General features: G+C 34.5%; 54 protein-coding genes, 1 tRNA gene and 1 riboswitch (1 of these 56 running past the window's edge). All 55 genes read left to right on the top strand.

What is annotated here, in order from left to right:
- A protein-coding gene (locus K357_RS0101910; protein WP_028257209.1) for an acyltransferase crosses the window boundary here: on the top strand, positions 1-705 show its 3' portion. Its footprint begins 402 nt before the window's first position; the window shows 705 of its 1,107 coding nt (coding positions 403-1,107); its start codon lies beyond the left edge, outside the window; it ends in the stop codon at positions 703-705.
- Between the two features lie 85 nt (positions 706-790).
- Positions 791-1,648: a D-amino-acid transaminase gene (dat, locus tag K357_RS0101905; RefSeq protein ID WP_028257208.1), complete on the top strand. Its 858-nt coding sequence runs from the start codon at positions 791-793 to the stop codon at positions 1,646-1,648.
- A gap of 4 nt (positions 1,649-1,652) precedes the next feature.
- Positions 1,653-2,153, top strand: coding sequence for a hypothetical protein (locus K357_RS0101900; protein ID WP_028257207.1), 501 nt, complete (start codon positions 1,653-1,655; stop codon positions 2,151-2,153).
- Positions 2,154-2,409: 256 nt separating this feature from the next.
- A riboswitch (SAM riboswitch) is annotated at positions 2,410-2,508 on the top strand.
- Between the two features lie 52 nt (positions 2,509-2,560).
- Complete coding sequence (locus K357_RS0101895; protein ID WP_028257206.1) at positions 2,561-3,607, top strand: methionine ABC transporter ATP-binding protein; 1,047 nt, start codon at positions 2,561-2,563, stop codon at positions 3,605-3,607.
- On the top strand, positions 3,588-4,241 hold the full coding sequence (locus K357_RS0101890; protein WP_028257205.1) for a methionine ABC transporter permease: 654 nt from the start codon (positions 3,588-3,590) through the stop codon (positions 4,239-4,241). Before K357_RS0101895 ends, K357_RS0101890 begins: the two co-directional genes overlap by 20 nt.
- A gap of 175 nt (positions 4,242-4,416) precedes the next feature.
- Positions 4,417-5,235, top strand: a complete 819-nt coding sequence (locus K357_RS0101885; protein ID WP_028257204.1) for a MetQ/NlpA family ABC transporter substrate-binding protein — start codon at positions 4,417-4,419, stop codon at positions 5,233-5,235.
- Positions 5,236-5,529: 294 nt separating this feature from the next.
- Complete coding sequence (locus K357_RS0101880; RefSeq protein ID WP_028257203.1) at positions 5,530-5,835, top strand: YerC/YecD family TrpR-related protein; 306 nt, start codon at positions 5,530-5,532, stop codon at positions 5,833-5,835.
- Between the two features lie 135 nt (positions 5,836-5,970).
- Positions 5,971-6,756 carry a TSUP family transporter gene (locus tag K357_RS0101875; RefSeq protein WP_028257202.1) on the top strand — a complete coding sequence of 262 codons (786 nt, stop codon included), beginning with the start codon at positions 5,971-5,973 and terminating at the stop codon, positions 6,754-6,756.
- Positions 6,757-6,931: 175 nt separating this feature from the next.
- The gene (locus tag K357_RS0101870; protein WP_028257201.1) at positions 6,932-7,699 is read left to right on the top strand and encodes an SDR family NAD(P)-dependent oxidoreductase; all 768 of its coding nucleotides are present in this window, start codon (positions 6,932-6,934) and stop codon (positions 7,697-7,699) included.
- Between the two features lie 217 nt (positions 7,700-7,916).
- Positions 7,917-8,762, top strand: coding sequence for a hypothetical protein (locus K357_RS08540; RefSeq protein ID WP_051211983.1), 846 nt, complete (start codon positions 7,917-7,919; stop codon positions 8,760-8,762).
- Between the two features lie 134 nt (positions 8,763-8,896).
- Positions 8,897-9,244 (top strand): YkvA family protein, encoded by a 348-nt coding sequence (locus K357_RS0101860; protein ID WP_028257200.1) that lies wholly within the window; start codon positions 8,897-8,899, stop codon positions 9,242-9,244.
- A 317-nt stretch (positions 9,245-9,561) separates the two neighbouring features.
- Positions 9,562-9,987, top strand: a complete 426-nt coding sequence (locus tag K357_RS0101855) for a YbgC/FadM family acyl-CoA thioesterase (RefSeq protein ID WP_051211980.1) — start codon at positions 9,562-9,564, stop codon at positions 9,985-9,987.
- Positions 9,988-9,989: 2 nt separating this feature from the next.
- A complete protein-coding gene (gene murI / locus K357_RS0101850) occupies positions 9,990-10,799 on the top strand; it encodes a glutamate racemase (RefSeq protein WP_028257198.1) in 810 nt (269 codons plus the stop codon).
- Positions 10,800-10,813: 14 nt separating this feature from the next.
- Entirely contained in the window at positions 10,814-11,353 is a 540-nt protein-coding gene (locus tag K357_RS0101845; protein WP_028257197.1) for a hypothetical protein, read from the top strand.
- Between the two features lie 15 nt (positions 11,354-11,368).
- Positions 11,369-12,025, top strand: coding sequence for a coenzyme F420-0:L-glutamate ligase (locus K357_RS0101840; RefSeq protein WP_028257196.1), 657 nt, complete (start codon positions 11,369-11,371; stop codon positions 12,023-12,025).
- Positions 12,026-12,218: 193 nt separating this feature from the next.
- Complete coding sequence (locus tag K357_RS0101835; RefSeq protein ID WP_028257195.1) at positions 12,219-13,847, top strand: hydantoinase/oxoprolinase family protein; 1,629 nt, start codon at positions 12,219-12,221, stop codon at positions 13,845-13,847.
- Positions 13,840-15,162 (top strand): histone deacetylase family protein, encoded by a 1,323-nt coding sequence (locus K357_RS0101830; protein ID WP_028257194.1) that lies wholly within the window; start codon positions 13,840-13,842, stop codon positions 15,160-15,162. Before K357_RS0101835 ends, K357_RS0101830 begins: the two co-directional genes overlap by 8 nt.
- A 236-nt stretch (positions 15,163-15,398) precedes the next feature.
- Positions 15,399-16,154, top strand: a complete 756-nt coding sequence (rph, locus tag K357_RS0101825) for a ribonuclease PH (RefSeq protein ID WP_028257193.1) — start codon at positions 15,399-15,401, stop codon at positions 16,152-16,154.
- Entirely contained in the window at positions 16,132-16,722 is a 591-nt protein-coding gene (locus tag K357_RS0101820) for an XTP/dITP diphosphatase (protein ID WP_028257192.1), read from the top strand. The genes rph and K357_RS0101820 overlap by 23 nt, the downstream gene beginning before the upstream one ends.
- 1 nt (position 16,723) lies before the next feature.
- Entirely contained in the window at positions 16,724-17,218 is a 495-nt protein-coding gene (locus K357_RS0101815) for a metallophosphoesterase family protein (RefSeq protein ID WP_028257191.1), read from the top strand.
- A 106-nt stretch (positions 17,219-17,324) separates the two neighbouring features.
- A complete protein-coding gene (gene speD, locus K357_RS0101810; protein WP_028257190.1) occupies positions 17,325-18,101 on the top strand; it encodes an adenosylmethionine decarboxylase in 777 nt (258 codons plus the stop codon).
- A 195-nt stretch (positions 18,102-18,296) separates the two neighbouring features.
- Positions 18,297-19,472, top strand: a complete 1,176-nt coding sequence (locus K357_RS0101805) for an NAD(P)-dependent malic enzyme (protein ID WP_028257189.1) — start codon at positions 18,297-18,299, stop codon at positions 19,470-19,472.
- Positions 19,473-19,655: 183 nt separating this feature from the next.
- On the top strand, positions 19,656-20,207 hold the full coding sequence (thiT, locus tag K357_RS0101800) for an energy-coupled thiamine transporter ThiT (protein ID WP_051211977.1): 552 nt from the start codon (positions 19,656-19,658) through the stop codon (positions 20,205-20,207).
- A 39-nt stretch (positions 20,208-20,246) separates the two neighbouring features.
- The gene (locus tag K357_RS08535; protein WP_051211976.1) at positions 20,247-21,605 is read left to right on the top strand and encodes a molybdopterin-guanine dinucleotide biosynthesis protein MobB; all 1,359 of its coding nucleotides are present in this window, start codon (positions 20,247-20,249) and stop codon (positions 21,603-21,605) included.
- A gap of 31 nt (positions 21,606-21,636) precedes the next feature.
- Positions 21,637-22,878 carry a molybdopterin molybdotransferase MoeA gene (locus tag K357_RS0101790; protein WP_028257187.1) on the top strand — a complete coding sequence of 414 codons (1,242 nt, stop codon included), beginning with the start codon at positions 21,637-21,639 and terminating at the stop codon, positions 22,876-22,878.
- A 135-nt stretch (positions 22,879-23,013) separates the two neighbouring features.
- Positions 23,014-24,288 carry a dicarboxylate/amino acid:cation symporter gene (locus K357_RS0101785; RefSeq protein ID WP_028257186.1) on the top strand — a complete coding sequence of 425 codons (1,275 nt, stop codon included), beginning with the start codon at positions 23,014-23,016 and terminating at the stop codon, positions 24,286-24,288.
- A 278-nt stretch (positions 24,289-24,566) separates the two neighbouring features.
- On the top strand, positions 24,567-25,592 hold the full coding sequence (locus tag K357_RS0101780; RefSeq protein ID WP_028257185.1) for an AraC family transcriptional regulator: 1,026 nt from the start codon (positions 24,567-24,569) through the stop codon (positions 25,590-25,592).
- 420 nt (positions 25,593-26,012) lie between these two features.
- Positions 26,013-26,912 carry a L(+)-tartrate dehydratase subunit alpha gene (gene ttdA, locus K357_RS0101775; RefSeq protein WP_028257184.1) on the top strand — a complete coding sequence of 300 codons (900 nt, stop codon included), beginning with the start codon at positions 26,013-26,015 and terminating at the stop codon, positions 26,910-26,912.
- Complete coding sequence (gene ttdB, locus K357_RS0101770) at positions 26,912-27,523, top strand: L(+)-tartrate dehydratase subunit beta (RefSeq protein ID WP_028257183.1); 612 nt, start codon at positions 26,912-26,914, stop codon at positions 27,521-27,523. Before ttdA ends, ttdB begins: the two co-directional genes overlap by 1 nt.
- Positions 27,524-27,771: 248 nt before the next feature.
- Entirely contained in the window at positions 27,772-29,043 is a 1,272-nt protein-coding gene (locus tag K357_RS0101765) for an SLC13 family permease (RefSeq protein WP_028257182.1), read from the top strand.
- 472 nt (positions 29,044-29,515) lie between these two features.
- A complete protein-coding gene (locus K357_RS0101760; RefSeq protein ID WP_028257181.1) occupies positions 29,516-31,186 on the top strand; it encodes a formate--tetrahydrofolate ligase in 1,671 nt (556 codons plus the stop codon).
- Between the two features lie 16 nt (positions 31,187-31,202).
- Positions 31,203-31,823: a cyclodeaminase/cyclohydrolase family protein gene (locus tag K357_RS0101755; protein WP_028257180.1), complete on the top strand. Its 621-nt coding sequence runs from the start codon at positions 31,203-31,205 to the stop codon at positions 31,821-31,823.
- A gap of 91 nt (positions 31,824-31,914) precedes the next feature.
- Entirely contained in the window at positions 31,915-33,522 is a 1,608-nt protein-coding gene (locus K357_RS0101750) for an AfsR/SARP family transcriptional regulator (RefSeq protein ID WP_028257179.1), read from the top strand.
- 596 nt (positions 33,523-34,118) lie between these two features.
- Entirely contained in the window at positions 34,119-35,435 is a 1,317-nt protein-coding gene (locus K357_RS0101745) for a nucleobase:cation symporter-2 family protein (RefSeq protein WP_028257178.1), read from the top strand.
- Between the two features lie 687 nt (positions 35,436-36,122).
- Positions 36,123-36,566, top strand: coding sequence for an MOSC domain-containing protein (locus K357_RS0101740; RefSeq protein WP_081658373.1), 444 nt, complete (start codon positions 36,123-36,125; stop codon positions 36,564-36,566).
- Between the two features lie 14 nt (positions 36,567-36,580).
- Complete coding sequence (gene moaA, locus K357_RS0101735; RefSeq protein ID WP_038113387.1) at positions 36,581-37,549, top strand: GTP 3',8-cyclase MoaA; 969 nt, start codon at positions 36,581-36,583, stop codon at positions 37,547-37,549.
- A 49-nt stretch (positions 37,550-37,598) separates the two neighbouring features.
- A complete protein-coding gene (locus K357_RS09290; RefSeq protein WP_051211974.1) occupies positions 37,599-38,174 on the top strand; it encodes an SHOCT domain-containing protein in 576 nt (191 codons plus the stop codon).
- A gap of 138 nt (positions 38,175-38,312) precedes the next feature.
- Positions 38,313-38,388 (top strand) — tRNA-Lys (locus K357_RS0101725).
- Between the two features lie 437 nt (positions 38,389-38,825).
- Entirely contained in the window at positions 38,826-41,948 is a 3,123-nt protein-coding gene (locus tag K357_RS0101715) for a MuF-C-terminal domain-containing protein (RefSeq protein WP_028257175.1), read from the top strand.
- Positions 41,949-42,145: 197 nt separating this feature from the next.
- Positions 42,146-43,645, top strand: coding sequence for a threonine synthase (gene thrC, locus K357_RS0101710; RefSeq protein WP_028257174.1), 1,500 nt, complete (start codon positions 42,146-42,148; stop codon positions 43,643-43,645).
- A 141-nt stretch (positions 43,646-43,786) separates the two neighbouring features.
- The gene (locus K357_RS0101705; protein ID WP_028257173.1) at positions 43,787-44,698 is read left to right on the top strand and encodes a DMT family transporter; all 912 of its coding nucleotides are present in this window, start codon (positions 43,787-43,789) and stop codon (positions 44,696-44,698) included.
- Positions 44,699-44,771: 73 nt separating this feature from the next.
- The gene (gene mscL, locus K357_RS0101700) at positions 44,772-45,230 is read left to right on the top strand and encodes a large conductance mechanosensitive channel protein MscL (RefSeq protein ID WP_028257172.1); all 459 of its coding nucleotides are present in this window, start codon (positions 44,772-44,774) and stop codon (positions 45,228-45,230) included.
- Positions 45,231-45,262: 32 nt separating this feature from the next.
- Entirely contained in the window at positions 45,263-46,342 is a 1,080-nt protein-coding gene (locus tag K357_RS0101695) for a hypothetical protein (RefSeq protein ID WP_156004861.1), read from the top strand.
- A gap of 694 nt (positions 46,343-47,036) precedes the next feature.
- Positions 47,037-47,969, top strand: coding sequence for an NAD(P)-dependent oxidoreductase (locus K357_RS08525; RefSeq protein ID WP_051211971.1), 933 nt, complete (start codon positions 47,037-47,039; stop codon positions 47,967-47,969).
- Positions 47,970-48,307: 338 nt separating this feature from the next.
- Positions 48,308-50,005, top strand: a complete 1,698-nt coding sequence (locus K357_RS0101685; RefSeq protein WP_051211970.1) for a glutamine--tRNA ligase/YqeY domain fusion protein — start codon at positions 48,308-48,310, stop codon at positions 50,003-50,005.
- A 9-nt stretch (positions 50,006-50,014) separates the two neighbouring features.
- Positions 50,015-50,632, top strand: a complete 618-nt coding sequence (locus K357_RS0101680; RefSeq protein ID WP_028257169.1) for a hypothetical protein — start codon at positions 50,015-50,017, stop codon at positions 50,630-50,632.
- A 372-nt stretch (positions 50,633-51,004) separates the two neighbouring features.
- Positions 51,005-51,568, top strand: coding sequence for a DUF3793 family protein (locus K357_RS0101675; protein WP_081658371.1), 564 nt, complete (start codon positions 51,005-51,007; stop codon positions 51,566-51,568).
- Between the two features lie 10 nt (positions 51,569-51,578).
- On the top strand, positions 51,579-51,998 hold the full coding sequence (locus K357_RS0101670; RefSeq protein ID WP_028257167.1) for a flavodoxin: 420 nt from the start codon (positions 51,579-51,581) through the stop codon (positions 51,996-51,998).
- Positions 51,999-52,542: 544 nt separating this feature from the next.
- Positions 52,543-53,679 carry a RuBisCO large subunit C-terminal-like domain-containing protein gene (locus K357_RS0101665; protein ID WP_156004867.1) on the top strand — a complete coding sequence of 379 codons (1,137 nt, stop codon included), beginning with the start codon at positions 52,543-52,545 and terminating at the stop codon, positions 53,677-53,679.
- A 12-nt stretch (positions 53,680-53,691) separates the two neighbouring features.
- On the top strand, positions 53,692-54,510 hold the full coding sequence (gene larE, locus K357_RS0101660; protein WP_028257165.1) for an ATP-dependent sacrificial sulfur transferase LarE: 819 nt from the start codon (positions 53,692-53,694) through the stop codon (positions 54,508-54,510).
- 9 nt (positions 54,511-54,519) lie between these two features.
- Positions 54,520-54,975, top strand: coding sequence for a hypothetical protein (locus K357_RS0101655; protein WP_028257164.1), 456 nt, complete (start codon positions 54,520-54,522; stop codon positions 54,973-54,975).
- Positions 54,976-55,027: 52 nt separating this feature from the next.
- The gene (locus K357_RS08520; protein ID WP_071838023.1) at positions 55,028-56,002 is read left to right on the top strand and encodes an MBL fold metallo-hydrolase; all 975 of its coding nucleotides are present in this window, start codon (positions 55,028-55,030) and stop codon (positions 56,000-56,002) included.
- 260 nt (positions 56,003-56,262) lie between these two features.
- Positions 56,263-56,742: a 23S rRNA (pseudouridine(1915)-N(3))-methyltransferase RlmH gene (gene rlmH / locus K357_RS0101645; RefSeq protein ID WP_028257163.1), complete on the top strand. Its 480-nt coding sequence runs from the start codon at positions 56,263-56,265 to the stop codon at positions 56,740-56,742.
- 86 nt (positions 56,743-56,828) lie between these two features.
- Positions 56,829-57,284 carry a CBS domain-containing protein gene (locus K357_RS0101640; protein WP_028257162.1) on the top strand — a complete coding sequence of 152 codons (456 nt, stop codon included), beginning with the start codon at positions 56,829-56,831 and terminating at the stop codon, positions 57,282-57,284.
- 197 nt (positions 57,285-57,481) lie between these two features.
- Positions 57,482-57,671, top strand: a 190-nt coding sequence (gene tnpA, locus K357_RS0101635) for an IS200/IS605 family transposase (RefSeq protein ID WP_028257161.1), incomplete at its 3' end; no start/stop codon positions are given.

Here is a 57,671-nt window from a genome sequence, read left to right as displayed (position 1 = left end):
TTATGGTTTTATCTTTTAATGCCTCTTTGGCGGTGGCTTGTACGATTGATCGAGCCACATCCAGTACTATGGCTTGCTGTATTGTTACTTATCCAAATTGGTATTGATTATTGGTCATCTTATGTAGCAGGCAGAGTATTATCTTTTGCCAATCCATATATTCAATATGCCTTTGATATGCGGTTAAATTATTGTGTAATTTTTTATGTATGGATATTCTTATTAGGTGCTATGATGGCAGAACGATATGAACAAATTATGGAGATTCTTTGGCGATATCGAATACTCCTAGCCATAGGATTTATTGTATCAGTCACATGTATGCTGGGAGCCTATTATTATGTGATGTACGTATGGAAGTACACACTTTTAGAAAGCGTATATACGGTTCATCAATTAAGCCCTATGGGGGTAGTATATACTGGCGTGGGGACAATCTTCTTTTTATTTTTATTTTATGCATCTCCTATGAACGATGGGTCGCGAATGTTTTGGGAGCAAATTGGTAAATGCTCTTATGGTATTTACTTAGTTCACCCATTTATGTTATTGATACTGTCTAATATGATGGTATACCTACAATTACAATACACTGTAATACATGTTTTATCCATTTATATGTGTGCTGTTAGTATGTCATATATCACAGCATTAGCATTACAAGTACTACCAAACCCTGTGAGAAAATATGTATTAGGAAATTAATGTCAACATATGCTGTTATACACCATAGTTTTGAATTATGTTGTGGTATAATGAAAGTATAAAATTTCATGAAAGAGGTGTAGTAATGAAAGAGTTAACTTATTTTAATGGCGAATTTATTGAGCCAGGTGCGAAAGTTGTTAGTGTAGATGATAGAGGATATTGCTTTGGCGATGGTGTTTATGAAGTTTGTCGTGTTGTAAATGGTAGATGTTTTGCTCTATCATACCATCAAGACCGGTTATATCGTTCTATGAGAGAAATGGATATTCCCGTTAGAATGACACCTGATGATTTAACAGAATTACATGAAATAATGATTGAACAAAGCGATATTACGGAAGGATATATTTATCTGCAAATTACTCGTGGTGTTGCACCTCGTCATCATGCCTATGACAGATCCAAGCTAGAACCACAGATGTTGATGTATATTCGACCACTCGATTTAGATACTATTGCCGCATATGGCAAAGGCGTGAAAGCAATTACATTGCCAGATGAACGATGGCTACATTGTTCAATTAAGTCCTTGAATTTAGTGCCTAATATCTTAGCACAAACGAAGGCAGAAAAAAAAACGGCATATTCGGCTATTCTGTTCCGTGATAATATTTGTACAGAAGGTGCTTGTTCTAATGTATTCGCTGTAAAAGATGGTATTTTATACACATATCCAGCGAATGATCTTATTTTAAAAGGAATTACGCGACAAATGATTGCCACACGTGTTGCACCTAGTTGTGGGGTGACTCTAATCGAGAAAGAATGCGATCGTGAATTTATAGAACAAGCTGATGAACTATTCTTTACGGATACAATTGGAGGCGTTATTCCTATTGTCAAGCTTGATCGTATGCAAGCAGGGGATGGAAAACCAGGTCCTGTTACTATGCGTTTACGTGAAAGTTTAGAAAAAGTTATGTTGGAAGGATTGCCATAAGACTATGAAAATTCGTGATTTAACAGGAACGTCATTGCTACTGGCCATAACTCTTTTAAGTCAAAGCTTACGATTGTGGGTGCCGTTACCAATGATGACGAGTATGTTTATTATTGGTTCATTAGTGGGGACGTGTATGATACTTGCTACATGGAAGTATGGATTGTGGGCAGGCATCTCTATTGCTGTAGTAGCACCTGTAGTAGCGTTTTTACAAGGTATGCTAAAGTTAATCCCTTTACTACCTGTAGTAGCCTTGGGTAGCATATTATTTTGTGTGACTGTTTACTATATGAGATATATGCCAGTCTTAGTTACTGCTATCGTAGCAGCATTAGTAAAGATGATTGTTTTGTATTTAGGCACATGCTTAATACTTTCTTTATTTCACATTCCTGATGCGATGCAGCCACTTATCTTATTCCCCATGAGTTGGCCTCAGATGGTGACAGGTATGATTGCAGTTGTATTAGCCAAATGTATAGAGCGGCGTCTTCATATATAAATATAGATATATATAATGCCATAGTTATATAACTCTTCCTATTATAGGCTTGGAGTAGTATATGACTATGGCATTTAATTATGTATAAGCTCGCTACTGGTCTCCCTATATCAATTCCTAGATATGAGAGATAGATAACGATATAGGTATAGACTATATCTAACCATACAAACTAACAATGGCATGAATGCTGAATTAAATTGACATGTCGCTTATAAGAATGCTATTATTTACACATTGATAGAATTATATAAAGATATCATCAAGAGCTGACAGAGGGACTGGCCCTATGAAGTCGCGGCAACCATCTAGCATAGAACGGTGCCAATTCCACGGAATATCCGAGAGATGAAGATTAATTACTCTTCATTTGAAGAGTTTTTTTAGTTATGAAGGAGGGTGTAGATATGATTGAATTGCAACATATTAGTAAAATCTATGATGGTGCAGTTAGAGTAGAAGCACTTAAAGATATTAACCTTTCTGTTAAAGAAGGTGAAATTTATGGTGTTATTGGTCAATCAGGTGCAGGGAAATCTACATTGATTCGCTGCATCAATATGTTGGAAACACCAACATCAGGATCAGTTATTGTTGATGGCGTAGATTTAACAAAATTAAGTGAAAAGGATCTACGTGAACAGCGGAAACATATTGGAATGATTTTTCAACACTTTAACTTATTATCATCACGTACAGTGTATGATAATGTAGGGTTCCCTTTAGAATTACAAGGGCTTAGTAAAAGTGAAATCCGTGAAAGAATTCTTCCGATTCTTGATATTGTTAAATTGAGTGATCGGTTGGATAATTATCCATCCCAATTGTCTGGCGGGCAAAAACAACGTGTAGGTATTGCAAGAGCATTGGCTAGTGGACCTAAAGTGTTACTGTGCGACGAAGCAACATCTGCGCTTGATCCGCAAACGACACAATCAATTTTGAAATTATTAAAAGATATTAACGAGAAATTAAAACTTACTATTGTATTAATTACGCATGAAATGCAAGTAATTCGTGAAATATGTGATAGAGTAGCAGTCATTGAAGGGGGCACCATTTTAGAAGAAGGTTCTAGTATTGATGTATTCACTAATCCTCAAGAGCGCACTACACAAGAATTTATTGGTTCTGCGGTAAATGATAATTTACCACCAGAAGCATTAGCTCATTTAGATCTACACGATACATGGCAGGATGGGACAGCACCATTAGTAAAATTAAAGTTTACAGGAGATCAAGTCGATGAGCCGTTAGTGGCATCGTTGGTGAGAAAATTTGACTTGGATGTAAGTATTTTATTTGGTGGCGTTGATTATATTCAAGATAAAAGTTTCGGACGCTTGATTTTAATCTTAAATGGAGATCCTAATGATGCTAAACGCGCATTAGCATATATTGAGGAGTTACCAATAGGAAGTGAGGTGTTGGGATATGTCAGAGCAAATAATTAAGTTGATGATACAAGGCTTAGGAGAAACCTTACAAATGACTATTATCTCTACTGTTATTGCCATGTTAATAGGCATACCTTTGGGTGTTATACTAGTCATTACTTCAAAAAATCATATTTGTGAAAATATAGGTATTAATAAAATATTGGGCATTATCATAAATGCAACTCGTTCCATTCCATTTATTATTTTGATGGTAGCTATTATTCCTTTTACACGTTTAGTGGCCGGTACATCAATTGGGACAACTGCAGCTTGTGTTCCATTAACATTAGCAGCAATTCCTTTTTTAGCTAGATTAGTTGAAACATCTATTAAAGATATTCAGTTCGGCGTCATTGAAGCGGCGCAATCTATGGGAGCCTCTCCACTTCAAATTGTATGGAAAGTTTTATTGCCAGAAGCATTGCCGACTATTATTGATAATATTACTGTATTAATTGTTAATTTAATCAGTTATTCTGCTATGGCTGGTGCTATTGGCGGCGGTGGATTAGGTGATATTGCTATACGATATGGATATCAACGTTTCCAAGGGGATGTTATGCTAGCAACCATTATTATTTTAGTTATCTTAGTTCAAGTTATTCAAATGATTGGCGATGGTCTTTCGAAAAAAATGAATAAAAAATAAATAGAATTCAGCTGAATGGGGACGGCTTACTATTATGAGTGATATTACTTATGATACTAATAGATAGCAAGGTATTATATACGTTTTATCGTTGTCGTATGAAGTATCAATGAATGAAGAAAGTTATATCATAATTTATATATAATTGAGAATATATAGAAAGAGAGTATGAGATATGAGAAAATTAACAGTTATTTTTATGATAATTCTAGCATTTGCAGTTGTGCTAGGTGGTTGTAGTAGTGATCGTACTAGCACTTCATCTACAGAAGTTAAAAAAGAAATTACTGTAGGTGTTACTGCTGGACCACATGCACAAATTATGGATTTTGTTGCTAAAGAAGCGGAGAAACAGGGCTTAAAAGTAAATGTTGTTGAATTCAATGATTACATTCAACCTAATTTGGCCTTAGAAAACAAGGAAATCGATATTAATTCCTATCAACATGAACCATTTTTAAATAATATGGTAAATGATAAAGGATTACATTTAGTTAATGTAGGAAAAACAATTTTATTACCAATGGGATTATATTCGCATACATATAAAAATTTATCAGACCTTAGAACTGGTGCTACAGTAGCTATTCCGAATGATCCTACTAATGGTGGTCGGGCTTTATTATTATTGCAACAAGCTGGTTTAATTGCTTTAAAAGATGGTGGTTCTCCAACTTCATCAGTAGTGGATATTGTAGAAAATCCTAAAAATTTAAAAATTCAAGAATTAGAAGCAGCACAAATTCCTCGTTCTTTAGATGATGTAGATGTGGCAGCAGTTAATACTAACTATGCATTAAATGCAGGATTAAATCCATTAAAAGATGCAGTGTTGGTAGAAAGTAAAGATTCACCATATACTAACATATTTGCTGTTCGTGAAGAAAATAAAGATGATGCAACAGTAAAAAAATTAATTTCTATTTATCAGTCAGAACTAGTTAAACAATTTGTAGCAGAAACATTTAAAGGGTCGATTATTACTGGCTTTTAATAGAAGAAGATAGTATTAAATCAAAGATATTACTGGTTAACTTTTTTTAGACGAATTGATAGTACTATATAGCAACTATTACTAGACATAGGTTTAGTAATAGTTGTTTTTTATTAGAAGAAACGACAATTTGATTTTTATATATATTAATCATATTACTGTGTTAATGATAGTCATGTAGTGAAACTAGAAAATTAATGATAAGATGAAGTTATTATAATAGTGTATGAGAAAGTATTTATTATTTTCTAGACCTGTACTATAATGAATTTAGTCTGGTAAAGGAGAATCGTCATGAGTATAAATGAAAAATTAAAAAATTCTATGAATGACCAATTATTTAAAGCAATCCTGAGTCTTACTACGTTAGAAGAATGCTATGCTTTTTTTGAAGATATTTGTACTGTGAATGAATTAAAATCTTTGTCACAACGGTTGCATGTGGCGCATATGCTACAAGCTGGTGAAAGTTATGATAAAATTGTAGAACAGACAGGTGCTAGTACTGCTACAATTAGTCGTGTAAAAAGATCTTTACTATATGGGGCAGATGGATATCAATTGGTATTAGATAGAATAGAGGAGAAAAGCATACGTTGAAATTGCCAACTATGTGACAAGTAGAAGCGACTCAATCGAATCAATGAAAATATAACATTAGCCGTCTTTCTAGTGTAAGATATGTAATTGAGTTAGTAGTTGATAAAGTAAAAATTAAGTATGAAGGAATGATTGATGGAATTATTAGGAATGATAGATATACCATATATGACAGTCTTACTGTTATTTGGAGTGGGCATTTTTGCAGGCTTTGTAGACTCCATAGTTGGCGGAGGTGGACTGATTTCTGTGCCAGCTATGTTATTGACCGGAGTTTCTCCCAGCGTCGCTTTAGGTAGTAATAAATTAGGTAGTATTTTTGGAGCTGCTTCAGCATCTATAGCATTTTTAAGGAATAAGATGGTAGACTATCATTTAATTAAACGATTATTACCATTTACTTTTATAGGCTCTATGATAGGCACACTATTAGTGATCTCCATTCCTCCATTATATGTAAAGCCGATTCTTATTATTTTATTGGTAGTAGTTATGATGTTTGTCATAACTAATAAGCACTGGGGTACTACTAGTACGTATCACGAGGCAAAAGGTTTAATTCTATATCTTTGTATGGCAATTGCTTTTCTAATAGGCATGTACGATGGATTTATAGGCCCCGGTACAGGTACATTCTTAATTATGGGATTCATTTGTATAGGATTTGATTTTTTACATGCAGCAGGTAATGCTAAAGTATTAAATTTTTTTAGTAATTTAGCATCATTGGTAGTTTTTATTTCCTTAGGATATGTAAATTTCTTATTCGGATTATCTGTAGCACTAGGTCAAATCATTGGTGCTACATTAGGAGCACGATTGGCCATTGCAAAAGGCTCTTCATTGGTGCGAACCGTATTTATTTTGACAACTACTTGTATGCTAGTTAAATTAATATATGATTATTTTGTTAGTTTATAGTCCTAAGGATATATAGTATAGTAGTTTTTATCGATCAGTACGACGATAGAACAATGAGATATATGATTGCTGCTTTCAGTATAGTGATTTATTCATTATACTGCGGATTTTAATAGTTTTGTAAAAATAAGTAATAGACTAGACTATAGAGTAGCGAATATAAAGAGGTGAATCTATGGCTCAAACAAGTGATAATCAAGTTGTATTGATTAGTGGAGGTACCCAAGGAATTGGTTTTGCGACAGCAGAACTGTTATTAAAAGCTGGTTGGTGCGTTGTTATTAACGGACGTAATGAAAAAGAAGGACAAAAATCATTAGTTAAATTACGACGATATTCCTCGAAGGTAAAGTTTGCGCAAGGCGATGTAAGCAATATAGCGGATTGCCAGAGAATTGTACAAGAGACTGTAGATTATTTCGGTGGTATTGGTGCATTAGTGACAGCAGCAGGCGTTTATGATGAAATGTTGTTGGATGATGTAACAGAAAGTTCATTCGATAGTATGTTCGGAACGAATGTAAAAGGAACCATATTCTTATGTCAAGCCGTATTACCATATATTCGTAGCGCTAAGGGGAGTATTGTTACCATCTCTAGTGACGCAGGACTACAAGGTAATGTAGCTTGTTCCATTTATGGAGCTTCAAAAGGGGCCATTGTAAGTTTTACTAAATCCTTATCGTTAGAATTAGCACCGCATGGAGTAAGAGTTAACTGTGTTTGCCCAGGTGATGTAGATACGCAATTAGTGGCTAAACAACTTGCTAATAGCAATCAGAATATTGATGCCGCAAGAGAAGAAATGGCTATGCATTATCCCTTAGGTAGAATCGGTAAGCCCCATGAAATTGGGGAAGTTATTGCATTTTTATTAAGTGATAAGTCTTCTTTTGTGACTGGTGCAGCATGGACAATAGATGGTGGATTAACTAGTTGGTAATCGAGTTGTCTATTGTATATGAAACTTATAGAGTATATTCTTAAATTTTCATTATCACTTAGCAGTAATTGTGATAAAATAGAAATATAATAATTTTTACATAGAAATTAATATGTAAGAGGAATTTAGAGGTATCATGTCGAATTATTAAAGAGGAGAAGTCTTCTGATAGCACAACATATGATTTTTTAAGTCAAAATTAAAGGAGAGCGTGTCGATGGAAGAGAATAAAAATGTAACACTCACAACATTTATGGAAAGTGGTAGTGAAGATAAAGAATATAGAGCAGAAAAAATTATATTTTGGGCAGCTGGTCGAGCAGGTATATTTGCCATGTCTCCAGCGTTTAGTGTGCCTGCATTAATAGGCAATAATACATATATGATTACATCATTGGCTAGAGTATATAATGTGAACTTAAAAAAAGGTGCTATCTCTGGATTGGTTGCTGGCTTAGGCGTAGCTTGTGCAGGTTCATTGGTGAGTTTAGCGTTGCCATTTAAAGTGTGTCGTATGCCAGTAGCGGTTGGATTGACATATGCTTTAGGGAAAGTAGCGCATATTTGGATTAAGGATGGCATGCCTAATGATGTGGAACGATACATCCCTATGCTAAAGAATTGGATTAGCGAAGGTAAGGCTATGTGCTATGATATTGTAAATGATATAAAAAATAGCATGTCACCAGAGACGATGGAAAAAGTAGTTTCTTTTGGCAGTCAAGCCGTATCAGCTGTAGCGGGAATAGCAACTACTGTTGATGAGTTAAATACACCAGAATTCCAAAAATCTCTAAAAGATACTGCTGAGTCAGTGCGATTTAAAACACATGATGCAGTAGCTCATACAATTAATGGACTAGCAACAGCGGTTAGTAAGGGACCTAAAGCTGCATTAGAAGGTTCTGCTGTGAGCGAAACAGTATCAGCTGTAAAAAAACAAGTGATGAGTACTGATATTGGAAATACTCTTAATGAAGTGGCCGAATCAGCACGTTATAAGGTACATGATACAGCTGCTGATGTTGTGGAAAAAGTAACACGGCCTTTTAAAGATAAGTAGTATATACTACGTAAAGTAGATGAAGATAACGTATATTTTCTATAGTATGATGGAATAGGCTTAGGATAGATAGATTCTTTTCTTATTTAATAAGTATAGATATGTATGTTATATGAGAAAGTGAAGTATTGTTGATGAATCCAATAAAGATTATTAAATATGGCAAATATTTTTCTAATGCAAAATTTATTCATTTTGTATCAAATATGGGGAAAAATTTAGCTTTTATTAGGAAAGCATTGGTCTTGTATTATTGTATTCGAGATGAAGAGACACCTAAATATGTAAAAGCTGTATTGGCTGGTGCATTAGGATATTTGATTCTTCCTTCCGATATGATACCAGATGCACTTGTAGGTGTTGGTTGGCTTGATGACTTAGCGGTAATTTCATTAGCTTTTAAGGTGGCTGGTAAATATATAAAACCAGTTCATAGAGAAAAAGCTGAAAAACGAATACCTTTTGGGGAAAATGATGATTAATATGAGATCTAGTAATACAGCATACCCCGTTAACTGTTGTTGATATGATGAGTTATAATAATATAGTGATGCACATAAGGGGTGTATATATAGTATTTACTCGGTTTGTAGTGCTATTATATACGCCTATTATGTGCATTGTTTTATATGAAGTAATAGACTTTATATAGTAGAAATTGGCTATGGTACATACTACTCTTGTTGAATAGATTAGAAACTAATGGATATGTATAGGTAGTACTTTATATTAGTAGTGTTATTTGACATTCTAGAAGTAATAGGTCTACAATAAGTCATACAGTATTAAATAAAGGACGATGCACATGTTAAATATACCAATTAGAGTTCAATTTTATGAAACGGATATGATGGAAATAGCCCATCATACAAATCATTTACGCTGGTTTGAAATGGCTCGCATAGAGTTTTTTCGCAATGCTGGAATCGAATTGTGGGATATGATGAATAAGGATATTGTATTTCCTATACTATCAATTAACTGTCATTATAAAGAGGCAGCTAAGTTTGATGATCAATTGATAATAGAAACACGGTTAATAAAGATGACAAAGGCACAAATGGTATTCACCTATCGAATTATTCGCGAGAAAGATGGCAGGGTATTAGCTGTAGGGGAAACTCAAAACGCGTTTTCATCAAAGTCTAGTGGTAAAATTATTCGATTACCAGATATATTTTATAAGCCATTAGTTAAATTAGTTGAATGTGAGACAGGTATATAGATATGATGATAGATGACAGAACCAAGTGGCCTATTGGTGTATTTGACTCAGGGATAGGTGGTCTTTCTGTATTAAAAGTTTTGAAAGAGGCATTTCCCAATGAAAATTTTATATATATAGGTGATAACCTTAATAACCCTGTGGGGAATCGGCCTTATCAGGAAATAACAAGTTTAGCTTGTCATATTGGTTCATTTTTAGCAACCGTTCCCGTAAAGATGATGGTTGTAGCGTGTAATACATTTACAGTGGTTGCCTTAGATGATTTGCGAGCTAAATTTTCGTGCCCCATTGTTGGTGTGTGTCAAGGTGTGAAGACAGCCATACAAAAGACAAAGACAAATATTATAGGCATTATGGCGACTGCGGCTACAGTTCAAACACATATTCATAAACATGTAGCCTTAGAAATTGAACCTCAATTATCGGTTTGGGAGCAGCCATGCCCTGATTTAGCTCATATTATTGAAAAAGGGCATTTGTCAGATGCTGTTGTAGAAACGGTGGCTAAGAAATATATTGCTCCTATTATAGAAAAACAAATAGATGTAGTAGTATTGGGATGTACACACTATCCATTTATTACAACTTTACTAGAAAAAATAACAGATGGACAAGTGCTTTTTATTGATCCTTCCTATGAAACTGCGGACCTAGTAGGACGGGTATTAAGTGATAATCAGTTGATTAATAGGCAAGCAGTAAAAGGGACTATTCATATTTACTTTACAAAAGATGTAGAATTAGCATCTGAATTAGCGAGTGAATTTATTGATCCTGCAGAATTTTCAGTAGAAAAAATAACCTTATAAAGGAGTGGAACGTTATGTTATTATATACTATATTAAATATAGTAGTTGCTGTTATTTTAATTATAGCCATATTATATGTGGCATTTCGTTTTTATTGTGTGCAACAAGGAAATGAACGTATCACGATGTTGGTAAAACGGCGTTCTCCATTTGTTGTAGAAGATATTAGTTTTGATAAAGTTGTCTTAGTTTGTGATATTCCATTTGTTAATAAAGGAAAACAAAATGGTACTATAATGGATTTGTATCCGCGCCATTTATTACCACAAGAACAATTCGATAATGTACATATTGAATCTTGGACAACAGATGCAAATCATGAACGACATGATGGATATTGGGAAGCGACTATCATTGAACCAAGACAAGGTGGTATGGTTAGATTGCGATTAATAATTACCGGCATTCATGGAAATATAAAGAAGGATTTAATAGGATTTCCAGATATGAATATCGATATCGTATACCAAGTAGTTGGCCGTAGTGACTGGCATATTGCTAAAAATCGTTTAGTGTTAACATCTGAAGAATTACAGGACGCATTACACCAATAAAGGAGGAACGTAATAATGACAGAGTTGAAATTACTTCCAGTGCCTACGCGCATTCTTACTGAAAAAGATGATATTATAGAGGCGATTGTCCAGTTTGGAGGCGATCAAATTGGACCAGAAGATATTGTTTGTGTGGCTGAATCAGTGGTTGCCATTACACAAGGTCGTATGACACGACCAGAAGAACTAACACCTTCTTGGCAAGCTAGGTTATTATGTCGATTTATACCAGCAGACGGCTCTATGAGTTCTGTATATGGTATGCAGGCTGCTATGGAATTAGAAGGAAAATGGAAAACAATGTTTGCTTTTTTGGCAGGAGCAGTTGCTAAATTATTTAAAAAAAATGGCGTATTTTATCAATTGGCTCGTCAAGCTTCATTGACCGATGATGTGACAGGTACTATGCCTCCATTTGATAAGCACATTGTATATGGTCCTAAGAATCCGAATGCAGTTGCTGAAAAAATTGTACAACGTACAGGGTGCTATGGAGCAGTTGTGGCAGATGTAAATGATTTAAAACGTTCTGCTGTATTAGGTGCTAGCCGTGGCATGAATCCAAATAAAATAGCTAAAATTCTAATCGACAATCCATTTGGCAATGATAGTCAAATGACTCCAATTGTTATTATAAAAAATTATGCTTCTGTATCGCGAAGCAGTAGATGATAGAGTGATTTGTTACCATAATGCGTCTTGTGAAGCATCTTCATAAGGCGCATTATTTGTGCATAGATTTTGTGATTATTTGCATAGATACTATGTATCATATATACTTTTAGGTGTTTTATGATGCATCTATTGTAGTATATATGTCTTACATGATAGTTTTGAAATGGTTATCTAAATGGGAGATGAATATATGTTATTAGGAATTGATATAGGCGGTACATTTACTGATGCTGTACTGATAGATTCAGGACATATTGTAGCTACATCAAAGTGTAGAACTACCCATGATAATATTATGCAGGGGTTGTTGTCTGCTTTGGATACTGTCTTAAAAGATATACGGGCTGTGGACATTGATAGAATTACATTGTCGACCACAGTGATTACCAATACAGTGATTCAGAAACAAGAAGAGCCTGTTGATTTGTATATTATAGCTGGACCTGGTATGAATGTATCCGACACATTACCTACGAAGCCTATTTTGGTGTCTGGATATACGAATCATCGAGGTATTGTAGTTGAACCACACGGATTAGTTGTTAGCGCCGCCTCACATAGGGTAGCCGCAGTATCTGGAAAGTTTTCTGTAAGGAATCCATCTGAAGAAAAAGCGTTAGCTAGTGAAATGATGCATAACTATCAATACATATCAGAAGGATCTAAGTTAAGTGGAACCTTAAACTTTCCTAGAAGGACAGTGAGTGCTTATTTTAATAGTGCTGTTTACGTTACATTTAAAAATTTTAAGGAAACTGTTATACAGGCTTTGAGAAAGCGAGGATTATTAGCGCCAGTATATATTTTGAAAGCCGATGGTGGGTCATTACCTATCGATACGATGATAGAACGCCCTGTAGAAACTGTATTTACAGGACCTGCTGCGAGTATTTTGGGATTAATGGCTCTCGATAATATGGGAACTAAGATGACAGTGGCCCTTGATATAGGTGGAACGACCACTGATATATCCTTATGGCGAGAAGGCAGACCACTCATGAGAAAACATGGTGTTACTATTCGAGAATACCCTAGTGCGGTACGCGGATTCTCTGTGCAATCTGTGGGGATTGGAGGAGAATCGGCTGTATCAATTCATGATGGAAAGGTACGTGTAGGACCTTTCCGCCAAGGACCTTCAGTGGCATTAGGAGGCACTATCCCCACATTGGGAGATGCGCTTATTGTATTAGGAAAAGCCAATTATGGTGATGAGAAAGCAGCTAGAGCGGCCATAGAAACATTGGGACATCAATTAGGCTTTGATGAGCAAACCATGGCAGAAAAAATTGTAACAAAAGCAGTTACAGTTATAGAAGATGCTATTCATTCTGTGGTAGAAGAAGAAAATAAGCGACCTATTTATGTTGTCAGTGATATTGTTAATCCAGATCGATTTATACCAGAACAACTCACAGTGGTAGGGGGAACGGCACAATCATTGGGTAGATTTATAAGTGAATCCATGAAATTGCCTTTACATATACCACAATCTGCTGCTGTAGCTAATGCGGTTGGCGCCGCTGTATCAAGAAGTTTTGTTGAATTAACAGTACACCTTGATACTAAAAAGAAAACCTTGGTGGTGCCAGAATTAGGTATTGTTGAGAATAATGTAACGATGAATACCAATGATGAAGTGATAAAAAGGGCATTTTTTTATTTACAACAAGAGGCGGAACGATTACAGTTAGACGAAAACTCTCCCGGTGAAATTGTCAGCGTTGAGGATTTTCCTATCATAGATGATTGGCACTCAATGAACCGACTAATTACTGTAAAAGTTCAATTACAATCGGGGGTATGTATGCATGTATAAATCAGAATTAGGCCTTATATTTTTTCCAGCTTTTGATTGGAAAATATCGTCCACACATCCAGAACGACAAGAACGATTATTGTATACGCGTAATCAAATTGAAGAAGAAGGTTTACTAGATCACCCAGCCATTCGTGAATATAATCCTATTGTTGCTAGTTATGATAGCATTGAACAAGTTCATGTAGGTGTACCTAGTTTAGAAGATTGGGTAACACCAGCCCATCAAATATCTGCTGGTGGAGCCATAGTAGCCGCTGATAGTGTTCTTTCAAAAGACGTGCGTAGGGCATTTGCTTTGGTACGACCACCAGGACATCATGCGATGAGTATCGTTCATGGTATACGTGGGTTTTGTACTATTAATTCGGAAGCGATTATGGTCCAACATATTAGAAAGGTATATGGCATTCAAAAAATTGCTATTGTCGATACAGATGTACATCATGGAGATGGAACTCAGGACATTTTTTATCATGATCCTGATACACTATATATATCATTTCATCAAGATGGAAGAACGTTATATCCAGGTACAGGCTTTATGAATGAGTTCGGAGGACCTCAAGCAATTGGCGCTACTGTTAATATTCCATTGCCCCCAGGCACTGGCGATGAGGGACTAAAAAAAGTGATGACAGAGCTTGTGTTACCGATGATTCATGATTTTGGAGCGGAAATTATCATTAATTCTGCAGGGCAAGATAATCACTTTAGTGATCCTCTTGCTAATATGAATGTAACGGCTAAAGGTTATGCGGAGCTGGTTGATATACTAGATGCAGATATTGCAGTATTAGAAGGAGGCTACTCAGTACAGGATGCATTACCTTATATTAATACCGCTATTATATTATCTATGGCAGGACTTGATTATAGTAAAGTTATTGAACCAGCTTTTGATAAAGACCTATATGGGCAAAGTGCGGATGTTACTCGCTATATTGATATGTTGATAGATAAATGGAAATTACAATGGGATGATCGCCATAATTTACAAAAAAATGTTAGTGTCGATACAGGGGATTATTGGAAAAATACGAGAGAGATCTATTATGATGAATCTGGCATTAGGGAAACGCGGAGTGAAGTAGTTCGTATGTATCATAATAGCATGGGATGGCATAGTATTATGAGTACTGGCCGAGGAGGGCCATATGGACATCAATCAGTATATGCGATGTTTATTCCTTGGCAAGCGAACAAAAAATGTAGAGATGATGCGTATGATGTGATACTGAAAGAAAAACAATATGGTAATGCACAGCGATATGTGATTGTTGATCCCATGGGCGTAGGGCAAGAAGAAATTTAATTATAAGAGAAAAATTTGTTTACTATATGATGTTACTATGGCTGACTTATGAAGTAAAAGGTAACTCGTGCATTATATTAGAATTATATAATGTATATTCCTATATTAGTATGATACAATTGACTAGCTATAGAAGTAGGCCATGAGGCAGAATATATTTGTCTATGCTAGAATCATGTAGTAGAACGTGATAGAATAATTCTATACGATATGAGAAACATAAAGGAAGAAAAAATATGAGAATTGATAATCGAGATAATGAACAGTTGCGTTCTATTACTATTACAAGAAATTTTACTACCTATGCAGAAGGTTCTGTACTCATTGAGTGTGGAAATACAAAAGTACTTTGCAACGCTAGTGTAGAAGAACGAGTACCTCGATTTTTAAAAGGATCCGGTCAAGGTTGGGTGACAGCAGAATACTCTTTATTACCTAGATCTACGATGACTCGTACTAGTCGTGAAGCTACTAAAGGAAGACAAACAGGACGTACTGTAGAAATTCAACGGTTAATTGGTCGTGCCTTACGAGCGGTTGTAGATTTAACAGCATTGGGAGAACGAACTATTACAATTGATTGCGATGTCATTCAGGCCGATGGAGGAACACGTACCACAGCTATTACAGGTGCATTTATTGCTTTGGTGGATGCGGTTGATACAATTTTTTCAGGAGATGGAATTTTTCCAGTTACAGAATTTTTAGCTGCTATCTCTGTGGGGATTGGACAGGATGGATTGATTACAGATTTATGCTATCATGAAGATAGTGAAGCTGTAGTTGATATGAATGTTGTTTCGACTGAGTCAGGGAGATTAGTCGAGCTACAAGGAACCGGAGAACATGGCACATTTTCTCGTAGTGAATTAAACTCTTTGCTAGATATGGCAGAAAAAGCGATTACAGAGTTGATTGGTTATCAGAAACAATCATTGGGTGCGTTAGCAGAAAAAGTAGGAGCTGTATATGAAATTAGTGCTGGCAACTAAGAATCAAGGTAAAATTCGAGAGTTTCAAGAAGCCTTTCATAGGTTAGGAATTGATTGTATAAGTATTCGTGACATTTCTAATGTGCCAGATCCAATAGAAAATGGCAATACATTTATAGAGAATGCAAAAATCAAGGCATTATATTATATGAATGCGTGTGGATTGCCTTGTTTAGCTGATGATTCAGGGCTTGATGTAGATATTCTTAATGGAGCACCCGGCATTTATTCGGCTCGTTATGCAGGAAAACATGGTGATGATGAGGCGAATAATCAAAAATTAATTTCTCAATTACAAGGCGTACCTATGTTAAAGCGAGGCGCACAATATGTATGTGCATTAGTATTAGTTTACCCTGATGGTCGAATGTATGAAGCGGAAGGAATTTGTAATGGACTTATTCAAGATGAACCAAAGGGAACAGAAGGCTTTGGTTATGATCCATATTTTTATGTTCCTAAATTCCGTAAAACTATGGCAGAATTGACAATAGAAGAAAAAGAATTGATTAGTCATAGAGGTCGTGCCTTACGCCAATTAATAGGACAAATAGAAAAAATGGAGTAATATGAGACGTATAGGTGTTATTAGTGATACACATGGGTATCGAGAGGTAATTGATATAATTTTAGAAAAGACTAAAGATAAGCATATCGATATGTGGTTACATGCTGGTGATCTGGGTGACGATGCGCGTTATATGGCCACGAAAACGAATGTACCTGTTATTGCAGTACGGGGAAATAATGACAGACAGAGGCCGTTAGAACCAGAAGAACAACTCATTCCTTTCGAAGATACATATATTTATATGGTACATGGGCATAAAATTCCCTATTATAACCGTATTCAAGAGTTATTATATATAGGTGAAGCTATGGGAGCCACATTGGTAGTATCTGGACATACACATTATCATGCCTCTTATGAGGGACAAAATTGTTTGTATGTTAATCCAGGTAGTCCCATACTTCCACGAGATAAAAGTGGAGGTACATTTGCTATTGTTACCTATCAAGAAGGAAAATTTTCAGTTAAGTTTTATTATATGAATGACCTATAAAGTACAAACAATGATAATAGATTAATAGGTAAAAGTTATATAATGTTGTAGTAAAGGTGTATAGTAGACGTCAAGGTAAGTAATTGAGAAAGGTGTTAGGTGAAGCATGTCGGGTAAATCAAAAAATAAAATGAAGTTATATGGTTTTAATAATTTAACAAAAACGCTAAGCTTTAATATATATGATATTTGTTATACTCGCACAGAGGAAGAAAAAAAAGAGTATATTAAATATATTGATGAAGTGTATAATGCAGAACGGTTGACAGCTATATTGACAGAAGTATCTCATATTATTGGCGCGAACATTTTAAACATAGCTAGTCAAGATTATGATCCACAGGGAGCTAGCGTTACTATTTTGATTTCAGAAGAAGAACTTGAAAAAAAAGATGTAGTATGTCATCTAGACAAAAGTCACCTAACTGTTCATACCTATCCAGAAAGTCATCCTCATAAAGGAATTAGTACATTCAGAGCAGATATTGATGTATCTACTTGTGGAGAAATATCTCCATTAAACGCGTTGAATTATTTAATTGATAATTTTGACTCAGATATTATTAGTCTTGACTATCGGGTACGTGGCTTTACAAGAGATATGTCAGGTAAGAAACTCTATATTGATCACCGCATTAATTCAATTCAAAACTATATTGCAGCCAAAACACGTAATCAATACAATATGATTGATGTTAATGTATATCAAGAAAATATTTTTCATACTAAGATGATGTTAAAAGAATATGACTTAGACAATTATTTATTTGGTATTACTAAAGAAGATTTAACACCTAAAGAACTTAAAGCAATTAATCAACAATTAAAGCAAGAGATGAGTGAAATTTTTTATGGGAGAAATTTACCATCTGTTAAAATGTAATAGTTGCTAGTGGCCGAATATATCGATAAGAATAGCAGTTTACAATAAATTAAATCGAAAAAGATTGATTAAATCGAATTTATTAGGTATAATAAAGACAGATACTAATAGATAAGAATACATGCATAGGTTGCAGATATAATTAGACTTTATGTAATATGGTATTATGATAATGTTATCCATAGGAGGGACAGTATGGATATTAAAGAAGAAGCAGTTGCAAAAAAAAGAGAATTACAGGGATTTTTGACAGTTACTAGTAAATATGAATTGAAAGATGCTCATGATTTATCAGTAGCTTATACACCAGGTGTGGCAGAACCCTGCTTATTAATCAAAGAAAATGAAGAAGAGTCTTTTGAATTAACTTGCCGCGGTAATATGGTAGCAGTTATTTCTGATGGTACTCGCGTATTAGGACTTGGTGATATTGGAGCGGCAGCGGCAATTCCAGTTATGGAAGGTAAGTCGTTATTATTCAAAAAATTTGGCGATGTGGACTGTGTTCCAGTTGTTATTGATACAAAAGATCCTGAGGTATTTATTAATACAGTTAAATTATTGCAAAAAAATTATGCAGGTATTAATTTGGAAGATATTTCATCTCCTAAGTGCTATGAAATTGAAAATCGTTTAAAAGCTGAATTAGATATTCCTGTCTTCCACGATGATCAACACGGTACCGCTATCGCTTGTCTAGCTGCTGTAAAAGGCGCTTTGCGCCTAGTAAAAAAAGAATTAGCTACAGCTAAAATCGTTGTGAATGGAGCTGGTGCGGCAGGTGCTAATATTGCTCGATTATTATACTTAGCAGGGGCTCGTAATATTACTGTATTAGTAAGCTCAGGTGTGCTTCATAAAGATTATAAACGACTTGATTCGTTACAATCTGAACTTATCGATTTATTAGACTTAGAAAGTAAGCATGGTAATTTGGCAGAGAATGCTAAAGGTGCTGATATTTTATTAGGCGTATCTGCAGCAGGAGCTTTTACAAAAGATATTTTAGAAAGTTTAGGTGATGATGCCATTGTATTTGCCATGGCAAATCCTAATCCAGAAGCGACGTATGCAGATATGAAAGCAGCTGGTGTGCGTGTGGCTGGTACAGGTCGTTCTGATGCACCTAACCAAGTTAATAATGTAGCTGTATTCCCTGGTATTTTCAAAGGTGCTTTCAAAGTACGTGCCACACAAATTAATGATGAAATGAAATTGGCAGCAGCAGATGCATTATGTAATTTAGTATCTGACGCTGATTTGGCAGAAGATCATGTAGTAGCTTCTGTATTTGAACCAGGTGTAGCTGATGCAGTAGCTGATGCGGTAGCAAAAGTTGCGATTGAAACAGGGGTAGCTAAAAAACAATAATTGCTTATACATGTGATTCGAATATAGTTGTGAATTAGTTGTAGGCAGTTTTGGTAGAGATATAAAATAATATTGACGACATTTAGTCAATGAAGTATATAATAAACGTGTCAAGTGGATTTTCATTTGACACGTTTATAGTTTTTTTGATAGTAATTATATTATATAAAGGGAGGTAGTTTTATGAATCATATACAAGAATCAGGAAAAACAATGAATACAAGAATGATAGTAGAAGCAGCGATGGCAATTGCTATTAGTTATATACTTCACTACATAGTGTTATTTCAGATGCCTCAAGGTGGTGCCATAAAGGCAGCAAACCTTGTGCCATTATTAATTTTTTCTTATCGATGGGGTGGAAAAGCTGGCATATTAGCATCGGTTACGTATGGACTTATTACATTTATTTTGGGATTTAAATTTTCTTTGCATATTATGAGCATTGTTCTTGATTATCTTGTAGCTTATGGCATAGTAGGTGTAGCAGGATTTTTTAAGGATAACACAAGAGGATTAGTAATGGGGAGTATTTTGGCTTGCTTCTTAAAATGGTGCGCTTCTGTGGTGAGTGGGGCTGTTATTTTTGCTTCCTATGCACCAGCAGGAGAAAATCCATGGATGTATTCCATGGTGTATAATGCATCATATATGCTACCAGATGCGTTGATTAATATAATAGTGTTGTTGATTGTTTATAATAGTATCAAAAAAGGCTTACGAAGAGTATCGTAATGAATAACTCTATATATCATTAGGATGTAAGAGGCGAAGATGGCATGTATGAAAATAGAGAATGGTAATACGATGAATAGAAACTCAATTATAGAAGAAACTATGTACTCTAGAATTTCTAATATGAGCTTAATTATTATGGCGGGAGGTATGAGTTCTCGCATGGGCTATTGTAAAGCCCTATTGCCTTGGGGCGACTCAGTGCTTATTGTAGAGCAGATTCGGAAAGGATTAGCAGCAGGATTTCAAGGGATTATTATTTCATTAGGTGTAGATTCAGATCTAAATGAGCATATTATTTCTACGATTCGTAAATACATATCAGAGGATGATTGGAAACAAATTAGAGTTGTATACGATTCGATTCCTTCTTGTGGCCCCATACAAGGAATCATTAAGTCATTTCAATCTACTCTATGTGACTGGAACCTAGTGATAGCGGTAGATATGCCTTTTGTTGATTATCAATTGTTACTATCTTATACATGTGGCGATTATGAAAATGTCGAGTCGTATATACCTGTTCATGATGGCTATAGTGAACCTCTTGCAGGAGTCTATCATAGGTCATTATTAAAAAATTTTATTACTAGCTATCATGATGGATTCTATGCATTACAAACAGTAGTAGAGAAAGTAAAATCCAATCTTGTTGTAATGGATGCTTATCGCCATATGTTTATGAATATGAATACCTATGAAGAATATCAGTGGTGTAGGGCTCGCTTTGAAAGTGAAAACCGAGATGTACCTATTATTTGTGTGGTAGCGTCGCGTAGAAAAACGGGAAAAACCACATTTATTAAAAAACTCGTTAGTGAACTAACAAAAAGACATATCGTAACAGGTGTCATTAAAAGTGATGCGCATCAATTTACAATGGATAAAGAGGGTAGTGATACGGATGAGGCCATTAAAGCAGGGGCAAAAGCTGTTATGATTGCGAGTCATAATGAATTAGCAATTCGAATTAAAGCAGATTATAAAAATCAGATGTATTATTTATCACAGATTCTTCCCGTCGAATTAGTTATTATGGAAACGAGAACACAAGGTGTATTTCCTACTATTGAAGTATTTCGAGAAAATTATACAGAAGAGCTTGTGACCCCCTTCAATGAGTTGGTGGGACTAGTAGAAATCGACGAATCATCTAAGATAGGAACGATAGAACATCATGATATACAAGATTTAATAGATACAAGTATTCGCGTGGGAGTGGCACAATTACATGACACAGGACAAGGTGAATTTTTTAAATCTATTATGAATCATAATATGGATATGATGAGAGAATCTTGTAATAAGGGTAAGCCGCCAATTCTTTTTTCCTATAAGGATGACACATCCTTTCAACTACTAGTTGATGCTATTTGTCGCTATATAGTTAGGAAATAATTTATTTCAGTTGCTTAGAAAGAGGTAGTGTATGGCAGGCATAAGAGTAGAAGAAGTACGAAAAAAATGGAAAATTGCCTTGAGCAAATATTCATTAGAATCTATTGTGGTACCTATCAATGAGGCATTAGGTTATATTTTAGCAGAACCGATTATTGCTAAGACTGATATACCGGCCTTTAGAAAATCTCCTTATGATGGATATGCACTTACTTATGAACCTAATTGTAAAGAATATAAGGTGATTGATGTAATTGGTGCTGGAGTAGATTATAAAAAGAATATTTCTAAGGGTGAATGTATTAAAATTATGACGGGGGCTCCAGTTCCAGATTCATGTGACACGATTATTATGCAAGAACAGTGTGTAGGAGATGGTAGAATTGGTACTACTATTTCTATACAAGGAAATCACGTTTCAGGGGAGAATATTATCCCTCAAGGGGAAGAATGTAAATGTGGACAGACTGTAGTGGAACCAGGACTTTGTATTGATGCTGGTATAATATCGATGGCGGTAGGATTAGGATATACAGAGATTAGTGTATATAAACCACTTACGGCAGCAGTCATTACATCAGGAAAAGAAATTATTGAACCAGGAAATCAGTTAGAGAAAGGTCAAATATTTAATTCGAATCGTTATTTACTCACTGGATTATTACGGGCAGCGGGGATTAATAATATATCCTATTGCCATATCAGCGATGATCCAACATTATTAGAAAAGGAAATTGAACGAGTTCGTACTAGTATTGATACGGTAGATATTGTCATTAGTACTGGTGGCGTTTCTGTAGGCGTATTTGATTATATGCCTAGCATTTTTGAACGATTAGGAGGCGATAGCCTATATCGACGTATTATGATGCGACCAGGAGCGGCGTCGTATGGGTGCATTAGAGAACGATATGTTGGACATACAAAAAAATTACAATGTATTTGGGGTCTATCGGGAAATCCAGCAGCAGCATATAATAGTTGGTATTTACTTGCATTACCTACTATTTATCAATTGCAAGGACGAAAGTGTACAGACCTGTCTGTCATGACTTGTAAGTTAGAAGTGGTTCTTACTAAAAAAAATCCTGTTGATCGATATGTACAAGGACAGATTATATTGATAGATGGCAAACCTATATTTAGACCTAATAAACTATTTTCGGGCAGTGCGTTACTCGGCCTACAAGCCGTTAATGGGTTGGCAAAACTACCTCAAGGAACTATGCATTATGAGGTGGGCGATGAGGTTTCTGTAATCATATTGCGATAGACTAGTTATTAATAAAAATGAATAGGCAACTACATAAAAATATGATATACTTTGTGGAAAGTATAGTCACAACAAAACACTCCTAAAGTTTCTTTGGGAGTATTTTGTTGTGTATGATGAATAATGAGGTGGAATATGGGGTCTTTAAAAAAGCTTAGTTTATCAACATGGATCTTAATTGGTTTAGTACTGGGAATTATTGTCGGTGCTATTTCTCCTGATTTAGGTAAGGCAATGAAGCCATTAGGCGATGTTTTTATACGAATGATTAAAATGATAGTAGTACCTCTCATATTTAGTTCTTTAATCATGGGCATTGCTGGTACAGGAGATTTTAAAAAATTAGGCCGATTAGGCGGAAAATCTATTGTTTGGTTTGAAGTAGCAACAACATTAGCATTAATTATAGGCTTATTATTAGTAAATTTAGTAGGGCCTGGCCATGGTGTCAATATTACAGCACAAGCTAGTGAAGCAGTTCAAAAGGCCGCTCATGCTAAACCGTTAGATCATATACAAATGCTAGTCAATATTGTACCTACTAATATTATTGATGCAATGGCACGTGCTGATATGCTTGAAATTATATTTTTTAGCTGTATTTTTGCTATTGCTGCCGCCAAAGCTGGTGATGAAGGAAAAGCTATTATTAGCTTATCTAAAGATGTAACACATATTATGTTTAATGTAACACATTATGTTATGAAAGTATCGCCTATTGGTATTTTTGGCGCCATTGCTTATACAGTTGGACTATATGGTCTTGATGTGTTATTGCCATTAATTAAATTAATTGCTTGTTTATATGTGGCACTAATTATATTCTTAATATTAGTATTAGCCATAGCATCAGCATTTACTAAAGTTAGCATGTTTAAATTGATAGTGGCACTAAAAGAACCATTATTATTAGCGTTTACTACATCTGCTAGTGAAGCGGCACTACCTATTGCTATGGATAAGTTAGAACGGTTAGGCATACCGAAACATATAGTTAGTTTTGTACTTCCTTTAGGATATACATTTAACTTGGATGGATCTACTTTATATAGTTGCTTAGCAACCATGTTTCTAGCACAAATGTATGGTATTGAAATGTCTATTACGGCACAAATTGGTATGCTGCTTGTTCTTATGGTTTCTACTAAGGGAATTGCAGGTGTACCAGGATCAGCATTAATTGTTATTGCTAGTACCGTATCTGCTTTTGGTATTCCTGTTGAAGGGATTGCTATCATCTTAGGAATTGACCGTATTTTAGATATGGCTCGTACTTGTTGTAATGTAACCGGCAACTGTATTGCTGCTGTAGTAGTGGCTCGCTGGGAAAAAGAGGCGACTGCTGATGCGATTAACTATCGCATTGATCACCCATATACTGACTCTGAGTTGGAATCAATTAATAACTGATATATTAAATCTTATATATCTTAAAATATATTATTGGTCATTCGCATCTAGTATAGTAATACCTCCTTTAAAAGATGCTACATGGGTAGGATACGTATAGTAATAAAAGTGTTGCTGTACTCGATTATTTTAATAAAACATCCATTGATACATATAATAGAATTACAGAAAAAAGTACTCATATAGTTGCCATACTAGTTATATTCTAAGGCATTATGTAGGTGTTCTAGTAGTAGATATAGTTAGGTATATGTGAGATAAGTGCATCGGGAGGTTCTATGGAATATTTTAAGTATAAATATGATCATAATCATATTAGATTTAATAGTCATATTTATAAAGTGGGATCATACCATTATAATTGGCATCCAGAAACAGAAGTACTTGTGTTGTTAAAAGGAAAAGTTGAAGTGTGTCATGATAGTGAATGTACATATATGGAAGCAAATGACGTAATTATTTACTCACCACAGTGTGGACATGCCACATTAGCACTAGAAGAAAATAGTATTGCGATGGTATTGCATATTGATATTAATTTTTTTTCTAGTTTTAATAAAAACTTTAAGAAATATGCTTTTTGCATAGGTTCTAATGCCCATACGCGTGATAATATTTTTTACCGATACATTCGTGCACAAATGGCTGAATTATTATTACTACAAAAAAATAGTAACCTTATAGCTACAGATTATATGTTAATAGAATCGTTATTTATTAATATTTCAAGAGCCGTATATGAAAAAGTGAGTAAAATATGGCAAATTCCTAAAGGTGTAGGACCAGTAGATGAAATACAAGCTACATTTAGTAAGATGATTGAATATATTGATAGACATTATAGAGAGCGAATTACTCTTGCTGATATAGCTAAGATAGGAGGATATAATCTTAGCTATACTTCTCAATTTTTTAAAAGACAACTAGGTATCTCTTTTATAGAGTACATACTTAGAATGCGATTAAGAGATGCAGCTATATTGCTAGCTAATACTGATACACGGATTGCAATCATTGCCAATATGTGTGGATTTTCAGATATAAAAGCATTTAATACTGCTTTAAAAAAATATTTAAAAATGACTCCATCTGAGTATAGGAGATACTCAAAAGCTGATATAAAACAAACTTATTTAGACGATTGGAAAGAGTTTATTCATACTGGTGATGAGGAAATTATTGGCTTGCTGAAAGTGATGAAGAGTGAGAAAGATATAGAGAATAAGGATATTGAGAATTATAAAATTAATAGTGAAAAGTTTCATAAAATTCGAAGTGAGTTAGAAAAAATATTGAATATATAAAAAGAATACCAATAGGCGTTTTTTTATATAATGATTATATAAATAAGGCTATAGCATATCTATGTTATGGCCTTATTTTTTTATAGAATAATGAATTTTTTATCACTATAAGTAAAGAGGATTAACTATATTCTTACTAGTGCTATATACATGTAATTGATTATGATTTTAATTATAAATATATAGAATATAGGGAAAATAATATATATAGTTCGAAAAACGAATAGTAAAAATTACTAATGTGCATAAAATTTATTGATAATATCATCTTTTAATTTGGATAGAGCTTTTTATAAATTTAATTAGAATAAAAGTATAGAAGCTATGATTTATATATGAGTATAAGTATATAAAGATAGTAGTATATTTTAGTAAGTATTTACCGGTTTATTATGAGAACATAGGTATTGGAGGATTTCTATGAGCGATACAAACCAATTAGAAAAAATGACTCATGTTATTGCTGAATTTGTTGCATATATGGCACGAAAGTTGCCAGATGATGTGGAAAGCAAAATTAAAGAATTAGCAAGTGATGAAAAAAATCCATTAGCAAGAACTATTTATGAGACTATGAAAAAAAATATGGAGTTAGCTATGGCATTGAAAAGACCATCTTGCCAAGATACTGGAGTGCTTCAATATTGGGTAAAATGTGGGGCCCAGTATCCTTTTATAGGGGAATTGGAAAGTATATTAAGAAATGCAACCTATATAGCTACAAAGAATGCGCCACTTCGTCATAATTGTGTTGAAACATTTGATGAATACAATACAGGTAAAAATATAGGAACAAGTGCACCGTACATTATGTGGGATATTATACCTAATCGTGATGATGTAGAAATATTTCCTTATATGGCTGGCGGAGGCTGTTCTTTGCCAGGTAGTGGAAAAACTTTAATGCCAGGAGAAGGATATGAGGGGGTAGCGAAATTTGTCTTAGATCTAATGACAAGTTACGGTTTAAACGCATGTCCTCCATTACTGGTAGGTGTAGGAGTTGCTACTTCAATTGATACAGCAGCATTGTTCTCTAAGAAGGCATTGATGAGACCAGTATCTTCTAGAAATGAAAATGAAAAAACAGCGTATATGGAAGATTTATTAACTGATGGTATTAATGCATTACATTTAGGACCACAAGGTATGGGGGGGAGTGCCTCTGTATTGGGCGTCAATATTGAAAGAGGTGCGCGCCATCCATCTGTTATTAGTGTAGCTGTAAATGTGGGATGTTGGAATCATCGAAGAGGGCACATAATATTCAATAAAGATGGATCATATAAAATTTTATCGCATAGTGGGGTGACATTTTAATGGAAAAGAAAATTTTAACAACGCCAATTTCTTTAGAAGACATAAAAAATATTCATGCAGGCGATATTGTATATCTAACAGGTCATATTACAACTTGTAGAGATGTAGCACATCGTCGATTAGTTGAGTATGGTAGGGAGTTGCCTGTAGATATTCGTAATGGAGCTATTTTGCATGCAGGACCAATTGTGCGTGAATTGGGAGACAATGAGTATGAAATGATTTCTGTAGGACCAACTACATCTATGCGAATGGAAAAATTTGAATATGAATTTGTTAAGAATACAGGCGTGAGGATCATTGTGGGCAAAGGTGGTATGGGACCTGAAACACAACGTGCATGTCAAGAATTTGGAGCATTGCATCTTGTATTTCCTGCAGGTAATGCCGTACTAGCCGCTACTGAAGTTGAAGAAATTGAACAAGCTAATTGGAAAGAATTAGGCATGCCTGAAACATTGTGGACTTGCCGTGTTAAAGAGTTTGGCCCACTTATTGTATCTATTGATACACATGGTCGTAATTATTTTGAAGAAAAAAAAGTAGAATATAACAAGAAAAAAGAAGAAGTACTAATGGATATTTATAAACATGTAAGTTTTATAAAATAATTACTACATATAGAATAAATAGATTTATAAAAAAGCTAATCATACCATTATTTCTGTAGTGATTAACGATTGGTAAATCATTACAATATATCTTTAGAAAATTGTACATTGAAATCTTTTTGTTGCGTTGTAATCTTGAGGTATTTGATTAAATTCGTCAATAAGAATGGATTCTAAATAGCTTTTCGTAGAAGACATAATGGAATGTGAGAGCGGCTGATGTTATTTGTTCTGAGAGGAGTGTAAAAATGGATGCTATTAGTATTACATTAGTATTTCTAGTATTTGCAGTAGTTATGTTTATTTGGGAAAAAATCCCATTATCGATTACAGCAATGGTTGTCGCCATCGGTTTAAATATTACTGGTATTTTAACACCTAAAGAAGTATTTAACGGTTTTGTTGATTCAAATGTTTTATTATTTATGGCAATGTTTATAGTAGGGGCTGCTTTTTTTGAAACAGGTGTAGCGGCATATGTAGGATCGTTAGTCACAAAATTTGCTAAAACAGAACGAATGTTACTGGTGGCAGTTATGGGAATTACAGGAATTTTATCTGGATTTTTGTCAAATACAGGAACAGCAGCGGTTTTAATTCCTGTTGTTATTGGAATTGCTAATAGTTCAGGTCTTAAAATTACAAAATTGTTAATGCCTTTATCTATGGCAGCCGCTATGGGAGGTAATTTAAGTCTAATTGGTGCACCTGGTAATATGATTGCTCAATCCAATTTAGAATCTATCTTACATATGAAATTTGGATTTTTTGATTATGGGATCATAGGACTACCTGTACTGATTATCGGAATTCTATTTTTTACGACTATAGGGTTTAAATTGTTGCCAAATCAATCATCAAGGACTCCAGATAGTACGTATGAACAGATTAATGATTATAGTGACGTTCCAATGTGGAAAAAGTGGATTGCTAGTATTGTATTAATCGCAACTATAATAGGGATGATATTTGAAGATTATATCGGTATTAAGCTATATATTACTGCTTGGATTGGCGCATTAGTACTAGTAGCAACAGGTGTTATTAACGAAACTCAAGCCGTTAAATCAATTGATATGAAAACGATTCTTTTATTTGTTGGGTCACTAGCATTGGCTTCTTCATTGGTAAAAACAGGGGCAGGTACATTAATAGCAACAACAATTATTAATACAATGGGTACGAATCCAGATCCTTTTATTATGATGACGGTATTATTTTTGATTACTGCTATATTAACAAATGTTATGTCTAATACAGCAGCTTGTGCGTTAATGGTTCCTATTGCAATTTCTTTGTCAGCGCAAATAGGAGCAGATCCTAAGGCTGTATTAGTAGCTATTGTGATTGGTAGTTCTTGTGCTTATGCAACACCAATAGGTATGCCCGCGAATACAATGGTTTATAATGTGGCGGGATATTCATTTATGGATTATATAAAAGCAGGAGGACCATTAGTAATTGTTTCTATTATCGTATCCTTAGTTTTATTACCCATTTTTTTCCCATTTTACCCATAAGAATAGTAGCTGTTTTGACAGATAGTATTATATAGAGAATAATAACTTTTAAGGATAATATGTTATTCGCAGAAAGTTAGTATAAAAAGACTGCATCAAAATTAGTAGCAATCTACATAATCTTGATGCAGTCTTTTTGAAGGAGAATGGATTGTTTATATTAGATATCTATATATGAGGATGAAATACGAGGTTTTATTGGAGGGCTCGCAAATTTATATAGACTGAATATATACTAAAGATATGTTGAGGAGTAAGGTATTTAGTATAGTATATAGTATCTAATATAAAATATATAGTTGGTAGAGCACCATCTACACATTAAGCATATACGTTAGCCGTCTAATAATAGTCAAAAACACTAAATAATACACAAAAAATATTTGTTAGACGAAATATGTATAGATACTGTATAATTGTGTTATTATAAAAAACAATTATACTTATGGAGTAGACAAATCGGGAGGCTTATATGTTAAGTGATATTGAAATAGCTCAAACAAATAAAATGGAAAAAATCGGATATATAGCTGAAAAATGTGGTTTAAAAGTAGATGAAATTGAGCAATATGGTCATTATAAAGCAAAAGTCTCTTTTGATGCTATTCATAGATTACAAGACAAGAAAGATGGTAAATTAGTACTAGTTACAGCCATTACACCTACGCCAGCAGGTGAAGGGAAATCTACCACTACCATTGGTTTGGTAGAAGCACTCAATAAAATTGGTAAAAGAGCGATTGCAACTTTGCGGGAACCATCATTGGGGCCAGTTTTTGGAATTAAAGGCGGTGCTGCAGGTGGTGGGTATGCTCAAGTAGTGCCTATGGACGATATTAATTTACATTTTACTGGTGATATGCATGCCATTACCGCCGCTAACAACTTATTGTCTGCTGTTATAGACAATCATATTCATCAAGGCAATGCATTACAAATTGATATACGACAAATCACCTGGAATCGTGTGTTGGATATGAATGATCGTGCTTTACGTCATGTAACTGTTGGTTTAGGGGGAAAAGTATGTGGATTCCCTCGTGAAGATGGATTTATGATTACCGTTGCTTCAGAAATCATGGCCATTTTATGTTTAGCGAAAGATTTAGATGATTTAAAAGAACGATTTGGCAATATTATTATAGGTTGTAATTTAAAAGGAGATCCTGTATATGTTCATCAATTGGGATGTCAAGGTGCGATGGCTCTTCTCATGAAGGAAGCTATTAAACCTAACTTAGTACAAACATTAGAACATAATCCTGCGATTGTTCATGGTGGTCCATTTGCTAATATTGCTCATGGATGTAATTCGATTATAGGAACCAAACTAGCTTTAAAAATAAGTGATATCGTAGTTACAGAGGCTGGATTCGGTGCTGATTTAGGAGCAGAAAAGTTTTTGGACATAAAATGTCCTTATGCAGGTATATATCCAGATGCAGTAGTTATTGTGGCTACCATTCGCGCATTAAAAATGCATGGCGGTGTACCTAAGAATGAATTGGATATAGAAAATATACAAGCCGTTAGTAAGGGGTTTACTAATTTAGCCAAACAAATAGAAAATATGCGTTACTTTGGTCTGCCAGTATTAGTGGCTATTAATAAATTTGCCAGTGATACATTAGATGAAGTAGATATGGTCCTTGAAAAATGTGCTAATTATGGCGTGGATGTTACTTTGAATGAATCTTGGAGTAAGGGAAGTACTGGTGCTATAGATATGGCTAAGCGCATTGCTGATATGGTAGAAGGCACTTCCATCGTACCTAAGACTGTGTATGATATACATGAAAGTATTCAAGAAAAAGTTCGAAAAATTGTTACAACTATTTACGGTGGAAAGGATGTTATCTTTATTAATAAAGCACTTAAGCAAATTAAGCAGTTAGAAGACTGGGATGTTTCATCGTTACCAGTATGTATGGCAAAAACACAATATTCTTTAAGTGATGATCCAACATTGCTAGGGGCACCTAAAGATTTTGTGGTAACCGTATCTGATGTGCGCGTGGCATCAGGAGCAGGGTTTATTATATGTCGGACTGGGGATGTAATGGTTATGCCAGGATTGCCTAAGCAACCTGCTGCGTTACATATGGATATTGAATCTGATGGCACAATTACAGGATTGTTTTAATAAATAAGGAATCGATATGGACTTAAAAATTACAACAGTAGAAAAATTTATTGACCATACTGCTTCTAAAGCGCCTACGCCAGGAGGTGGAGCAATAGCGGCTATAACGGGGGCAACAGCCATTGCATTAGCAGAAATGGTTGCTAATTTAACGATTGATAAATCTGGGTATGAAACTGTTACATCAGATATGAAAGAATTACAGAAAAAGGCTAGTACTATGAGAAGTCGTTTTCTTGCATTGGCAGAAGAAGATATGAAAGTATTTTCTAATTTTATGAGTGCCTTACAATTGCCGAAACATACTGATAAGGAAAAGATTGCTCGTACAGAAGCTATTCAGAATTGTTATAAGAATGCAGCACTAGTACCTTTAGAAATTGGAGTATTGGCAGCAGATATATTCCCTTTAGCACAACAAGCCATAGAAAAGGGAAATAAAAATACTGTAACTGATGCAGCTATTGCAGCTATTAATGCACGCGCTGCAGTTAAGTCGGCTTTTCTCAATGTGAAAATTAATTTAGCCAGTATCAAAGATACATTATTTGTAGAAGAGTTGAAGTCTACGATGAATGCTATTGAATCGCTGGTTGATGAACAAGAAGAGACTATCATAAGTGCCTGTCAGTTATAGTTTCAATTCTTGTTGAATGATACAGGGTGGTGTAAACTAAATTTATACAGTATACATAGGGAAGTTATCCAATATAAAGTGAGGGCATACTATGGCTGAAGTGTTAGAAGTTAACTTGTTAGGAACCCCAAGAATTATTAAAGATGGTAAAGAAATGTTCTTTTCCTATAATAAGGTGAATGCATTAGTATATTATATTATTATAAAGAAATCAGTGATGCGTGATGAATTGGGTGGACTTTTATGGCCAGATAAAACAGAAGTAATTGCGCGTAAAAATTTGAGAAATGCCTTATATGAAGCGAAAAAGTTGTTGGGAGAAAATGTTTTTATATCACCAGTAAAATCAGTAATACAATTAAATGAAGAAACCAATATTTTCATTGATGTTGATAGATTTCTTTTAGCACCAATAGATAATATTAAGTTATATAAAGGCGAATTCCTACAAGGTTTTTTTACTAAAGGATCCGTATCCTATGAAGAATGGTATTTGTCAGAACGAAGACGAATTAAGCAAATTTATTTAAAAGCGTTAGTAGAAAAAATTAATATCGCAAAAGAAACTGAGGATTTTATTGAATTAGAATCATATGCACGTATGGTATTATCAGAAGATCCGTATAATGAAGATTTGTACGCTATGTTAATTCGTACGTATATCGATTTAGGAAAACCAGCGCAAGCGATTGCGGTTTATGAATTATTGAAAGAAATATTTGAGAAAGATGATTTATGCGCCATTAGTGATGACATTGAAGATCTTGTTGCTCCCTTGCGCAAGGCACAGCAATCGACTGCACTACCTACAAAAGATGCTATTAATGAAGTAGCTGCTTTAGAAGCAGTTCAGCTTGAAAAAGAACTATCTTACACAGAAGATGATGAGCTTTTATATAGACAATTAATAGCTACATGGGAAAAAGCAGGAAATATTTGGCGATCTGCACGATATAAAATAAAGCTAATTAACTATGAGTTTGAACGACCTTATGCACCTTTTCCATTTGCACAAATCATTGATTTGTTATTATTTACTAATAAGAAGTATATTTTTTCTTCTGAAAGTCATACATTGTTACATCAATTAGATGCGTTATATGAAGCTCATCAATCAGAAGATATTGATGACTGGTCTTTGATAGAAGATAATACAGTGAGAGATTTTTTTTCATCATATTATATGACAAAAGCAAGATACTGTATTTTAGTCGGAGATGTTGCTGTAGCTAAACAGCTGCTTTTAAAGATTATTGCTATGCCTGAGGATATTCATAAATCAGATTATTTGCTAGCCGTATATAGACAACTCATTTTTCTAAAATTATTCACAGATACTTCTGTTGATATTGAAAATATTTTTGAAGCCGCTATGAATTTGGCTATGGAATCCAACTATCATAAGGAGCTTGGCATATTATTACGTTTGCAAGGTATATTGCATATGCAATGCAAGCAGTGGGATATAGCTGAACAATTTTTAAAAAATTCTATGGACTTTTTTAAGGTTACGCAAACTATGGCACGACGCTATGGATTACATATTGGTGCAGCTATGTATTACTTAGGATATATTGCACAAGAAAAGAATAACATAAAAGAGGCAGCTTTATATTATAAGACAGCTTTGGATGTATGCAAACATACACATATGAAAGAATTTAATGATATTTGCTATTCTCAGATTGATACTTTATAAGAGGTAATGTGAAATTAATCTACTTTCGATTGATATATAAGTTTATATGATGTGTAAGTATAGTATAGTGATTCTAATTTATAGTATACATTTTATTGGATGATAATAGATATTAGTGTGAAGAATGATATTATAATAGGTAATACTAGGGTGAAAATAATATTAATATATCTTTTATCAGTGCTAAAGTAGTAATCTAGTCTATAGACATATATTTATTTCATTAGCAAAAATAGATACAGATATTGATAGGTGTATAGAAAATATTAATAAAAATTTAATTCTCTTATTCATATAACCGGTGCATTTGGCATCGGTTATATTGCATTATAGATTATTAAAATTCCACATTCGTACAGTGCCATCTACTTAGAGTTTATAGCAGTAATATGACAAATTTATGGTTACCATTGAGATCCTACAAACGGATATAGTGATATAATGCGATTATTTACTTGACTGTATCTAAATTATCATTTATTAGTAAGAAATATAAATAATTCATTTGCATAAGTTGTAATTATAAGGTAAACTATATACGTTAGAAGTACATATTATTTTAATAGTTTAACGGGGGACTTATGAGCGACGAACAGATGATTAGAAATGAAAATACGGTTGATAGCATATTACCAGCTTCTAAAATGCTCACCTATGGATTGCAACACGTATTATCTATGTATGCAGGTGCTGTAGCAGTACCGATTATTTTAGCACAAGCATTACATTTGCCAGTTGATGCGTTAATACGTTTGATTAATGCAGACCTTTTGACTTGTGGGATTGCCACATTAATCCAGACAATTGGGTTTTGGAAAGTAGGAGCCAGAATACCGATGATTCAAGGTGTTACATTTGCGGCTGTATCACCTATGATTATGATCGGTATGGAACATGGAATTACAGCTATTTATGGTGCTATTATTATTGCTGGTATTTGTACATTTTTAGCGGCCCCATATTTTAGTCGATTAATTCGATTATTCCCACCAGTAGTAACAGGTACGATTATCACAATTATTGGTATATCACTTATGCCCGTTGCTATTAATTGGATGGGTGGCGGTGTTGGCGCTAAAGATTTTGGTAGTTTTACTAATTTAGGCTTGGCTTTTCTAACATTTATGATTGTTGTATTTGTATATCGTTATGGTAAAGGCTTTATTGGTAATATTGCTGTATTACTAGGACTTCTCTTTGGCACTATTATTGCTGGGTTTATGGGAGTTGTTAATTTTGAAGCAGTGGAAAGTGCTGAATGGATTTCTTTAGTGACACCATTTGCTTTTGGATATCCTACATTTGATTGGGCATCGATTGTCTCTATGTTGATTGTTATGTTAGTAGTTATGGTAGAAACAACTGGTGATACTATTGCTATTGGTGAAATTGTTAATAAAAAAATTGGAAAACGTGAGTTGGCAGCTTGTTTGCGGGCCGATGGATTATCTACTTTTTTAGGTGGTATTTTAAATAGTTTTCCTTATACCGCATTTGCTCAAAATGTTGGATTAATAGCTGTTACACGTGTCAAGAGTCGATTCGTAGTGGCTACATCAGGGGCCATCTTAATTGTACTGGGTCTTTTCCCTAAAATGGCAGCAGTAATTGCTTGTATTCCTAATGCAGTTTTAGGCGGTGCAGGATTAGCTATGTTTGGCATGATTATTGCCAGTGGTATTCGATCATTAGGTAAAGTGAATTTTGATGGAAACTATAATTTAATGTTAGTGGCTATTAGTATTGGCGTTGCTATGATTCCATTGGCTGCACCTGATTTTTATCAAAATTTTCCAGATTGGGCAAAAATTGTTATGAAAAGTGGGATTACATTTGGTAGCTTTATGGCAGTAGCATTAAATCTTTTATTTAATGGGGTAGGAGAAGAAGGCTCTGTTATACCAAAACGATAAAACTTACACATAATTCTTAGCATACCATTAATAGAAGATGTTGTGTCGTTTATTAGATTACTGCATTAAGTATATTTATAGTATGGTGAAAAAGTATCTGTAGATTATTTTCTACACCCACATACAAAAGAGGAAAGTTGATGAAATTGCATCAACTTTCCTCTTTTTCTTATGCTTTATGTATTAATTTCTTCTTGTGAATAGAATGGGTAAACCAATAATCATATAACTAACAGTACTGTTGATTGATGGTTCGTGAAAGTTTAGGTGAGAAGAGGAGTCAAGTCATGTAACCAATCTTTAGATTACAGATATTGATAGTATTTTTATAAGGAATATCGTCCGTTAAAGACAATAGAAGAAGATAAACTATGAAAGTATATGAATTAACTATTATAGTTCTCAGTTCTAAAAAAGTTATATTCTTATATAAATAACGGTCAGTGAACTAATATTAAAAATACCAAGGAAAAAATATCAATTAGATAGATATTATATTCCTCCATTAGCGTGAGAGATTTTTCACAGAATAAGAGTGTGAATAGTTGTATACTGTATAGAGTAGTATATGATTTTTTTAGTAATCTTATTAAGGATAGCATATGCTAGTATGTTCATATTATTAAATATATTGTGATATAATATAACTCAGTATTGTTAATAGATAAAAAGTATTAGGTGATATATATGAAATCTATCATAGGTAAAGTAATTGCTATTTCTATGAGTGAGAAAAAAGGGCAAAAAAAACATAATATAGAGAGGGCAGAATTGATTGCTAATTTTGGCATAAAGGGAGATGCTCATGGTGGTCCATGGCATCGGCAAATTAGTTTGCTCAGTATTGCTAGCATTAATTTAATGAGACAGAAAGGTGCAGAGGTTAATCCAGGAGATTTTGCTGAAAATATTACGGTAGAAGGAATCACTTTATATGAATTGCCAGTGGGGACGCATTTAAAAATAGGCGAAAGTGCTCTATTAGAAGTGACTCAGATTGGTAAAGAATGTCATTCTGGTTGTGAAATACAAAAACAAGTAGGGTCATGTATTATGCCAACACAAGGAATATTTGCTAAAGTTATCATTGGCGGCATAATCAAAAATGATGATATAATTCAAGTTATATAAATATAGGAGCTACTATGGTACAAGACGCATGGGGTAGACATATTGACTATATACGTCTTTCATTAACGGAAGCCTGTAATTTTTGTTGTCCCTATTGTAGACCTACAGAAATTACAACGGATACACAGTTAGAATTGCTATCAGTTTATGAATGGATGGTAATTATAGAAGCGTTTCATTTATTGGGTGTACGAGCTATTCGCCTTACAGGCGGAGAACCTTTATTATATCCTTATGTGCATGAATTACTCGAAAGGATATATAAAACAGGATGGTTTGAAGACATATCAATGACGACGAATGGAAGTTTACTTTCTCATGAAGCACATCGATTACGAAAATTGGGATTGAATCGCGTTAATATTAGTTTAGATTCTCTGGATGCGGACATATTTGCATCATGCGTTGGCAAGCAAAATCAATTGTCTAATGTATTATCTGGTATAGAAGCAGCACTTTCAGCCGAATTTGATGTTGTTAAAATAAATACTGTTTTGACACGACAGTGGACGGATGATGAGATTCTTGATGTACTTTCGTATGTAAAAAAATGGAAAATTGTATGGCGAGCTATTGAATATATGCCATTTCAACATAAGAAATTTGATGGGCCTACTTTTATGGAATGGAAGTCTCAGATTGAACGACTGGTAGGAGCGCCATTAGTGGAAGTTGAAACTGTGAAAGGCTTTGGACCAGCTTCGTATTACCAACTACCAAATGAAATTATTATTGGCTTTATTTTTGCTATGTCTCATAGATACTGTAAACATTGTAATCGTGTGCGACTTACATCCGATGGATATTTACGTTTATGCTTACTACATGATGATGAATCTAACCTGATTAATTTAGTTAGAAATGGTATGAAATCTAACGAGTTAGCAGATCATATAAAAAATGTGTTACAATTGAAAAAAGAGGCACATGATGGTAAAAGTATCGTGCAACCAGCACGACCTATGTGGAAAATAGGTGGATAATAGGATATACGATCATGTACATTATAGAAAATCGTGATGAGGTATGCGGATGGGACTATTTAACTTTTGGACGAAAAAAGATAATAACAGAGAAGACTGTAAAGAATACTGGCCCGGTGGCCGCATGCTACAAGTCCATTTAACTTATGACGTAACAAATTTAGTGGTAAAATATTTTGGACGATATGGAGTTACATCATCATTTTCGGCATTAGCGATACGAGAAATTAAATATAATAAAGTAAGCAATACACATGCCTCATTAAGTATCTTAGGTGATGACGAATGTTTGGCAGTTTTTGACATATTATCGAACTCCATTAATCATTCTATTATAAGGTGGCTTCACCATGAGTTTGCTAAGACCCATCAATTACGAGAACATACTATTATATTTCCCCATATCGTAGACGCTGATAATATCGCAATTGATACAAGAATTGATACAAATCAGTGTGAGATGATTACAAGGATGGAGCAATCTACGTCAGAGGGCATTCAAGTAATCGATTCAGAATTAGATTTCTCGGCCTTACTCCGTCAATTAAAACAATTACATGATGAGGGTGTTATTACTGATGAAGAATTTGAAAGTAAAAAACAAGATATTTTAAGGCGCCTATAATACACTAACATAGTCATTGTACTGACAGTAGACAATATATAGATAGCACATATGATTGATCTTTTTTGCTATTTTTATCTTCCTAAAGATTTTACTTTACATTTGAATAATATGGGTCTATAATAGTTGTATCCTTATGGATCAATAGCTCAGCTGGCAGAGCACCTGACTCTTAATCAGGGTGTCCAGGGTTCGAACCCCTGTTGATCCACCACTATAAACCGCACTTTGGTGCGGTTTTTTCTTTACCATCTTTTATTAGTGTAGCCTTTGACCTCATTTGGACATCATTCTGCAATATATTTGAATTCTTTTCTACCATAGTGGATTCCATAATTGGTGGAATATGAGCGAAGGTATCCATCTTTTATTAGCATGAATCATTTCCGACCTTCATTTGTACGACCTCAAAGTTTACACTTGCTTTTAATAATAAGGTGACGTGTGTATGATGAGTATCATGTGTCGTAAAATCATGTCTGCCGATTACAGTGGCGAACTTTTTACATTTTAGAAAACATAGCTGAATTATAAGGATTGCCACATTCACCAGGGAATACTAGATTGTTGTTTTTCTAATTAGGCGTTTTAAAGCTTCGCTTATCGATAAATACGGCATACCCAAACGATGTATTAGATGATCATGACCATGTGGCACAGACGTATCATACGATTCTGTTAGAAGCACAAGCGGAGTTCCGTGAGAAATATAATAGACAGTATCAAAATGTTAAACAGGCCGAAAAAAATGGCGTTTCAATTCCTTATGTAAGCATGGACGGGGTTGATTCTAATGTAATTACACCTGAGGCAGAACGAATGCGTGTTATAGCGTACAATAGGCAGCTAGAAAAGGAAAGCGTACACAATGACCCTGAGGCTACCCTAATGATTGACCAAATCTATGACGAGATGGAGCTAGCATCGAAATCGATTCGTGATATCGAAGGACTAGAGGGTGCAGTAGACGAAATCGCTAAGGGCGACGTGGCCATGCGTATGAACTTTAGTAAAGATGGGTATCAAGTATTTCAAGATGTGTACAATACGTTGCGACAATCTCCGAATAGAGAAGTAGCCAAACAAGCTAAAGAAGGGGCCTTGTTATTTGCCTCACACGCAGATGTGATGGCCAACATTATGCAAAAAGCTGGGAAGTGGAATTTTACGGCCAAGGACTACATGGATAGGTACATATCTATTCAAATGGGTGATACAAAACAAATCAAGAACGGGTTTACGCAACCGCTAAATCCTGGCGTAGATCCAAAGACTGAAGTCGAAGTTGTTAGTATTACCCTCGATAGATATCATTCGATTCATAAAATGAAAAATTCTGAGCTGGCTAACTATTTAAGAGATAAGTTCAAAGGGATAGCTTTCTCGAAAGATAAGCTCGCTACTTTGGGCATTAAAGATTATAAGGGAGCACAACATATTGCATGGAATCTCACACATAAAAATAGGGCTATTCATAGAAGCTTGTTAGACAATTTAAAGTCTGTAGTTGAAAATGCTGTTCTTGTTGAAAGTGCAAAGAATAGAAAAAAAGACTTCACTGCTCCTGTTTCCAATGCTCAGAAACGAAAAAATGAAGTCGAATATTATCATAGATTTTATGTACCAGTATCGATTAACGGAAAGATATATGTTGTGAGAGTTGTTGGCGAAGAACGCCATGGCAACATCACTGTCAATCCAACAAGTTTAGATTTGTATAGTATTATCGTTGAAAATAAAAAATTGGAGCGGGGGCTACATTCACAGAGTGATAAAAGTGTAGCCGTCGCTCCTAATAAGATTACTATACAAGAAATGTTATCAGGTGTCAAGGATATGAATGGTAACTCTTATATAGATTCAAATGAAAATTCTGAATATTATCAGTCACACCCTTCAGGTGTTACAAAGCAACAAGTCGTAGAGGCTAAGGCAAAATTAAAAGCTGACACAGAAGCGTGGGGCACACTGATTGATGCGTTTAAAGCTAATAAGGTTACAGGAAATAGACATCGGGTTATGAGTATGCCATTGGTGTATCAAATGATTGGTATGTCAAATAAAGATATATATATTGAAAATAATATAATAAATAAGGTTATTAACAAAAAACATGCCAATAAGATTAAGTTAGAATTAGTGAAACAGTTTCCAGAGGCATTAGCTCATCCTATTGCTGTTTTTAAAAATTATGATCCTAAAAAAGATCAAGTAAAGAGTAATTCTTTTATTAGTATTATTGAGATAAAGTCAGAAGAAGGTAAGCTTACTAATATACCTATCGTGTTTGATAAAAATAAAAATGGGAACTTTATAATGTCTATTTTCCCTAGAGAACATGATACGTGGTATGAACAACAGTTAAAGCATGATCGATTGTTATATATTGATCGGACAAAAAAAGATAGCATCTCTGTGGGCGGGAAATCAAAACCCAGCCACACTGAAATGCTATCTATTGATGACAGTATACCAAATGAAGAAGATTTACGCAAGCTAAAAGAGGAAAATACTTCCTATTATCAATCACAACCCTCAGGTGTTACCAAGCAACAAGTCGTAGAGGCTAAGGCAAAACTAAAAGCTGATACAGCGAACTGGAGTAAGGTTATAGACAATTTGGATTCTTACGATGCAGGTATGCAAGTTAGAGTAATGACTACACCGCTTGCGTTACAATTGGCAGGGGCAAAACCATATGAAGTTGTTATGGGTGTCGGTAAAATTCGTAAAATCATGAAAGAACATCCTGAGATTACAAAGGCGGGGATTAAAAATCTAATTCAACAATTGTCTGATCCTATCGCCGTGTTTGAATCTAAAACACAAAAAGGTAGTATTATTGCCATGGTTCAATTAAAGTATCCAGTTAATAATGCTAATGTTATTATTCCGATTAAGCTAGATGCTGATAGTAGTCGCGGTACATATAAGGTTAATGTTATAACTAGTACATATGCCAGATATAATAAGAAAACTTTAGATCCTTCTATAAGTTGGTATAAAAATATACTGGAAGGGAAAGCCGAAAAAGCTTGTTACTTAAATACAAAAAAAATCACCGATTGGTATTCGGTCAACCGGCTACAATTGCCATCGACGGAATACCACATCAGTGATTTCTTTACGTACACTATACCAAATGAAGAAGATTTACGCAAGTTAAAAGAGGAAAATACTTCCTATTATCAATCCGTGCGGGGCGTAACATCTATGTACGATGATGGAAGAAAGTTAGTAGAACTCTTTGATAGTGCTAATTTCTCTACGTTTGTACATGAATCAGGCCATGTGTTTTTAGAAGATTTACGCATGTTGGCCAACATGGAAGGTGCACCTAGAGAGGTGGTAAGTGATTGGGAAGCCATCAAGACATGGACGGGGTACCAGGAAGGGGCGGATGCCGATACAAACCGTACCGCACATGAAAGATTTGCCCAAGGATTTGAAGCTTATGTCCGTGATGGTTCGGCACCGACGAAATCATTGCAACGAGCCTTTAGACAGTTTGCTAAATGGCTTACTAAATTGTATCAAAAGGTATCCATGCTAGGTGGTTTGCCACCGAAAGAAATTCGCGAAGTGATGGATCGTATGTTGGCCACGGAACAAGATATTGAATCGTGGGCGAACGAACGAGAGGTAGAGCGTTTAGAAACAAATGACCATATGCAGAACTTGTCGGAACAAGAGCAGGCACGCATTGAAAAGGGATTAGTTGAACGGCATCCAATCTACCGAGAGCGAGCTAGGTACGAAGCATTCGGCATTTAGCTCTTGATGAATGGAGTAAGAAAGAAAATTGCTACAAATAGTTGACTATTACAGACTCTGTAGTGCACTCCTTGTGCTTCATATATGGATAAAATTTAGAATATCATGTATAATAAGACAATATAAATAATTATAATATAAGATGATATGATTCTATACTATTTCTATAAATTGCGAGAGATAATGAGGTTTTTAAAATGAAATATACAAGTACACGTGGTGATGTGATGGTGGATGAAACCTATGCTTTGTTACATGGCTTAGCAGAAGATGGAGGACTGTATGTACCTAGTACATTCCCGAGCAACTCCTTGACCTATGAAATGATAGCAAATAAAAGTTATCAAGAAATTGCGGTAATTGTATTAGAAAAATTATTTACTTCCTTTTCTCAGAAAGCGTTGCGAGAAATGGTTCAATTGGCCTATAGCGAGATAAATTTCGACACCTCTGATATTGCACCACTACACTCCTTATCAGAACATGTATCAATTTTAGAATTATTTCATGGCCGTACACAAGCATTTAAGGATATGGCCTTGTCCTTATTTCCATACTTATTAGTAGCGGCTAAGAAAATAGAAAAAGAAAGTAAGAATATATTAATTTTAACAGCTACATCAGGGGATACGGGTAAGGCTGCATTAGAAGGATTTAAAGATGTTGAAGAGACGCATATTCAAATCTTTTATCCTACTGATGGCGTTAGTCCAATGCAAAAAGAACAAATGCAAAAGCAAGAAGGTAGTAATGTCAATGTGACAGCGATTAATGGTAATTTTGATGATGCACAACAATTTTTGAAGCGTCTTTTTGTCGATGAAACTATGGCAGATACAGTAGCCCAAAAAGATGTTATGTTCTCAAGTGCTAATTCTATTAATATTGGTCGTCTAGCGCCACAAATTATATACTATGTATTTACTTATGCAGAGTTAGTCTCAACTGGAGCAATTCATACTGATGAGACGTTCAATGTAGTAGTGCCTACGGGAAATTTTGGAAATATATTAGCTGCCTATTATGCTAAAAAAATGGGTATTCCTATTGGTAAATTAATTTGTGCCTCTAACCAAAATAATGTATTGACTGACTTTTTTAATACTGGCACCTACGATATGAATCGACCATTTTATACAACCATATCTCCATCAATGGATATTCTTGAAAGTTCCAATTTTGAACGCTTCTTATATTATATTAGTGGAGAAGATAGTGAACGTACTTCATTTTGGATGGAAACACTTAAAAAAACGGGATCCGTATCAGTTAATGAAGACGAGTTGAAACGGATTCAACATGATTTTTCAGGGGCCTATATCGATGATGAAGAAACAAAATCCATTATTGATGAGGTATATAATTCTTATGGCTATCTATTAGATCCACATACGGCAGTTGCGATGGGAGCCTATATGAAAGAATTACAGCTACATCCAGAGCTTGAACAGCAACATACGGTAATTGCTGCTACGGCACATCCATTTAAATTTCCAGCCCCTATTTGTGAGGCCTTACATATACAACAGGGGCATAATGCTTATGAAAGTTTAGAGGCTATTTCAGCAGTTACAGGTGTAGCTTTTCCTAAGCAATTATTGGAGTTGCGAAATAAAAAATTGCGATTTACTAAAACAATTGACAAAGAAGCTATGAAAGAGGAAATTTTGTTATTTGTTGACTCCTTTGTTAAATAAGATGACTATGATATCATAGCCGTTATCTAACTGTACTATCATAGATGTTGCAGTTATATAGTTGTCATCTTGATACACCATATAACCGCCTTTCATGATATGAAGGGCGGTTTCTTAGTAGTAGTAGGAGGAATTTATCCCATGAAAAAAGGTTTTTGTTTTGCTGTAGCATCAGCTTTTTTATTAAGTTTAATGAATCTTTTCGTTAAAGTATTAGGTAATTATCATATGGCACCACCCTTGCCATCTAGTGAAATTGCTTTTTTTAGAGGATTGATTGGCTCAATTGCCGTATTAGCCTATATGAGATGCAAAGGAATTCAGTTCTCAAAGCAAGATAGAGGACTTCTCGTGATGCGTGGCCTATATGGTGGCGTTGCCATGTTATTTAATTTTATAGCACTTATTTATATGAAAATGTCTGATGCTTCTATATTATTCCAATTGTCTGGTATATTTGTCTTTATTTTTAGTGCTTTATTTTTAAAAGAACGTATTCCAAAGGGGTCTGCTATATGGTTGATATTGATTTTTGTAGCAGTTATGGTCATGGTAAACCCATTTGGTTATTCTGCAGCTTTTGGTTGGCCTGCATTGATTGCTATATTAGGAGCTGCTCTTTCAGCGGCGGCCTATGCAACTATTCGTAGTATTAGTAAACATGGGCGTCATAGTTCTTTTGAAATTATGGCCTATTTTATGATTGCCGGTATGGTTGCAGGTATAGTAGGTATGTGCACGTTCCAAACTTTCATCATGCCCGATATGATACAATGGGGCTATATTATCGGTATTGGTGCCATTTCTATTGTAGCTCAATTTTTCCTAACCGGTGCATTCATTACTACCAACGCAGTGGTAGCACAATTTTTACAATATATAGGTGTATTTTTTAGCTCCTTCTTCGGATTTGTTGTCTTTGATGAAAGATTAGCTATTTCTACCGTGATAGCTGGTGTTGTTATGTTTATTGCTTCTGTTATGCTGGCTCGATTAAAAGAAGGGAGCAAGGTAGTGGAAGGAAAAGTTATTGAGGATAGAAAAGCAAAATAATAATCTATCGTATGTAGTGAGATGATACATAGGTAATGTTAGTATTCTATATGTGATATAAGTGAGGTACCTTATGAAAGCGTTATTAAAAGGATTTAAAAGATTTGCATTTAAAGGGAACATGATTGATCTTGCAGTAGGCATGATTATTGGGGCCGCTTTTACAGGATTGGTGAATTCAATTGTCAATAATTTGATTATGCCTATTATTAGTCTTCTTACTGCAGGTATTGATTTCAACAATATGTATTTGCCTTTAAATAGTGCGGCGCTAGTAGCACAAGAAAATGGAGCAGATCTTGTAACGGCTAAAAAAGCAGGTGCCGTATTTGCATATGGATCATTTATTACTGATTTAGTACAATTCATTATATTAGCTTTCGTTGTATTTATGTTAATTCGATTGGTAACAACAATTATGAGTCGAGATGAACAAGAAAAGAAGATAACGACTAAAACTTGTCCATTCTGTAAATCGGAAATTCCTTTGGAAGCAACAAAATGTGCTCATTGTACATCAGATATAGACTAATTTATAAATTACTACAAGACATAGTATGTAATGTGTTAGAAAGTAAAGATAAAAGTAAGCGTAACACATTAGATGGTTTATATCATACAGTTGTAACATTAGCAAAGGAGAGTGCGAATAATGGCGAATATCAAGGGCAGTACGGTGGACGATTTATCCCCAATGGAAACAGTAAGGGAAGTATTAAGCCTAACGAACCTAGCACAGGACTGGGGCGTACCAAGGGACAAAGTGTTGAAAGTAGTTCCAATTATGAGGAAATGCTTAGATATAATGGGAATACCAAAACGAGACCGCTTTATCGAAGTGCAACAAGAAACGGCTTTAATGATGGCAGTGGCAGAGTACACTCTAAACGAGCAGGGTTACAAAATGAAAGACTGGAACGCTACACTTTGGCACCAAGCCTACAACATGAGTTTGGGGGACAAGCCAGAGGAACGTTGGGCGGAAGAACAGGAAATGTGGACAGACGGATTACTTCCAATGCTACAGGAGAGTTTAGAAGATGGAGTAGTTCAGCCGATGTAATCGACACTCTTACAAAATCTGACTTCCAAATTCAAGAGGGACAAGAACATAGCAAGGCGTATAAAGCATTTAGAGAGGTAATAAAAAAAGCTCTCCGCAATGATAAAGTTACCATGTCAGAAAAGATGAACATTCTTGGCACTTGGTTTAATGCATTAGAGCAACTAGAGAAAAAATATAAACCAAATTCTCTTTCACGTGGAGAAAATGTATATCAATCATTAATGAGAGATAGCCGTATTTACCATGAAATGATTGCTTACGGGGTTCATACAGTATTACCAAATAACAAGGTGGCTAAGTTATTCACTATAGGTAGAACAGCCATGAAAGTTGCTCCACGCAAAGAAATGGCAACAAAAGAAACTAATAAAATGATTATTACTCACCACCTAGGTTCTGGTGGGATTAGACACTTTATTAATCAAATGGAACATGGAAAAGGTCTTGATAATCTTAGTACCGCTGTTACAACAGTTGATGACGCATTTTCACCAGCTCTTAATAAAGTGGTACGATCGATTGTATTTGATTTGTTCCATAGTGTTGAATTAAATATAGATGTAAAGGGATTGCAATAAAGATGTAAAATGTATATTTAGTTGCATTCCTTTTATTGTATATAAATGAGTAACTACGTAAAATGTATTGTACTGTTACAATTATGATGAAATAGTCTTATAATGCTATACAAAGTACTTTGAGAACCACTGGTTCCAGCAAACTATCAATTGTATAGTAGTAGAGAATAAGGAAAATAAACTTTGAAATATAGAAACAATAACTAGAAGATATGTTAATAGTATACATACAGGCTTAGAACTGTAGACATTGATTGGCTAGAAAATCATTAAACTATATAGTCTATGCTTTTACATAATACATACTCATATAGTAATCAAGTAGAAAATGATAGTATGTACTGTCTAATTTTGTAAATGATTATTTTTCTAGATGTACAAGTTGTTTATACACTAGTTATAAATCATATAAAAGTAGGTACATGCTGTTATATATGGGCGTATATATAAGTATTTTTTACTAGGGGATAGATTAAGTATAAAGGTAGTAGCATATATATTATTTTATCAGTTCTACAGTATATAATAGAAAATTAAAAAATACTTACTCTATAAGGGATCAAACCATTATGAAGATTCGTATAGAATTAGTTCTTAGATAGTATATATGGTATTACGTATATACTATGTAGTAAGTGAATATTGAATAGATACATAAGTCTATTACAGTATGTAAAATAGGAAAGGGTGCTTTATGAAATCAAAGATTGTAGTGAATGGATACATGAGTGATGAGGTGTTAGCTCCATTAAAAGAAGTGTTTGACGTTAAGCTTTGGACAGATGCAGAGAATATGCCAACTCATGTAGTAGAAGAGTGGTTCTATGAGGCAGTGGTATTATGTAATTTTAATCCATGGCTAACAATTACTAATGACCTACTTAAAAGGACACCAAATTTAAAGGTACTTATACAATCATTTCCTACTTACCATAATGTGAGGACTAGAGAATTGTCACCTTTACATATTCGTTTTGTACCTATGTCTACACCAGCAAGTAATGAAAGTATAGCAGAATTTATTACTATTTTAATGGGTATAGTAAGTCGCCGCATTATGGAGAATAGGATTGTTCAATTAACAGATACAAAAATTTCCTCTTTTACTATGAGTAAAGGAAAAGATTTAAGTCGCTCTACATTAGGTATTATAGGAATGGACGATATAGGTATTTCTATTTCGCGTAGAGCACGTGCTTTTGGAATGACAGTAGTTTATCATAATGAGTCACCAAGAAATGATGATAAATTATTCATGACCACGTATAGTGAATTGGACGACCTACTTGCTCATAGTGATGTGGTAATTGTTATAAATAGCGATAGAAACTCTAAAAACGTTATGTGTAATACGTCATTTTTTAATGCTATGAAAGACGATGCTATATTTATTTCTGCTACTACAACGGACCAAATTAATCTAGAGGCATTAAGAAAAGCTTTATATGAAGGAAAACTTAATTATGCAGCACTAGCTGTAGAAAATGGATTTGTTTCTAAGGAATTACTAGAAACGGATAAATGCTTATTAGTACCTATGTCAGCGGCTTTCACAGAGAGATGCATAAAAGAAATAGATAGTGTAACGGTTACGCGTATGATTAAGGAACTTCAGAATAGTTTGTAAGAGTATATAGTCGTCATATAGAATGTATGATATGAGAAAATTTGCTATAAATGATTCATTATAAGACGTATATTAGATTTTATATGTGAAGATGATAGTATACTAGTTAGATACATAGAATTTTTATATAGTATAAAAAGGATCACTTTAAGAACTGCCATGAATAGGTACTCATCATAGGGTGAGTGAGAAGAACATGGATATCATTGCATAAAACTATAAATATCCTTTAAGGCGTTATATACATTATTAAGTCTTATTAGTAAATATAGTAGGCGATTACCTGTTATATATGGTAAAATAATGAAATAGTATAGACTACATGGAGGTTGAGTTTATTGGAAACGAATAATAATGTAAATCATGCAGAAGCAGAAGTAGTAGAAACAGTTAATTTTATTGAAGCTGCTATTAATAAAGATAATGAAGAAGGAACCTATGGAAACCGTGTACATACTCGATTTCCACCAGAACCTAATGGCTATTTACATATTGGGCATGCCAAATCAATTTGCTTAAATTTTGGATTAGGACTTGCTTATGGTGGCCTTACTAATTTACGATTTGATGATACTAATCCGACGAAAGAAGATGTGGAGTATGTTAAATCCATCGAAGAAGATGTAAAATGGTTAGGGTTTTCATGGGGAGACCGTAAATTTTTTGCCTCTGACTATTTTGATACTATGTACGAGTACGCTAAAAAGTTAATTACTCTAGGTAAAGCGTATGTGGATGATCAAACAGCTGATGAAATTCATCGACATAGAGGAGATTTCTCTACACCAGGTGTAGATAGTCCGTATCGCAATCGCTCTGTAGAGGAAAATTTAGCATTATTTGCGGCTATGAAAGAAGGAAAGTTTGGGGATGGAGAAAAAGTACTTCGTGCAAAAATTAATATGGCCGATCCTAATATTGTGATGCGCGATCCAGTATTATATCGTATCGTTCACGCTGAACATCATCGGACAGGTACACAGTGGTGTATTTATCCAATGTATGATTTTGCACATCCTATTGAAGATGCGATTGAACGAATTACTCATTCTATATGCACATTGGAATTTGAAGTACATCGTCCTTTATATGATTGGATACTAGAAGACTGGGAAGATACAGAAAAACCACGACAAATAGAATTTGCACGTTTGAACATGACTAATACGGTTATGAGTAAACGTAAATTACGTGCTTTAGTTGAAAATGGATTAGTAAGTGGTTGGGACGATCCTCGTCTGCCTACTATTTCTGGATTGCGTCGTCGTGGGTATACACCTGAATCTATACGTGATTTTTGTCAACGAATTGGTGTAGCTAAGTCAGGTAGTATTGTTGACTCTACATTACTTGAGTTTTGTATTCGTGAAGATTTAAAATTGAAGGCACCAAGACCGATGGTTGTTATTGATCCTGTTAAAGTGATTATCGACAATTATCCAGTAGGTCAAAGTGAAGTGTTAACGCTAGAGAATAACCCTGAAAATGAAACAATGGGTACTAGAGAGGTAACATTTAGTCGTGAGTTATATATTGAAAGAAATGACTTTATGGAAGTACCTATAAAAAAATTCTTTCGATTGGCACCAGATAAAGAGGTTCGTTTAAAAGGGGCTTATATTATTAAATGTGAAAGCATTGTTAAAGATGAAGCGGGACATATTATTGAAATTCATTGCTCCTATGATCCAGAAAGTAAAAGCGGAACTGGCTGCACTAAAAAGGTGAAAGGAATTTTGCATTGGGTAGATGCAAACAATGCGGTAGACATAGAAGCACGTTTATATGAACATTTATTAAAAGAAGATGTTCAAGAAAATGTAGATTTCTTAAACCAAATTAATCAAGACTCATTAACAATTCATCAAGCGAAAGGAGAAGCATTCCTAGCATCTACAGTACCAGGTGATCATTATCAGTTTATGAGACAAGGGTACTATGTAACGGATATAGATAGTACATCCAATCATATTATCGTCAATCGTATTGTAGGATTACGTGATAGTTGGGCGAAAAAACAAAAAAATAATAAGTAGGAGCCATATATGAAATATAAAAATATTATAAGTCTTACATTGATGTGTATTATGCTTATGATCTGTATGAATGTTGGTGCTACTAGTTTAGGACAGATGACTTTGTCGCAAGCAAAATTGCCAACAGGGACTACTCTCTATAAAGGGAATCCTCGTGCATTATTAACACAAAATTTTAGCCAAACAGATGTAAAACAATGGTTATTGGATTTCGGTTTGTTACATGCTGATACATATATGTTGACATATCAAGAGGCGAATGCTATGAAGTATGGAATCGTAGCAGACGTTTTTTTGGGAACACGTGGATTAGTTAATCTAGGTCTTGTATCAAATGCAAGTGAATATGATAATATACAGGTCTTGGCAGAAGCTATTAATAATAATAGCTATAATCGAGTCGTACCATATATACTATTAGCGCCTATGGTAAAACAACATGGCGTCTATACAGGTACGCTTCAAATTACATCCTTTAGGGATAGTATTGCGTATCAAGAAATCATTCATGTTATATTATATGAAGATAAATATGCTGGATTAATAGCGCGATTCATTGTGTTTGATGCTACTAATGATAGCGAATTATGGCAGAAATTTGGGTCTATTTTCCGAATAGAAAAATAATTGAATAGTTATTCACTATGCGTCTTATTGTTGCTCGTATTGATAGTAGCAACTAATGAGGCGCATTTTTAATTATACTTATGTGAAGAATGATAGATGTAGAATACTTATCAATAAAGATGTATTGTTAATAAATTGAAAAATAATGGTATTAAAAAGGTAGTATATAGCTAAAAAAATTGTAATAGCGTTGAATAGAAAATATAAATTTGAAAGTAAATATCAATATTATTGACAATAGCTATCATTTGTTATATGATGGTCATATCAGATAAATAAGATCACATTATAGTATGATGTGGTTGAAATTGATAGTATGACAATAGAAAGTAAGTGCTTTCATCTCAGAATATAGTAAGGCAGGTAATGATAATGGATTCCATAGAGCAAATTATTGGATATCATTGTGCACCCACTATTCGTGGAATTAAAATTGCTAATCTTGTATCGATTCCACAAGAAATGTCAGCACAGTTATGTAAAATTATAAATGACTATAATTTTCAATTTAACGAAAAGGGACTATATTTTTTCCAGTTGTGTGCATGTAAAGAACGTCGATTATTATTGGTGTTTCGTAAAAAACAATTAGAGGAGTATGTGCGACAGCATCAACACATCGGATTTCTTAGTATGTATGGATACCAGGAAGATGACCCTTTGGAAGATTTGTTGCTTCATTTGCGTCATCGAATGGAAACAGAAATTAGTTTTCCTCATGAAATTGGACTATTTCTTGGATATCCTTTAAATGATGTCATTCATTTCATTGCGAGTAAAGGACAGAATTATCAGTTGTGTGGTGAATGGAAAGTATATCATCATGCTATATCGGCACAACATTCGTTTCACTGCTTTAAAATTTGTAGAGAATATTGTCATCAACAATTAGTTAATGGTAAAAGTTTTAGTTCTTTAGTAGCTAAAACAGCATAGGAGGTTTACAATGATTGGTGTAATTTATTGGTCTGGTACAGGTAATACAGCAGCTATGGCAGAAGCAGTAGCGGAAGGAATCAAGTCTGCTGGTCAGGAAGTGGAAGTAAAATCAGTATCCGAAATATCTGTTGATGAAGCAGCTGCCTATGATAAACTAGCATTAGGTTGTGCTGATATGGGCGCAGAACAATTAGAGGAAACCGAATTTGAACCTTTCTACACAGAACTAGAAGGTAAATTATCTGGTAAAAAAATTGTTATCTTTGGTTCTTATGGTTGGGGCGGTACCTGGCTAGAAGAATGGGGCAATCGCATTACTGAGGCTGGTGCCACATTGGTAGAACCTGGATATGCTGTATTAGGCGAACCAGATGATAGCGCAAAAGAAGAGTGCGCTAATTTAGGAAAAACATTAGCGAACGCATAATAATAAGATTGGAATAATAGCTACGCATTCATTAAACGGTGCGTAGCTATTATTTTTATGCCTTACATAGGCATAATTAACACTCGTGTAGCTGTGATTGTAAAAATTTTAAACTAAGAAAAATTCTGTACAGATATGTGAAGTTGTGGATAACGATAACATGTCATAGAGGTTAATGGCGTGAATAATATAAAACTTATCAAATAGTATGAGAAATATACTATCATATTGTTGGTATCTATAGAAAATAAATTATATAGGGGCAAACAGAAGCTGATGAAGCATAATTTTAAGATATATATAAGAAGAAAGGTGTAGATATATTGGCGTCAAAATATATTACACATCTTACTGATAGGCGGCATGCCTCTCATGAGTTAGATATATAGTTTACGGGATATTTTACAATTGAAAGTACTTATATGATAGTAGTTGCCCATTTGTTTCTAACAATGGTATGATTAATTATCGATAATATCTATTTTATATAACAGTAGATGTTATATCATGTGGTTATGTGTTATATATAAATTATAAAGAAGGTATTGTTATGGAACAGTTTATTGTGTCCTATCAGATAGAAGCAGATTCCTATGAAACAGCCAAAATGATTGCTTGGTCTGTGCAAGTGGAACAAACAATAGAATTTCCCTATGAATTAGTTACAGATCCAATATTACAAAATGAGGTAGTTGGACAACTCGTAGAATTAAGTCCTGTAGATAATGGGTTTTACTTGGCTAAAATTGCATATAATGTTGAATTGACGGCATTTGAGGTTACTCAATTTTTGAATGTGGTGTTTGGAAACTCCTCGCTACAACCACATATATGGGTAGTTGAATTATCATTACCTAAGAGTTTGTTGATGCACTTTGGAGGCCCACGATTTGGTTTATCTAGATTGCGTACGTTGTTACATGTGCCTAAACGACCTATGATACAAGCGGTTATAAAACCTTTAGGATCAAATACGAATACCTTGGCTAAAATGTGTCATTCTTATACGCTGGGCGGAGTTGACGTAATCAAAGATGATCATGGCATTACTAATCAATGTTTTAGCCGATTTGTAGAGCGTGTTAAGCGTTGTGCAGATAGCGTACACGAAGGTAATGAAAAAATAGGAGGACATACTTTGTATGCGGCTAATATATCTAGTGATGGAGGAGATGTATTAGAAAGAGCTTATAAAGCTAAAGAACTAGGTGCTACTGCCTTGATGATTACACCTGGCTTAGTGGGGTTTGGGTGGTTACAAGTGTTAGCTAAAGACGAATCGTTGGGCCTGCCAATTATTAGCCATCCGGCGATGCTAGGCGGATTTGCATTGCCTGGTACATCTGGCATTGCGGATTATTTGTGGTTAGGTTTATTGCCGCGTTTATTCGGTGCAGATATGCCAGTCTTTGTATCGTATGGTGGTCGATTTACATTTACTGCAGAACAATGTAAAAAAATTCATCACTACAGCATAAAAGATAATGAAATTATTCGTTCTGCCTGTCCTTCACCTGGTGGTGGTGTTACCGATGCAAGATTGGATGAATTACTAGATTTATATGGTCCAGATACTATGTTTTTGATTGGTGGAGATATGTTCAGGTATAGTGATGATTTACAAGCTAATATGGAACATTTTATCGATCGTATGAACGCATATACAGAAGGAGGTAACTAGTAAAACGTATTTATGTATGACACATTAGAAGAAAAATTATGTAACTTACGCACATACATACAAGGGTTAGAATCTGTCGTAGTAGCTTTTTCTGGCGGTGTAGACAGTACGTTACTTGCTGCAATAGCTTATCATGTACTGGGAAAGAATGCGATTGCGTTTACTATAGTATCACCGACATCGTCAGAAGATGAATTCGCTGAGGCAATCCAGTTAGCAAAAGAAATCGGTATATCTCATCGTCATATCTATATTGATGAGTTAGCTGTTAGAGAGTTTATATCTAATACAATTGATCGTTGCTATGTTTGTAAATATAATCGATATTCTTTTTTATGCAAATGGGCTAAAGAAAATCATATAAAATGGGTATTAGATGGAACTAATGCAGATGATAGTAAAGACTATAGACCAGGTATGAAGGCCTTAGAACAATTAGATATGGTGAGTAGTCCACTTTTAAAAATAGGCCTTACAAAAGCAGAGATTAGAAATGCGGCTCATTTGTTAGGACTTTCTGTTTGGAATAAACCGAGTTCACCATGTTTGGTTACACGTGTTCCTTATGAATATGAAATTACACGAGATATAGTAGATAAAATCAAAAAAGGAGAAAAATTTTTAAAGCCTTTCCTTGACGGAGCGTACCGAGTAAGATACCATGAAACTATAGTACGTATTGAAGTAGAAGAACGTGAATTTGATAAATTTATGGATTTACCATTTCGAAATAAAGTAAGAAGGTATTTTGAGTCCCTTGGATTTCTATATGTTAGTATAGATTTAAAAGCATTTTCTAGTGGTAATCTCAATCGTACAATCACAGAATAGGAGGCTATTATGACTTGGCATAAAATTACTTCACAAGAAGATATTGATGAACTAATGGATGTGTTTCATTCTTTCACAGGTAGCGTGTTGACTGAAATGTCATATACAAGTGGGGCATTTGTTATGCCATCATTATTAATGTATCCAGTTAATGCAAAGCGCCGTGTTCGCATGATTTTTCAACGGCAAGATAAAGATGTACCCGCGATTGAAATTGTGTTTGATGAAATGAATCGATTTAATCTTAGCCCAGCTAGTACTAATAGTACTGCAGTTATGGATGATGTATATTTTAAAAAGCATGATGATTTAATTTATTGGGCAAATACAGGGGCGTTTTACATTGACAGAATTGATGTATTTGAAACATCTACTCATGTGACTTGGTTGAGAGCAAAAAAAGCCCAGTGGCGTATTATTAAAGACCATTGGGGCGATAATCAGATTTATGCAGCTATTAAATAAATATAACAGGTGGTGATGTGTCACATTGCCACCTATTTTTAGGAGTTAGTCAGTGAAAGATGATTTGAAAGATACACATTTACGCATTCATGTTTTGGCGAGTGGTAGTAAAGGGAATTGTACGGTTGTTGAATACGGGAAGAGTATTTTATTGCATGATGTGGGTATTAGTGCTAGACGAATTACACAAGGACTAAAAAACTTGGGGCTGGATATACAGAATTTAGAAGGGATTTTTATTAGTCATGAGCATGCAGACCATGTGGTAGGCTTACGTCAAATGTTGAAACAATATGATGTACCTGTATACACAAAGGAAGGAACTTGGCGAGAGATCTTACGAAAACAAGATGTACCGAGTCATCGCATTCATCGGATTACTAGATCATCCTTTGCAGTAGGTAAACTTACCATTGAACCATTTTCTGTATCTCATGATGCAGCGGATCCGCTAGGTGCATCGTATATTTCCGGTGATGAAAAAGCAACCATAGTAACTGATACAGGAATAGTGACAGATACTATATTATATCATTTAGATGACAGTCAGAAATTAGTCTTGGAAGCTAATTATGATCCGTATTTATTAAAGGTAGGACCATATCCTTTTTATCTGAAAGAACGTGTCGCTGGTGAAGAAGGACATCTGAGTAATGAACATGCGGCACAGGCACTATTGATGATGAAACGTCCTAAATTTATGGAAGTTGTTCTTGCACATAGGTCAGAAAACAATAATACATCAATTCGCGTTACACAAACTGTGGGAAATATGCTGGTTAAGGGTGGTATACGTATTGGTAAAGAAATGAGATTGCAACATGGACAACCTAATACATGTATATCGATGATAACACCAAGCAATGCACATTACAAAGAAGAAAAAATGATACATGTAAAAACTAATGAAATGAGTATTAAAAAATATCGCTCTATGGCTGAAACAGTAGCCAATCAATTGAGTAGTACGAGTGTAGAAACATTGGCAAAAGAACTGGCAATGGTGCGAAGCAAACATAAACGCTAATGAGTAGGTAGCTTTTAGACTGTAGGGAGCATGTAATAAAAACATGGGCAATTTTTGCTATTAAGATTTTACGATGATTATCATGTAATGAACTAGTTACTAGATTGTTTGAAAAAAGGGTATTGCTATTATCGATTAAAAATATTTTTAATTGATTCGGACATGATAATCTAAGTTGTATGAATTATAAGTTTTTTTTAGTTGACTTCTTCTAGTAGTGATAGCATGTAATTTTGAATAGTGATAGAGAGGCTCGATATATGCATTTTACTATTGTGTGCATAGGAAAATTAAAAGAAAAGTATTTACGTGACGGTGTAGAAGAATTTGTAAAACGCATGCGTGTATATGGCGGAATCACGATTGTGGAATTAAATGAAAGTAAAATGGGCGATAAAGCAGGCAATACAGAGCGTCAACAAGCGGTGATTGATGAAGGAAAACGTTTATTAAAGCGCATACCGTCACAGGCGTACATTGTTTTGCTTGATGTATATGGCAAAACAATGCCCTCCGAGATGTTAGCTAGCCATATAAGTGGTCTTGAAGTATCTGGAATTAGTGAGATGGTGTTTGTTATCGGTGGCCCTTTTGGTGTTAGTGAAGAACTCAGGAAAACGGCGAACCTTAAATTGTCGTTAAGTCCAATGACATTTACGCATCAGATGGTTCGCTTGTTAGTGGTTGAACAAATTTATAGAACTTGTAAGATCAATCGTGGGGAACCATATCATTGGTGAGATGATAAATTTTTATGACTCTATAACAGGAATTTTATATAACGCGTCGAATAGTAATAATATAGAAGGAAATAGGAGGCGTTTTTATGAAAGTATCTGACATTATGAATAAATATCCTGTAGCCGTTGAAAAAACTACACGTATAGAGGATGTAGCTCATTTATTAGTTAAGCATAATTTAACAGCCATACCAGTTGTCACTAAAGATAATATCGTAATAGGTATTATTTCAGAAGGTGATTTATTGTATAAGAAGATTAAACCACATGCGCCACATTATGTTAATATTTTAGGAGCAAGTATTTATTATAATGGTATCGGTGAATACAATGAGCAATTTAAAAAGTTGTTAGCTACAGAAGTAGTTGATTTAATGAATCAGGATGTAATTACTACAAAGCCTGATACAGATGTAGAAGAAATTGTAGCAGTTATGGTAGAACAACATTTAAAAAATCTTCCCGTTGTGAATAGAGATGGAAAATTGGTAGGTATGCTATCACGCCATGATATTATGAAATTGATCGCAACGGAAGGTTAAATATAGAAGGATAAAGCAAGGGATTGTACGGGAATCCCTTGCTTTATTTGTTGTATTGTACTCCGAATAGGCATGATTAAACCCCCAGTTAAACTGGGGGTCAGTAAAATTTCTTAGAGAAAAGGAAAGAACCTCCTAGTGATAAAATGAAGTTGGTCTGGCAACCACAACATTTCAACATAGGAGGTTCAATGTCAATGAATGACGTAAAAAGCTTATCACATAGTAAATGGAGATGTAAATATCATATTGTTTTTGCTCCAAAGTATAGAAGGCAAATAATTTATGGTCGGATAAAAGTTGATGTAGGTAAAATTCTAAGAGATTTAAGTAAGAGAAAAAATGTAGAAATTATCGAGGCGGAATGCTGTCCGGATCATATACATA

Source organism: Veillonella montpellierensis DSM 17217 (assembly GCF_000426745.1).
GTDB classification, from domain to species: domain Bacteria; phylum Bacillota; class Negativicutes; order Veillonellales; family Veillonellaceae; genus Veillonella; species Veillonella montpellierensis.
Note: the sequence above shows the minus strand (reverse complement) of the source record. Positions and strands in the feature narration are given on the sequence as shown.

Bases quoted from the DNA above. Each gene is read 5' to 3' on its own strand.
- dat (WP_028257208.1), top strand. From the start codon at position 791: ATGAAAGAGTTAACTTATTTTAATGGCGAATTTATTGAGCCAGGTGCG.
- K357_RS0101900 (WP_028257207.1), top strand. From the start codon at position 1,653: ATGAAAATTCGTGATTTAACAGGAACGTCATTGCTACTGGCCATAACT.
- K357_RS0101895 (WP_028257206.1), top strand. From the start codon at position 2,561: ATGATTGAATTGCAACATATTAGTAAAATCTATGATGGTGCAGTTAGA.
- K357_RS0101890 (WP_028257205.1), top strand. From the start codon at position 3,588: ATGTCAGAGCAAATAATTAAGTTGATGATACAAGGCTTAGGAGAAACC.
- K357_RS0101885 (WP_028257204.1), top strand. From the start codon at position 4,417: ATGAGAAAATTAACAGTTATTTTTATGATAATTCTAGCATTTGCAGTT.
- K357_RS0101880 (WP_028257203.1), top strand. From the start codon at position 5,530: ATGAGTATAAATGAAAAATTAAAAAATTCTATGAATGACCAATTATTT.
- K357_RS0101875 (WP_028257202.1), top strand. From the start codon at position 5,971: ATGGAATTATTAGGAATGATAGATATACCATATATGACAGTCTTACTG.
- K357_RS0101870 (WP_028257201.1), top strand. From the start codon at position 6,932: ATGGCTCAAACAAGTGATAATCAAGTTGTATTGATTAGTGGAGGTACC.
- K357_RS08540 (WP_051211983.1), top strand. From the start codon at position 7,917: ATGGAAGAGAATAAAAATGTAACACTCACAACATTTATGGAAAGTGGT.
- K357_RS0101860 (WP_028257200.1), top strand. From the start codon at position 8,897: ATGAATCCAATAAAGATTATTAAATATGGCAAATATTTTTCTAATGCA.
- K357_RS0101855 (WP_051211980.1), top strand. From the start codon at position 9,562: ATGCACATGTTAAATATACCAATTAGAGTTCAATTTTATGAAACGGAT.
- murI (WP_028257198.1), top strand. From the start codon at position 9,990: ATGATGATAGATGACAGAACCAAGTGGCCTATTGGTGTATTTGACTCA.
- K357_RS0101845 (WP_028257197.1), top strand. From the start codon at position 10,814: ATGTTATTATATACTATATTAAATATAGTAGTTGCTGTTATTTTAATT.
- K357_RS0101840 (WP_028257196.1), top strand. From the start codon at position 11,369: ATGACAGAGTTGAAATTACTTCCAGTGCCTACGCGCATTCTTACTGAA.
- K357_RS0101835 (WP_028257195.1), top strand. From the start codon at position 12,219: ATGTTATTAGGAATTGATATAGGCGGTACATTTACTGATGCTGTACTG.
- K357_RS0101830 (WP_028257194.1), top strand. From the start codon at position 13,840: ATGTATAAATCAGAATTAGGCCTTATATTTTTTCCAGCTTTTGATTGG.
- rph (WP_028257193.1), top strand. From the start codon at position 15,399: ATGAGAATTGATAATCGAGATAATGAACAGTTGCGTTCTATTACTATT.
- K357_RS0101820 (WP_028257192.1), top strand. From the start codon at position 16,132: ATGAAATTAGTGCTGGCAACTAAGAATCAAGGTAAAATTCGAGAGTTT.
- K357_RS0101815 (WP_028257191.1), top strand. From the start codon at position 16,724: ATGAGACGTATAGGTGTTATTAGTGATACACATGGGTATCGAGAGGTA.
- speD (WP_028257190.1), top strand. From the start codon at position 17,325: ATGTCGGGTAAATCAAAAAATAAAATGAAGTTATATGGTTTTAATAAT.
- K357_RS0101805 (WP_028257189.1), top strand. From the start codon at position 18,297: ATGGATATTAAAGAAGAAGCAGTTGCAAAAAAAAGAGAATTACAGGGA.
- thiT (WP_051211977.1), top strand. From the start codon at position 19,656: ATGAATCATATACAAGAATCAGGAAAAACAATGAATACAAGAATGATA.
- K357_RS08535 (WP_051211976.1), top strand. From the start codon at position 20,247: ATGGCATGTATGAAAATAGAGAATGGTAATACGATGAATAGAAACTCA.
- K357_RS0101790 (WP_028257187.1), top strand. From the start codon at position 21,637: ATGGCAGGCATAAGAGTAGAAGAAGTACGAAAAAAATGGAAAATTGCC.
- K357_RS0101785 (WP_028257186.1), top strand. From the start codon at position 23,014: ATGGGGTCTTTAAAAAAGCTTAGTTTATCAACATGGATCTTAATTGGT.
- K357_RS0101780 (WP_028257185.1), top strand. From the start codon at position 24,567: ATGGAATATTTTAAGTATAAATATGATCATAATCATATTAGATTTAAT.
- ttdA (WP_028257184.1), top strand. From the start codon at position 26,013: ATGAGCGATACAAACCAATTAGAAAAAATGACTCATGTTATTGCTGAA.
- ttdB (WP_028257183.1), top strand. From the start codon at position 26,912: ATGGAAAAGAAAATTTTAACAACGCCAATTTCTTTAGAAGACATAAAA.
- K357_RS0101765 (WP_028257182.1), top strand. From the start codon at position 27,772: ATGGATGCTATTAGTATTACATTAGTATTTCTAGTATTTGCAGTAGTT.
- K357_RS0101760 (WP_028257181.1), top strand. From the start codon at position 29,516: ATGTTAAGTGATATTGAAATAGCTCAAACAAATAAAATGGAAAAAATC.
- K357_RS0101755 (WP_028257180.1), top strand. From the start codon at position 31,203: ATGGACTTAAAAATTACAACAGTAGAAAAATTTATTGACCATACTGCT.
- K357_RS0101750 (WP_028257179.1), top strand. From the start codon at position 31,915: ATGGCTGAAGTGTTAGAAGTTAACTTGTTAGGAACCCCAAGAATTATT.
- K357_RS0101745 (WP_028257178.1), top strand. From the start codon at position 34,119: ATGATTAGAAATGAAAATACGGTTGATAGCATATTACCAGCTTCTAAA.
- K357_RS0101740 (WP_081658373.1), top strand. From the start codon at position 36,123: ATGAAATCTATCATAGGTAAAGTAATTGCTATTTCTATGAGTGAGAAA.
- moaA (WP_038113387.1), top strand. From the start codon at position 36,581: ATGGTACAAGACGCATGGGGTAGACATATTGACTATATACGTCTTTCA.
- K357_RS09290 (WP_051211974.1), top strand. From the start codon at position 37,599: ATGGGACTATTTAACTTTTGGACGAAAAAAGATAATAACAGAGAAGAC.
- thrC (WP_028257174.1), top strand. From the start codon at position 42,146: ATGAAATATACAAGTACACGTGGTGATGTGATGGTGGATGAAACCTAT.
- K357_RS0101705 (WP_028257173.1), top strand. From the start codon at position 43,787: ATGAAAAAAGGTTTTTGTTTTGCTGTAGCATCAGCTTTTTTATTAAGT.
- mscL (WP_028257172.1), top strand. From the start codon at position 44,772: ATGAAAGCGTTATTAAAAGGATTTAAAAGATTTGCATTTAAAGGGAAC.
- K357_RS08525 (WP_051211971.1), top strand. From the start codon at position 47,037: ATGAAATCAAAGATTGTAGTGAATGGATACATGAGTGATGAGGTGTTA.
- K357_RS0101680 (WP_028257169.1), top strand. From the start codon at position 50,015: ATGAAATATAAAAATATTATAAGTCTTACATTGATGTGTATTATGCTT.
- K357_RS0101675 (WP_081658371.1), top strand. From the start codon at position 51,005: ATGGATTCCATAGAGCAAATTATTGGATATCATTGTGCACCCACTATT.
- K357_RS0101670 (WP_028257167.1), top strand. From the start codon at position 51,579: ATGATTGGTGTAATTTATTGGTCTGGTACAGGTAATACAGCAGCTATG.
- larE (WP_028257165.1), top strand. From the start codon at position 53,692: ATGTATGACACATTAGAAGAAAAATTATGTAACTTACGCACATACATA.
- K357_RS0101655 (WP_028257164.1), top strand. From the start codon at position 54,520: ATGACTTGGCATAAAATTACTTCACAAGAAGATATTGATGAACTAATG.
- rlmH (WP_028257163.1), top strand. From the start codon at position 56,263: ATGCATTTTACTATTGTGTGCATAGGAAAATTAAAAGAAAAGTATTTA.
- K357_RS0101640 (WP_028257162.1), top strand. From the start codon at position 56,829: ATGAAAGTATCTGACATTATGAATAAATATCCTGTAGCCGTTGAAAAA.